Here is a 49299-nt window from a genome sequence, read left to right on the forward strand (position 1 = left end):
GTGGGAGACCACCCCGATCCTGCGGCCCGCGCTGGAGGTGAACTCGTGTTTGAGCCCGATGCCCGGCAGCGCCGTCTGCTCGATCTCCATGGGGGTCTCCGGTTCTTGATCGTTAGCGGGATTCAGGGCCGCACCATACCCGACATCGCCGCTCGGGGTCAGGGCTCGACCAGACCGGCCCGGATGGCGTAGCGGGTCAGGTCGAGGCGGTCGTTGAGGCCGAGCTTGGCCAGGATGTTCGTGCGGTGGCGGTCCACGGTCTTGGGGCTGATGACCAGGGTGTCGGCGATGGCCTTGGTGGAGTGACCCTCGGCGATGAGCTTGACGATCTCCTCCTCGCGGGCGGTCAGCAGGCTGTCGGGCAGGGGATCGCCGTGCTCGTGGCGGTGCAGATAGTCACGGATCAGGGCGGTGACCGCGCCCGGATAGAGGAAGGGCTCGCCGCGCATCGCCGCCCGGCAGGCCTCGATGAGGTCGCGGTCGGCGACCGACTTCAGGACGTAGCCGCTGGCCCCCGCCTTCAGCGAGGCGAAGAAGTACTGCTCGTTGTCGTACATCGACAACATCAGCAGCCGTACGGCGGGCCAGCGCCGCGAGATCTCCCTGGCCGCCTGCAGCCCGGTCATGCGCGGCATCGCGATGTCCAGGATGACCAGGTCGGCCTCGTGCTCGCGCAGGACGTTGAGCACCTCGGCGCCGTCGGCGGCCTCGGCGACGACGGTCAGGTCGGGTTCGGCGTCCAGGATGAGGCGTACGCCCTGGCGGACCAGCGCGTGGTCGTCGGCCAGCACGATCCTGGCGGGTGTCGCGGTCATGCGGTCGGCTCCTTGGCGGTTCCGGGGACGGTGAGCGTGATCCGCGTGCCCCCGCCGGGTGGTGAGTGGATGCCCAGGCGGGCGCCGATGAGCAGGGCGCGCTCGTGCATGCCGCGGATGCCGGCGCCGTGCTCGCGGACTCCGCCCCGGCCGTCGTCGGTGACGCGCAGGACCACCTCGCCGTCCTCGACGACGGCCAGCGTCAGGGCCGCGGTGGCCGCGCCGGAGTGGCGGGCGACGTTGGTGAGGCTCTCCTGGGCGATGCGATACAGGACGAGTTCGACGTCGGCGGCCAGCGGCGGCACGCTCGCCAGCGAGCGGGTGACGTGGACGCTGCCGGTCTGCGACAGATCGGTGGCCAGCGCGGTCAGCGCGCTGTGCAGGCCGAGATCCTCCAGGACGCCGGGGCGCAGCCGCCGGGCGACCTGGCGGACCTCGTCCAGGCTGGCCCGGATCGCCTCCTGCGTGTGCTCAAGCTCGGCCGTCAGCTCGGCGGGGGCGCGGTCACGGGTGCGTTTGAGCCCCAGCAGCGCGACGGTGAGGCTCTGCCCGATCTCGTCGTGCAGTTCCCTGGCGATGCGGCCGCGCTCGGCCTCCTGCGCGGCGAGCGCGTGGGCGCTGGCCGAGGCGCGTTCCTCCTCCAGCCGGTCCAGCATCTGGTTGAAGGTGGTGACCACGCTGGCCAGGTCGCCGTTGCCGTCCTCGCGCAGCCGGTCGCGGTTGTGCAGCAGATCCACGCGCTGCATCAGCGACGTCAGCGCGGTCAGCGGCGCCAGACTGGCGCGGACCAGCAGGGCGTTGGCGGCCAGGATCAGCGCCAGGCCGATCGCCAGCACCGGGATCTCGGCCAGCAGCACCGGCGAGGACACCGTCGCCGGTGACAGCGCCAGCACGAGCGTGCCGGCCGCGAACACCAGGGCGTTGATGACGAACAGACGGCGAAACAGCGCCTGCGCCGGGCTGTGGGCGTGCTCCTTCATGACCTCAGCCTGGTCGGGCGCCCCCCGCGATGTCCAACGACCGGCCCGGCCACGGCGGAAGATACGGGCCGCGACCCCGCCGAAGTGCGGGTCAGCCCCGATAGCCGCAGGTGGGGGCGGCTGGCGAGACTGATCACCTCCCCGGAGATAAGGGGCGGACCGTAAGGAGGTGACGATGCGCGGCACGGACACGTCCTGGATCGTCGCGGCCGCGGCGCTCGTTCTTCTGCTGGCCGCCGCGTTGCGGTCCGTCCCCCGGGGCCATCACCTGGTCGTGCTGCGTTACGGCCGGGCGGTCGCGGTGCGGCGGCGAGGACTGGTGGTCGTCATCCCGTTCCTCGACCGCACCCGCCCGGTACCCGCGGGCGCCGAACTCGTCGAGGCGTTCGCGCTGCCGGCCCGCACCCGCGACGGCCTGCGGGTGCGGGTGAGCGTCGTCGCCCACGTCGGCGTCACCGACCGCGCCGCCTACGCGCTGGCCGCCCGCCCGCCGCTCGCCTGCGCCGCCGAGGAGCTGGAACGCCAGATCGTCGCCCGCGTGGCCGCCGCCACCCTGAACGAGCTGGCCCGATCGCCCGAGAACGTAGGCCGCCTGCTGCACGACGGGCTTCAGGCCCGCGTCGCCCGCCTGGGCCTGGGTGTGGTCCGGGTCGAGCCGGTCCGCCTGGAGCTGCGGGCCGACCCCGCCCTGCTGCGGTGGGCGCGTGAGCGGCACACCGTCCCGACTGACGAAGGTGCACCCATGGAGATCCATCACACGACCGTGCCCGGCACCGGCGACCTGCACCACCTGCGTACCCGCGCCGGGGAACGCCTCAGCGTGCTCGTCGACCACACGCAGCGCCGCCACCTGCACGTGTACGGCACCGGCGAGGCCGACCAGCCGCTCGTGGCCGTCACGCTCGACGGCGACGAAGCCGACCAGCTCGCCGAGCTGCTGAACAGCCGCAAGACCGCCGACCGCTTGGCCGCCCTGGAACGCCGCCTGGAACGTATGGAGGTGCGCGCCTCATGACCGCCAGACCTTCGACCAGCCTTCACCCCGCCAGCGTGGATGGTGCCATGCAAGCGCGCGACATCGCCGTCCGACTGCCCACCGTGACCGTCCGCGACCCCGTCGTACGGGCCGTGCGGCTCATGGTCGTCAACCTGCTGCCCGGCCTCATCGTCGTCGACGACCACACCAGGCCGGCGACCGTGCTGCCCGGCACCCAGGTGCTGCGCCTGGCCATCCCCGCCTCCATCCGCGAGGACCACGCCCTGGCCGCCACGCTCGACGAGGCGGAGGCCGACGTGTTCTGGCAGGAGCTCGGCAGCCTGACCGTCGGCGACTGCCTGCCGGCGCCCATGGGCCGGCCGGCCACCGTCGCCAAGGACGCCACCCTGCTGGAGGTGGCCGCGCTCATGGCGCGCACCCGCAGCCCGCTGGTCGCCGTCGTCGCCCACGACGGCACGCTGACCGGCGCGATCACCCTCGAACGCCTGCTGACGAGCCTGGCCATCATCGGCCCGTCCGACTGACCGCGCGCCCGCGCCCACCGCCTCACCGCCGCCAGGAGGTCTGCTCTTCATGCCCGGTCACGCCCCGCGAGCCTCCGCCAGACCAGGATGAGCGCCATCGTGGCCCTGGCCATCTTCGTCGTGGCGTTCTTCTTCATCGCCACGGAGAAGGCCGACAAGGTCAAGGTCGTCCTCATCGCCGCCGGGCTCATGACCGTGCTCGGTCTGGCGCCGGGTTCCGACGTCTTCTTCAACGAGCACGCCGGCGTCGACTGGAACGTCATCTTCCTCCTGCTCGGCATGATGATCATCGTTGGGGTGATCAAGCAGACAGGCTTGTTCGACTACCTGGCGATCTGGGCGGCCAAACGGTCGAAGGGCCGGCCGTACCGGCTGATGGTGATGCTCATGGCGATCACCGCCATCGCCTCGCCCTTCCTGGACAACGTCACCACGATCATGCTGGTCGCGCCGGTGACCGTGATGGTGTGCGGGCGGTTGCGGATCCCGGCGCAGCCGTACCTGATCGCGGAGGTTCTGGCCTCCAACATCGGCGGGGCGGCCACGCTCATCGGGGATCCGCCCAACATCATCATCGGCAGCCGGGCCGGGCTGACGTTCAACGACTTCCTCGTGCACATGGCGCCCGCGGTCGTCATCATCTTCGTGATCTTCGTGCTGTTCACCTATCCGTTGTTCCGGAAGTCGTTCCAGTACAACCCCGACCATGTCGCCAAGGTCATGGCCATGCAGGAGAAGCGGGCCATCACCGATCCCGTTCTGCTCGTGCGGTCGCTGGCGGTGCTGGCGGGGGTGGTGGTCGCGTTCGGGCTGCACTCGGTCTTCCATCTCGCGCCCTCGGTCATCGCGCTCGTCGGAGCGGGGGTCATGCTGCTGGTGTGCCGGGTCGAGCTCGGCGACGTGCTGCGCGAGGTCGAATGGCCCACGCTGGTGTTCTTCGCCGGGTTGTTCGTCATGGTCGCGGGGCTCGTGCACACGGGCACGATCGAGGCCATCGGCCGGGCCAGCATCGAGCTGTTCGGCGACAACCACTTCGCCGCGGCCACCTCGCTGCTGTTCGGCTCCAGCATCCTCGGCGCCTTCTTCGACAACATCCCCTACGTCGCCACCATGGCGCCCGTCGTCGAGGAACTCGCCGCCGCCGCGCCCGACGCCGCCACCGGCCAGGCCCTGTGGTGGGCCTTCGCGCTCGGCGCGGACTTCGGCGGGAACGGCACCGCCGTCGCCGCCAGCGCCAACGTCGTGGCCATCGGCATCGCCGCCCGCACCGGCCACCCGATCAGCTTCTGGCAGTTCACCCGCTACGGCATCGTCGTCACCCTCGCCAGCACCGCCCTGGCCTGGGTCTACGTCTGGCTGCGCTACTTCCTCTAGGAACCGGTGCGGTGGCGGCTCGGCGACAGGCCGCGTACCCGTTTGAAGGCCACGCTCAGCGCGAACGCGTTGGCGTAGCCGACGTGCCTGGCGACCGAGTCGATGGTGATGTCGGAGGAACGCAGCAGGTCGGCGGCGAGCGCGAGCCGCCAGCCGGTGACGTAGGCCATCGGCGGCTCGCCCACGAGGCTGGCGAAGCGGCGGGCGAACGCCGCGCGTGACGCGCCGACCTTCTCCGCCAGGAGCGCCACCGTCCACGGCCGGGCCGGGTCGCCGTGGATCAGCTTCAGCGCCGGGCCGATCAGCGGGTCGCTCTGCGCCTGGTACCAGCCGGGCGCCTGGGCCTCGGGGCGGGCGAACCAGGCGCGCAGGGTCGCGATCAGCGCCAGGTCGAGGAGCCGGTCGAGGACGACCTGCTGGCCGGGGCCTTCGCCGTTGACCTCCTGGGCCAGCAGTTCCATGACCGGGGAGGGCGTGCTCGCCCGCGGCACGAGCACGACCGCGGGCAGGGCGTTGAGCAGCCGGTCGCCGACCTCGCCGCTGACCTGGTAGGTGCCGCTGGCCACGATCGCCGAGCCGTCGGGGGTGAGCCCGCTGGTGCGGGGGCCGAGCCGCAGCTCGTCGGTGATGTCGACGCCGTCGATGGTGGTCAGGCGGTTGCCCGGGTGGACGACGGTGTCGGGGGCGGTGGCCGGGTCGTCGCCGATCGTGTACGGCGCGGGCCCCTTGACGATCGCCACGTCACCGGTGCGCATCAGCACGGGCTCGCCCCCGTCGGGCACGATCCAGGCGTGCCCGCGCAGCGCGGTGGCCAGGGCGAGCATGGCGCCGTCGGCGATCCGCAGCGACCACGGTGGTTCCAGAATCGCCTGGCAGAACGCCGCGCTGCGGGCACGGACTCCGTCGAGAAGGTCGGCGAGGGGGTCCACACCCTCAGCTTAGACGGACAGAAATGGAGGCGAGCGTACCGAATATGGATCGTCTCACCCGGGGCGACTTCACTGGAAGTGACTCGATCGACGACCTCAGGAAGGCGGTCCCATGTACGCGATCACGGGTGTGACAGGCCACGTCGGCGGCGCGGCGGCCCAGGAGCTTCTGGCCGGTGGAGCGGCGGTGCGGGCGGTGGTCCGCGACCCGGCGAAGGGCCGCGACTGGCCTCAGGCGGCGGTCGCCGATCTCGGCGACAGGGCGGCGCTGGCGGAGGCGTTGCGCGGCTGCCAGGGCGTGTTCGTCATGCTGCCGACCGATCCGGCGGCGGACGACCCCGACGCCTATCACCGCGGGCTGGCCGCCTCGATCGCCGGAGCGGTCGAGGACAGCGGCGTTCCGCACGTGGTGATGCTGTCCTCGGTCGGCGCGGAACTGGCGGAGGGCACGGGCCCCATCCGCTGGCTGCACCACCTGGAGAACCTGCTGCGCGAGACCGGCACGGTCCTGACCGCGATCCGCTCGCCGCACTTCCAGGAGAAGGTCGAGACCGTGCTCGACGCCGCCACGGGGGCCGGCGTCTACCCGGTCTTCGGCGAGTCGGCCGACGTGCCCACGCCGATGGTCGCCACGCGCGACATCGGCAAGGTGGTCGCGCGGGCCCTGACGGAGCCGCCCGCGAGCGGCGAGGTCGTCGACCTTGACGCCCCCGGCTACACCGAGCGGCAGGTCGCGGAGGAACTGGCGGCGGTGCTCGGCACGACGCTGCGGGTGGTCACCATCCCGCGGCCCGGCTGGGTCGGCACGATGGTCGAGGCGGGCCTCCCGGAGCCCCTCGCGCAGGAACTCGCCGGCCTGTACGAGGCCGAGCAGCGCGGCCTGCTCGAACCCCGGGGCGACCGGACGATCGCCTGCCCGACCGAGCTGGGCGAGACCCTGCGTCACGTGGTGAAGACCATCTCCTAGGAGGGCACCGTGTCCACGATGGTGATGACCGGCGGCACGTCGGGCTTCGGCGCGACCGCCGCCGGCCGGCTGACGCGCGGCGGGGACCGCCTGATCCTGGGCGCGCGCCGGCCGGTGCCCGGCGGCGAGTCGATCCCGCTCGACCTGACCGACCTCGCCTCGGTACGCGCCTTCGCGACCTCGGTGCGCGAACGACTCGGCGGCACCCCAGGCACCCCCGTGGACGCCCTGGTGCTCAACGCCGGCCTGATCCGCCCCGACGCGGACGGCCGGAGCGCGGACGGCTTCGAGACGACGTTCGCCGTCAACCACCTCGCCCACTACCTGCTCATCCGCCTGCTCCTGCCCACGTTGGCCGACGGCGCGATCGTCGTCCTGACCACGAGCGGCACGCACGACCCCGCCACCGGCGCGGGACTGACACCGCCGAGGCACGCGGACGCGGACCTGCTGGCTCACCCGGACCGCGACCCCGGCCGCGATCCCCGGCCGCGCAAGGCGGGCGAGCACGCGTACACCGCGTCCAAGCTCTGCGCCGTGCTGACGGCGCGCGCTCTGGCCGGGCGCGGCGTCACGGCCGTCGCCTACGATCCGGGTCAGGTGTTCGGCACGGGGCTGGCCAAGGACCTGCCGGTTCCCCTGCGGGTGGCGTGGTCGCTGCTGGGCACGCCGGTGCCGCGCTGGGCGGTGAGCCGGTTCAACCCGTATCTCAACAGCCGCGCCGCCGCAGGGAACGCCCTGGCCGACCTGGCCCTCGGCCTGGCGAGGCCACCGGGCGGCCGCTCGTACGCCGCGTTGCGCCGGGGTCGGCTCACCTGGCCGGACCCGTCGGAATCGGCCCGCGACGGCAGGCTCGCCCAGGCGCTCTGGGACGACAGCGCCAATCTCGCCGGTCACTTCAGGGCGTCGCGGTAGGCGTCGAGGACGAGGCCGTGGAAGTGGTGGAGCGCGTGCTCCGACAGGCCGGAGCCGGCGGGGTCGTACACGATCTTGCCCTGGGTGAAGGCGGGTGTGCGCATCCCGCGCTGGACGCTCTCCACCAGGGCGATGTCCTCCACCTGGAGAACCTCGTCGATGTAGCGGATGCTGTCGAGCTCCGCCTCGTCCGGATCGGCGGTCTCCAGGTAGAAGTCCCAGGTCTCCAGCGTCCGTTCCGGGCCGGCGGGGATGATCTGCAGGACCATGAGGTTGCCCCGGCCGGGGTAGCGCAGCAGGCACGTGTTGGGCCACAGCCACCAGACCGCGTGCTCGGTCACGGTCGCGCCCGACACGTCGTAGGCGGAGTTCTCGGCCGTGCCCGCCCGCGCCATGTGGCTGGACCAGATGCCGTGGGTCGTCACCTGGTACGTGCTCATGTCGACCAGCGACACGAAGTCCTTGTGCGCCACGTGGCAGTGGTAGCACTCCAGGAAGTTGTCGACGACGTTCTTCCAGTTGGAGGCGATGTCGTAGGTGAGGCGGCGGGCGAGGGTCAGTTTGGCGATGTCCGGCGCCCGCTCCTCGATCTCCGCCGCCAGGTCCCCGGCCCGCTCGGCGAGCGGGGCGGCGCCGGGGTCGAGGTTGACGTAGACCATGCCGGCGAACTCGGTGACCTGGACGGGGTCCAGGCGTACCGTGCCGGGGTCGAAGGCCGGCAGGTCGCCGGTGTTGCGGGCGCGCCGCAACCGGCCGGTCAGGTCGAAGTTCCAGGCGTGGTACGGACAGACGATGCTGCGCCGGACGCCGCAACCGGACAGCAGTTCGTGCGCCCGGTGCTTGCACACGTTGTAGAACGCGCGCAGCGTGCCGGACTCGTCCCGGACGGCGACGACGGGCATGCCGGCCACGGTGGCGCTGACGTAGCTTCCCGGCTCGCGCAGCTTCTCCGGGTGGCACAACCACTGCCACGTCCGCGCGAAGATCGCCCGCTGGTCGACGTCGAACCAGGCCGGATCGGTGTAGGCGTCGGCGTGCAGCGACATCGACAGCGCGGGGTCGGGGTGGTATCCGGCGGAGATGTGGTCGAAGGTGAGGGTCATCCTGCCTCCTGCAGACTTCTGCCGCGTCCATCGTGTGGGGGATCCGGTGTCCCTGGCGCCAGGGACGGGAAAGATCGCTCCCCGGCGTGACGCCCGCGCGGGGTCGCGCTGCCTAACCTGCCCGCCATGGAATCCGAATGGACCAGGTTCGGCAAGACCCGCCGCTGGGTGATCGGGATGGTGGCCGCGGCGCTGATCCCGGTGGTGGCCGGGCTCGCGCTCGTCGTCTCCTCACGCGCCACGTGCGGCAACCAGGCCACCGAGGAGCCCTGCCCCGCACCCATCCTGGGGCCGGGCGGGCAGGCCGTGGAGGACAAGTTCTACTTCGTCCACCAGCCGCTGCGCGGCGACGGCAGCATCACCGCCCGGGTGAACGGCATGACGGGGCGGATCAAGGAGCCGCCGCCGCCCGGGACCGGCGCGGGCCCGCCGCCCGTCCCCGGGCTGGTGCCGTGGGCCAAGGCCGGGGTCATGGTCAAGGACGGCATCCGGCGGGGGTCGCGGTACGCGGCGATCATGGTGACCGCCGAGCACGGGGTGCGCATGCAGCACAACTTCACCGAGGACGTCGCGGGCTCGGCCGGACCGTATCCGCGCTGGCTGCGGCTGACGCGTACTGGCGACACGCTCACCGGATACGAGTCGGCCGACGGCCAGAAGTGGACCGAGGTGGGCAAGGCCGATCTCGGCGGGCTGCCCGGCACGGTGGAGATCGGGCTGTTCGCCGCCTCGCCCGGCGCGCTGACGATGGCCGGCGGCGGGCCCGAGTCCAGGTTCTCCGAGGCCACCGCCGTCTTCGACCAGGTCAGCCCGCAGGCGGGCCCGTGGAAGAGTGACGACATCGGCGTCCAGATGGAGCCCGACGGCGTGACGCCGCACCACGGGGGAGGGCTCTCCCGCTCCGGCGGCACGTTCACCGTCACGGGGACCGGCGACATAGCGCCCGGCACCGAGTGGCAGCCGATTGAGCGCACGCTCATCGGCGCGTTCCCGGGCCTGATCGCGGTGATCGTCGTGGCGGTCTCGTTCGGGACGGCCGGCCGCCGGCGCCTCGTCCCCAAGGCGGTGGTGATCGGCACCGTCGCCTTCGTCAGCGGGGTGATCCCCGCCGCCGTCGTGGTGCCGATCGCCCTGCGGATCCTCCCCTCCAACGGCGTCCACCCGCTTCCGGCCGGCCTGCCGGCGTACCTGCAGGTGATCGTCGGCACCGGCCTGCTGTTCGCCGCCGTCGCGGTGCTGTCCCTGGGCATCGGCGCGCTGTTCGGGCGGGCCGCCGCGGGGATCGTCGCGGCCGTCGCCGCGGTCTTCCTTCCGTACGCGCTGGCGCTGGCGGGCGTGGGGGACTGGCTGCTGGCGGTCACTCCGGCGGCGGGTTTCGCGATCCAGCAGAGCGCTCGCGAGTACGCGCAGGTCGAGGGCTTCTACACCGCGCTCACCGGCTACTTCCCGCTGGCGCCGTGGGCGGGGTTCGCGGTGCTGTGCGCGTACGCCGCGCTCGGCCTCGGGCTGGCCGTCGTCATGGAGCGCCGGAGGCGGTTGCACTAGTGCACAGCTCGGTGTTATCCCTTGCCGCAAGGGATGCCGGCAGGCTCGTGCGTACGGTGTCAACATGAAGTATCTGGAAGGGCCGTTCGCGCCCGTCACCGAAGAGGTCACCGCTCACGACCTGCCCGTCACCGGGCGGATCCCGGCCGAGCTCAACGGCCGCTACCTGCGCAACGGTCCCAACCCGCTGGGCGTGGAGGACCCGGTCGTCCACATCTGGGGCATGGGCCAGGGCATGGTGCACGGGGTACGGCTGCGCGACGGCCGCGCCGAGTGGTACCGCAACCGGTTCGTCCGCGCGCCGGGCATCGCGCCCATGGTGCACGTGATCGAGCACGCCCGGCGCACCTTCGCCATGCTGGAAGGCGGCATGCCGCCCACCGAGCTGGACGACGAGCTGAACACCCTGGGCACGTGCGCGCTGGGCGGGACCGAGGAGGGGTTCACGGCGGGGGCCCACTCCAAGCACGACCCGCTCACCGGCGAACTGCACTCGCTGTCGTACATGATGGGCCGCGACGTCGTCCAGTACATCGTGACCGGTGTCGGGGGCGGCGTCGTGCGGGCCACCACGATCCCCATGACGCGCACGCCGTTCCTGCACGACTTCGCGCTCACCGAGAACCACGTGGTGCTGTGGGACACGCCGCTGGGCTTCGACGGCTTCGAGTGCCGGTGGCTGCCGGAGCACCCGACGCGGGTGGGGGTCATGCCGCGTACCGGCGGGGAGGTGCGCTGGCTGGACATCGACCCGGTCCACGTCAGCCACACGCTCAACGCCTACGACGACGGCGACTCGGTCGTGGTCGACCTGGTCACGGCCGAGGGGCCGTTCCATCCCGCCGATCCCGGGGCGATCCGCCCCGTGCTTGACCGGTGGACGATCACCGCGGACGCCGTCCATCAGCGGCGGGTCGACGACCGGCCGCAGGACTTCCCCCGGGTGAACGAGACGCGCGCCACCCGGCCCCACCGGTACGGCTACTCGGCGGCGGCGGCCCTCTACGGGATCCCGTTCGCGCCCGAGGGGATGCCGCCCGACGACGCGTTCACCAACGCCCTGGTCAAGCATGACCTGGAGCGGGGGACGGCCGAGGTGCACGGGTTCGGCGCCGACGAGGCCGTGGGGGAGGCCGTGTTCGCCGCCGCCGGGCCGGGAGAGGACGAGGGGTATCTGCTGACGTACGTCCACAATCCGCTCAGGAACGCCAGCGATCTGGTGATCCTGAGCGCCCAGGACTTCACCGGCGCGCCCGTCGCGCGGGTCCACCTTCCGGCCAGGGTGCCGCTCGGGCTGCACGGCAACTGGTTGCCCGATCGCTGAGGCGTGGCAGCATGGCGTCGTGAACGATCCGCGACCGCCGTACCTCCGGATCGTCGCCGACATCGAGCGGCGCATCGCCGACGGAGAGCTGCGGCCAGGCGATCGCGTCCCCACCACCAGGGCGATCATGGCCGAATGGGGCGTGGCCATGGCGACGGCCACCAAGGCGCTGTCCGCGCTCAAGCAGGCGGGCGCCATCGAGTCCGCGGCCCGGGTCGGCGCCGTGGTCGCCGCTCGCCGGCTGCCCGCGCGCTCGGCCGGGAGCCTCGAACGCGAGCGGGTCGTCCGCGTGGCCCTGCGGATCGCCGACGAGAGCGGCCTGGCGGCGCTGTCGATGCGGGCGGTGGCGGCCAAGCTCGGCGTCGCCACCATGACCCTCTACCGGCACCTCGACGCCAAGGCCGAGCTCACCCACTTGATCGCCGACGCCGCGTTCGCCGAGATCGAGTACCCGGAGCCGCCGCCCGGATGGCGCTCCCACCTGCGGGTGGCCGCCCAACTGCAGTGGGCCGCCTACCAGCGCCATCCCTGGCTGCCGCGCCTGGTGTCGATCACCCGGCCGGTGCCGCTGCCGGGGATGCTGGCGTACGGGCTGTGGACGCTGCGCGCGCTCGACGGCCTCGACCTGGACCCCGGCACCCGCCTGCACGTGTACGGCACGCTCGTCAACTACGTGCGCGGGACGGCGGTGAACATCGAGAGCGAGGCCGGCGCCGAACTCGACACCGGCATGACCAGCACGCAGTGGGTCACGGCCAGGCTGTCCGTCGACGGGCCGCTGGTCGCCCAGGTCACCGAGCCGGGGACGGAGCTCGATCTGGAGTCGTTGTTCGCCTTCGGCCTCGAACGCCTCCTGGACGGCCTGGGAACCGTGCTCACACCCCGGCGGTGAGCCCGATGATGGCTTAGCCTGAGGGCGTGGAGGATGTTCTGGCGGGCTCCGAGAGCGTGTGGGGCTTCGAGAGCGACGCCCTGCGCATCCGGCCGGGGCCGAAGGCGAACAAACTCCTCGCCGAACTCGGCGAACGCGTCGTTCCCCACAGCGCGATCGCCGAGGTGTCGCTCGCGCATGGCAGGCGGGGCACGGTGGTGCTCCGGGTGACGCCGAGGCGTGGGGCGGATCCGGTGATCAGCGCCGCCGCCGGGCAACTGGCCGAGGTGCTGGACCCGTACCGGCTGGTGTTGCCCGCCGGCAAGGAGACGCTGGCCGACTACTACGCCGACGAGCTCCGGTCCGCGATCACGAGCCGGGAGCCCGCCGAGCGGTTCCTGGTCGCCGCCCCGCCCGTGCCGCGGGGTTTCAAGGCGTGGGACGGCGCGGCCACGTTCGACGGCGAGCACGTGACCTTCACGTGGTTCTGGTCGGGCGCCTCGACGGCCAAGTACAGCGCCGGTGACCAGCGCTTCCGCGTCGCCGATCTGGAAGGCGTGGAATGGCACGCGCCGGTGAGGGCGAGCGGCTCGCTCAGGCTGAAGGTACGCGACCGGGTGGCCCCGTCCGACCCGAACGACGACCCGGCCTCGGTGGTGTTCGGCCTGGGCTGGGGCGTCACTCACAAGTCGCTCCCGTTCGCCGCCGCCGTCCTGGCCGCGATCCCCGCCGGCGGGCCGAAACCGCTCTCCCCCCGCCACACCGCCGCCGAGATCACCGAGCTGATCGCCAAGCTGGGCGAACTGCGCGACGCCGGGCTGCTGTCCCCCGAGGAGTTCCAGGCCAAGAAGGCCGAGCTGCTGTCCCGGATGTGAGCTAGTCGGCCGTGCTGTGGCGGGCGTACCAGGAGAGGGTGGTCGCCGTGACGACCGCGACGGCGGCGACCCAGCGCCAGGAGACCGCGGGCTGCGGCGTGGTGGGGGTGCCGGTCTTGCCGGGTCGCACGGGAGTACCCAGGGCGGTGATCAGGTCGGTGGTCACGGGACCTCCGATGGTCTCGTGGGTGGTCTCGCGTTCGTCGCCGGCCTTGAGCGGGCCCGTGCCCGGACGGATCGGGATGTTTCCCGAACACAGCGACGTGGACAGGCTCGCGCCCGGCACCCGCTCGGCCTGGCCGGCGAAAACGAGGTAACGCGCGTCCTGGTCGAACACGTACCCGCACGCGGGGCTGTCGGTGTCGGCGCCGATCTGGAACTCGGCGGCGGGCGCGCCCTTGTAGACGTGGTCGGTGCGGAAGGTGTAAATCTTCTGGGCGTTCGGCGGGCCCTTGACCGTGCGGATCGCCACCACGGTGCCGGTGAACACCGCCGTCGCGTTCTGTACGGCCTGCGCCGGCTTGAACTCCACGCAACTGCAGGCGCAGGCGGCGGTGGTCGTGCCCACCAGCATGGCGGCCGCCAGCGCGGTGACCACGAGCAATCGCAGCATCATGACCTCACGACGTACGGCGGGCCCCGAACGGTTCGCTACACCACCTCGTATACCAGCTCGTAGACCGCCTGGCCGTCGCTCAGCACGGCGTTCTTGCGCCCGGTGGCGCGGTCGGCCACGGTCGCGACGACGGAGCCGATGTAGTCGTCCACGCCGGCGAAGCCGCCGTCCAGCTCGATGACCTCGATCTTCGCGGGCGCCGCTCCCAGCGGGAAGGTGTGCCCGAGGTCGATCCGCATGCCCTCTTCGAACTCGTACGGGGCACCGGCGACGTCGGCGCCGCCGACCCGGATGACGATCTCGTCCCCGGCGTCCGGGTCGCGGTCGGAGGGCGTACGGCAGATCAGGGAGACCAGCCGGAGCGTCGCCGCGGGCGCGTCGACGGGCACGCGCACCAGCGGGATCGGCGCCGGCTCGCGCAGCGGCGGGACCAGCTCGCCCGGGTCGAACAGGCGTGGCGGCGAGATCTGCCCGCGCGACAGCTTGATGGCGTGCTGCATCGCCGCGTTGATCAGCTTGGTGTAGGTCGAGATCACGGTCAGCAGGACGTCGGTGGAGGGCAGGCCGCGGAAGAACTCCGGCTGCCGGAGCGCGAACTCGAGATCGTTGCGCGTCTGGATGAAGCGCAGCTTGCGCTCGCGCGCGTCGGCGAGCGCCAGCAGGAACGCCTCCTGCTCCTCCGGGGTGGGGACCGGCAGCGGCAGCGTGTCGTATGTGACGACCTCGGCCTCGTAGGCGGCCGAGCTGTCGGAGGCGATGGTGGGGAACTGCTTGAACCGGGTGATCACCTCGCCGATCTCGACGGTCGGCGCGATCGTCGCGCCGGAGCCCGCCTTCTGGAACATCGTCGCGGTGTACTCCGAGCGCGAACTGGCGCTCCTGTTCGCCTCCTCGAACGAGGCCTTGAAGCTGCCGGAGGCGACCAGCCCGTTCGCCTCGGCCTGGAGGGTGGCGGCCAGCGAGGTCTGGCGGGTGGTCGAGACCGACGTGATGCGGATGACCGCGTAGAACTCGCCGCCGGTCTGCAGCCCGCGCACGAAGCTGTCGCCGAAGGCCCGGTTGAACTCCTCGAACCGCAGGGCGTCGAGCAGCGCCTTGGCGTCGGCGGTGACCCTGAACCCGCGGCCCCGGCGCAGCGCGTTCTCGACGACGACGCGGGCCACGAGGAAGGTGGAGGTGGAGTTGTAGTTGGACGACTCGGAGAACGTCGTCTTCGCCGAGGCGGAGAAGAATCCGTAGCGGCCCTGCGCCTCGAAGGACATGCCCAGGGTCTCCTGGAGTTCCTCGTGGGTGCTGACGATGCTGATCGACGAGGTCACCGTCTGGCCGTCGGCGTCCGGGTCGGAGGAGACGGTGAAGCCTTCGAGCGCCGTCCCGACGGCCAGGCCGGACTCGCTGTTGAAGCCCATCCCGACCTCTTCGTCGTTGAACAGGACCCTGCGCACCTGCGGAATTCGCGCCATGCACCGACGATCTCAGGGCGCCGGGTCCCGCCACATGAGTACGGGGCTACTCAGCTTCTCCGTCGGGCCAGTAAGGAAGCGAGCGCCCCGCGGCCGACGCGATGGCGGCGCCGTCCACCTCGGCGAAGGTGAGCTCGACACCGCCGGCGGGCCACTCCACGGCGAGCTGGAACGGCTCGGCGGGCGGAGAGGGCCACAACCACAACCCGGCGACGAGGACGCTCGAGTCTTCTGGGCCGCTGCGCATCGACATGCCGGGCAGCAGCCAGGAGATCTGCGGACCCGGCGGCGGCGCGGCCGACGGGGGATGCCGCTTGCCGATGCGGTGCCCGACGGTGGTGACCTTGGAGCCGTCGGCGAAGCGCACGCCGAACCGCAGCAGGTCGTCAGGCAGCGGGGCGCCGGCCTTCACACCGGTGACCATGTGCTGGTAGATGGCGCGCGTGAGGGCGGAGTCGTCGGCGGACGAGCGCGTGATGACGTCCACGTTGATCAGGCAGCCGGTGCTGAAGGCCTGGATCGTCTGCACGATCATGGCGACGTCCTGGGTACGGGCCAGCACCAGATCGCTGACCAGCACCGCGCCCCTCTCCAGCGCCGGAGGCGCCTGCCAGGGGGACAGGCCCGGTTGGGGTGATTCGGATGGTTCGTCCTGGGCCGTTGGGGGCTCGAAGAACATGATTCCCACCATATGCGCGCGGAGCGCTTCACGAGCGGCGGCGGGACGCGACCGTCCGTGCCATGAAGGACTCGATCCGCCCGTCGGCCGCGGCCGTCCGCCACAGGCGCAGCGTCTCCTGCTCGCCGGCCGCCTCGCCGCGCAGTTGCCCCTTGGTGTGCCGGAAGGTGTCGGCGGGGATCGCGGCCAGCCGGCCGGCGACCGACAACGCCCGGTCGAGCAGTTCACCGGGCTCGGCCACCTCGTCCACGAACCCGTGGGCCAGCGCTTCGGCGGCCGGATGGTTGCGGCCGCCGAGGATCGCCCGCCGCGCGCCGACCGGCCCGAGCGCGGACCGCATGATCTCCAGGGCCACCTCCGGGAACGGCACTCCCACCAGCAGTTCGGGAACGCCGATCGTGCCCGGTCCGGTGGCCATGACGCGGTGGTCGCAGGCGGCGGCCAGCACGCAGCCGCCGGCGATCGCGTGGCCGTTGATCGCGGCCACGGCGGGCTTGCCCAGGTCGAAGACGGCCCGGAACGCGCCGCTCAGCGCCGGCAGGTACGTGGCCACGTAGCCGGCGCCGCCGTCGACGATGCGCTCCAGGTCGACCCCGGCCGAGAAGGCCCGTCCGGAACCGGTGAGCACGACGGCTCTCACCCCGCCGGTGTCCAGGTCGCGCAGCGTCGTCTCGATCGCCTGGCACAGCTCCAGGTCCAGGGCGTTGACCTTGCCGTGGGCCAGCCGTACGACGGCGATCCCGTCGATGACCTCAACCTCGATCACGCCGGTTCCTTTCCGCCGAACGGCAGGTCTTCGCTCATGCGCGGCATAACGATTCTTTGGGGGTATGACGCACCTTCTTGCAATGGAGCTGTGAAAGGCGAAGATAGCGTCATTCCCATGACCTCGTGCAGAGTTATGGCCGTGGTGCTGGCCGGCGGACAGGGAAAACGACTACTGCCGTTGACGATGGGCAGGGCCAAACCGAACGTCCCGTTCGGCGGGATGTTCCGGCTGATCGACTTCGTGCTCTCCAATCTGACCAACGCCGGCTATCTCAAGATCGTGGTGCTGACCCAATACCAGAGCAACAGTCTCGACCGCTACATCGCGCGCGGCTGGCAACTCTCCTCTCAGGTGGGGCACTACATCGCCCCGGTTCCGGCGCAGCAGCAGTTCGGGCCGCAGTGGTTCTCCGGCTCGGCCGACGCGCTGTTCCAGAACCTGCACCTGCTGCGGGACGATCCTCCGGAACATGTGCTGGTGTTCGGGGCCGACCACGTCTACCGGATGGATCCGGCGCAGATGCTCGCCCAGCACCTCGAGTCCGGGGCGGACGTCACGGTCGCGGCGATCCGGCAACCGCGGGCGCTGGCCCACCAGTTCGGGGTGATCGAGTGCGCGCCGGGCGGCCGGCGGATCGCGCGGTTCGTGGAGAAACCCGGTGACCCGGCCGGCCTGCCCGACTCGCCGGAGGAGATCCGCGCGTCCATGGGCAACTACGTGTTCAGGACGCAGGCGCTGATCGACGCGGTGGAGGAGGACGCGATGGACGTGTCCAGCCGCCACGACATCGGCGCCGACATCATCCCCATGCTGGTACGCGAGGGCCGGGCCGACGTCTACGACTTCGCCCGCAACCACGTGCACGGCGTCAGCCCCCGCGAGCGCGGCTACTGGCGTGACGTCGGCACCCTGGACGCCTACTACGAAGCCCACATGGACCTCATCGGACCCGACCCGGCCTTCACGCTGCACAACGCGCACTGGCCGATCCGCACCTTCCACGACCTGCTCGCGCCGGTGACCTTCGGCAGGGAACGGCCGGGCCGCGCCGTCGACTCGCTGCTCTCGCCGGGCGTCGCCGTCGCCGCCGAGGCGGACATCGAGCGCTCCGTGCTGTCCCCGCGGGTCACGTTGGGGGCCCGCGCCCAGGTCGCCGACTCGATCCTGATGGAGAACGTACGGGTGGGCCGGGACGCGATCGTCCGGCGGGCGATCGTGGACCGCGACGCCGTCATCCCGGACGGCGCGAGGATCGGCCTCGACCCCGAACTGGATCGCGAGCTCTACACGGTCACCGACAACGGGATCGTGGTCGTCGGCAGCGAGGGCGCCCGGCGGTGCGAGACCCGGGTCGAGACGGCCGGCGGCCTGCCGACCGGATCGCGTCACTAGCCCATGAGGAAATTCCCGGAGCGGAATCCTCTCGTAAACGCTAAAAACTGCGAAGATCGCCCGTTTCTCGCCGTCGGCCGGGGTATGGCTGAACGCGCAATCGTCTGAATCATCTTATTCGGGGGAGAAAGATGTTCACTCACAGCAAACCCAACAGGAGGGGGCAGGTGGAGGTTCTCTTCACCCTTCCCGGTGAGGTCGGGCCGGTGTCCGTCGTCGGCGACTTCAACGGCTGGGACCCGCTCGCGCACCCGATGCAGCTCGGCGACGACGGTCGCTACAGGGTGGCGGTAGCCGTACCGCAGGGCGAGGCGTTCGCCTTCCGGTACCTGGGCGATGGCGGCCGCTGGTTCGACGACGAGGGCGCCGAGGAGTACGACCACCGTGGCGCCGTCTTCCGCGTCCCGACGCCCAAGCGCCGTGCCGTTCCCGCCAAGCCGCGCGTCGCCGCTGGCAAGACCGCACGCTGACCCTCCACGCGGGCCCGCCGGCCGGATCCGGGAAGTCATGCCCGACCGGCGGGTGCCGCAGGGGGTGGACGCGAACCGCGCGCCACCCCACATTGGTAGACATGTCGATCAGAGCAGGCGGCCTCGCGGCCGCCGCCGCGGGCTGCGTCCTGGCCACCCCTGTCGCCGTGTGGTGGCTGGTCGGGGATCTGAGCGTGGACGTGCCGCAGGGGACCGGTCTCGACTACGCGTTCCGGCCGCCGGACATCGGCCCGGTGGTGGAGCGGGTGGCCGGCCTGGGCGCTGTGGCCGTCATGGTGCTCACGCTCGGCCTGCTGATCTGGGCCGCCCGGGGGCGGCGCTTCGACGGCCGGTGGTGGGCGGCGCTCGTACCGGCGCTGGTGGCGGGGACGATCGCCGGGGCGGGGGCGCGCGTCGTGACCGCGGGCACGATCGGCGCGAACATCGGGGCCGGGCTGGCCCTGGTCGGCGGGGGCGTGGTCGTCGGCCTGCTCCTGCTGTGGGCGGCCGGGTGGTCGGCGCGGTTGCTGCTGTCCCGCTGACATCGGAATTCGACTGACCGTAAAGGGCGACTCTCCGCAAACCCTGCTGGAAAAATTGGACAAGATCTGCTTTTAGTTTTCCCCGCCTTCGCTTCATTGTTAGGTCGTCGGGCGAACCTTGCCACCGCATTCCTCCGCACCCCCCGTGCAGTGAAAGCAGGTTCTCATGGTCAGACGGTCCCTCTTACTCGCGATATCCGCCCTCCTGTCCGTGGCCGCCTTCTTCGGATTCGCGCTCCCGGCCCACGCGGTCACGCCGGAACAGAAACTCGCCGCGCTCTCCACCTTCTCCCAGCCGAACGCCGGCAGCGCCTCCGCCTGGCGCGCCGCCTGGCAGAACCAGGCCGCGTGGGCCGACTACAACTTCGACTGGTCGACCGACCTGTGCTCCAGCAGCCCCGACCAGCCGCTCGGCTTCGACTTCAGGATGTCCTGCCGGCGCCACGACTTCGGCTACCGCAACTACAAGGCCATGAACGTCTTCCCGGCCAACAAGCCGCGTATCGACGACGCCTTCTACTTCGACATGCGCCAGGTGTGCGCCGGATATTCCGGGCTCTCCCGCTCCACCTGCAACGGCCTGGCCTGGACCTATTACCAGGCGGTCAAGGAATTCGGCGACCTGCGCGTCACCGATGAGCAGATTCAGCAGGTCAAGCAGCAGGCCGAACGGAACCACCAGAACGCCGCGGCCTGAACCGTCGTCGGCGGCGGGGACGCCGGACCGGCGTCCCCGTCACCGGCTCGACCTGGTTCTCACGGACCCAGGGGAGCGCCGCCGGATCATTCCCCTGCCGGGCCTGCCGGGCCTGCCGGGCCTGCCGGCCGCACGCCGCAGGGGCCGCCGGCGTGGACGGTGAGGTCGCCGCGGTCCACGTGGAGCTCGATCGTCGCCAGCGTGCGCTGCTCCCACTCCGGGAGTACGGCTCCCGCCGGCACGTGACAGCAGATGCTCTTGCTGCCCGAGGAATGGTCGGCCATGGCCTCCGTCAGCGGCCCGCCGGAGCGCAGGCGCCGACGCAACGTCTGGTGGCGCAGCAACGTGTCCGGGTACTCCCGCGGCACCTGGTCGCCCGCGGCGGCGACCGGGTCGAGGAAGTGGTTGGTGTGGACCAGGACGCCGTCGTCGTCGGGCAGCACCCAGGAGGGACCGCCCGGATGGAGTTCCGCGGTGATCGCGGAGCCTGGGGTGACCACGGTGATCGAGGTCGAGGCGGAGACCTCGGGCGAGACCAGCAGGCCGGTGGCCGAGGACAGGTCGCGGGCCTCGTCGAGCACGCGCCGGGCCACCACGTGAACGGGCACGCCCATGGCCTCGCCGTCGCGCGCGTGTGACAGGAACGTGAAGAGCACGCCGACGTTCGCCGAGCTGACGCCGATCTTGCCGACGATGCCGTACTCGGTCATCGTGCGCACGACGTGCCCGGACGGGTGGGGGATGGTCCAGACGAACCAGTTCCCGGCCATCGCCTCGGCCCAGTCCCAGGTCTGCCCGGCCCGGGTCGGTTCGCCGAGCACGACGGCCGCCGAGCACTCGCCGCGCGGCGGCGCGGGCAGGGTGGCGAGGATCTCGGTCCGCGCGTTGATCGCGGCCAGGTCCTCGACCGGCAGCCCGGCGCCCGCCGCCATCCCCTCGATCTCCCGGGCGAGGTCGGGCGCCCACTTCTCGATCGCGGTGAACGCCCGCGCGCCCGGCTCGGCGATGGGCACCGGCGCCTCCGCCAGGCCGTCGAACATCATCCGGTACCCGGTCACGGTGCGGGCGATGTCGCGCGCGTGAGCCGTACCGAACTCAAGACCACGCTCGTACGGCCCGGCGGCCCGCGAGGTGAAGCTCCTGACCACGACTACCTCCAGTGTCAACGGCGGTGCAACATGACGATCATGCGGACGGCGGAGACCGCGCTCGCGACCGCACTGATCACGGTGACCCATAACCAGAAGGCCGTCCAGGTGGCGGGGATCGGCAGGAGCGCGGCGAGCAGGACGGGGTAGCCGAGCACCAGGACGCGCAGCCGCCGCTCGTCACGGAGATGGAGTCGGAGCGGGCGCGCCGGGCACGGGCGCAGGCCGCCGGCCAGGACCAGGCGCCAGGTGTGCAGCGCGGTGAGGTAGAGCGTGACGATGACCGCCAGCCCGAGCAACTGGGCCCATTCCGGCGCGGTGTCGTCCCCGGCCAGGAGGTAGGGCAGCACCATCGCCGCGAGCGGCAGCGTGCTGGCCGCCTCTGCCGCGATCATCCGGCTGGCCGGCCTCTCGCGGAACAGCGGAAGCGCTGATATGTTCATATTTCGTTCTATCGTACTGAAAACGATAGGTGAAGATATGAGAGGTAATGATGAGAATCCTCGCCCTCGGCGGTTCCGGATCGATGGGCAGGGTCGCGGTGCGCGTGGCAGCGGGTCTCGCCGGGGTGCGGGAGATCGTCGTCGCCGACCGTGACCTGGACGCGGCGCACCGGCTGGTCAAGGAGCTCGGCGGCCTCCCGGCACGGCTCAGCGCCCGGCAGGTGGACGTCACCGACGCGGACGGGCTGGCCGCCGCGCTGGAAGGAGCCGACGTCGTGCTCAACACGGTCGGGCCCTACTACCGCTTCGGCCCGGCCGTCCTGCGGGCGGCGATCCTCGCCCGCACCCACTACCTCGACATCTGCGACGACTGGGAACCCACCCTGGAGATGCTCGAGCTCGACGGGCAGGCCCGCGCCGCGGGCGTGCGCGCGGTGATCGGCATGGGCGCGAGCCCCGGGATCAGCAACCTGCTCGCGGCCCGCGCCGTGGCGGAACTCGACACCGTGACGGACCTCTACACCGCCTGGCCCGTCGACGTCCCCGGCTCCGGCGCCGAGCAGACCGAGCTGAACGGGCCCGACGGCCGGCCCATCGCGGCGGCGGTGCACTGGATGCAGCAGATCAGCGGTACCGTCGCCGTGGTCAGCGGCGGGCAGGTCGTCCAGCGGCCGCCCATGCGGCCGGTCACGCTCGACCTGCCCGGCGGCAGGAAGGGCACCGCCTACACCGTCGGCCACCCCGAGCCCGTGACGCTGGCGCGTAGCTACGTCCTGACGGGGGAGTCGGCCAGCCTCATGGTCGTCACGCCGGGTACCGCGGCCTACCTGGACGTGCTGCGCACCGACCTCGACGAAGGCCGGCTCACCAACGAGAGCGCCGCCGCCGCCCTGGCCAAGCCCGCCACGCGCCGGGCCATGCGGGCGGCCGTGCGGGCGTTCGGCTTCAAGGCGCCGGGCTCCCTGCCGGCGTTCTTCGCCGCCGCCATAGGCACGGCGGACGGGCGGCCGCGTACCGTCCTGGCCCACCTGGCCGGGGCCGAGACGCTGATGATGGGCATGGACGAGGCCACCGGCCTCCCGGCCGCGCTGGGCCTGGCCCAACTGCTCGACGTGGAGCGCGTCCCGCCCGGCGTGCACCCGCCGGAGACCGCGATCGACGGCGAGCGGTTCTTCGCCGACCTGGCCGGGCACGCCGGGTCCGTCCGGGTCATCGTGGAGTGAGCGTCCCGTAGAGCTTGAACAGGCGGATGCCGGAGCCGATCTGGTGGTCGAGCAGCTTCCAGCAGGTCGCGGTCAGCTCGCGGGCCTGCGCGCCGGGCCAGGGCCGCGGCAGCAGTTCCGGAGGCAGGAGCGGGTCGTCCTCCATCGCGCGGGTGAACTCGGCGGCCAGCTCCACCGCGATGGTCAGCCGCTCCTGCGGGGTGAGCGGGTTCGCGCCTCGCAGCAGGTCGAGCCGCGGCCGGGCGATCGCGGCGAGGCGGTCGTAGCGCCCGGCGATCTCCTCCAGCGGCCACAGGGCGCGGGCGAGGGCGACCGGGTCGGCCTGCCCGCCCCTGCGCAGGTCGCGGGTGGTCAGGAAGGTGACGTGGTCGAGGACGTCCAGGCGGCGGGCGTGCTCCTCGACGTAGGGCTCCCACGCGTTGGCGCTGAGGTAGAGGCCGCCGTGCACGGGCGCCCCGCCGAGCGCGGTGATCGCCGCGCGCAGCGCGTCCCTGCCGGTCCTCGCACTTTCCGGTACGGCGAAGCCCACCAGATGCCAGGTGCCGTCCCAGGGCGCGAGCCCGGCGTCCTGCCGGTAGGCGTGGGCGACGAACTCGACGTCGAGCCCCATCGCCCGCTCGGCGCTGCCGGTGGCCCGCAGGATCGCCTTGCGCCCGCGGCCCTCCTGGACGAAGCGCTCCTCCGCGACCAGCCGCTTGATGCACAGGCGCACCTGCTGATCGGTCATGCCGAGCTGTTCCGCGGTGGCGTAGAGCTCACCCGCGTCGACGGTGAGGTCGGTGCGGACGAGCGCCTCGACGAGCATCCGGGTGGGGACGTGGACGTCCAATGCGGTGGCCCTCCAGGGGTGTGTGAGCGGGAAGAGTTTACGTCACCCGAAAATCATGCCCTTGCGAACGTCGAGGAACGCGAACTTCGCGAGGTCGGCCAGGTAGTTCTGGGTGACCAGCCACGGGTCGCGCTCGCCCTGCTGCGGGAACAGGTGCGCGGCGCGCTGGACGTAGCCGGCGGTCAGGCCGAGCAGAGGCCGCCGGGCGCCGTCGCGCGGGAAGGCGGGCATCGCCGTGCTCAGGCCGTGCCTGCGCATGTGGGCGAGCAGCCGTACGACGTAGCGGGAGGACAGGTCGGCGCGCAGGGTCCATGACGCGTTGGTGTAGCCGACGCAGAAGGCCAGGTTGGGCACGCCGCCGAGCATCAGCCCCCGGTAGGCGGTGGTGGCGGCGAGGTCGACCGGCTTGCCGTCCACCGTCAGCGCGATGCCGCCGAGGGGGATCAGCGACAGCCCGGTCGCGGAGACGACGACGTCGGCGGCCAGTTCCTTGCCCGACTCCAGCGTGATGCCGTCCTTCGTGAACCGGGCGATGCGGCCGGTGACCACCGACGCCCGCCCGGCGGTCACGTCGCGGAAGAGATCGCCGTTGGGCACGACGCACAGCCGCTGGTCCCAGGGCTGGTAGCCGGGCGTGAAGTGCCGGTCGGCGTAGGCGGGGTCGGGCAGGAACCTGAGGACGCCCCGGCGCAGGTACCGCTTGGTCCGCTCGGGGTAGCGTCTGCTCAGCCAGTAGATCAGCTGGCTGCGCAGCACGTTCTTGGCGCGGACGAGGGTGTGCGCGAGCCGCGCGGGCAGCAGGCGGCGCAGCGCGTCGGCGGTCCGGTCGACGTCGGGCAGCGCGCTCATGTACGTCGGGGAGCGCTGGAGCATCGTGACGTGCGCCGCCTTCCCGGCCAGCGCGGGCACGAGCGTGACGGCGGTGGCGCCGCTGCCGATCACCACGACCCGGCTGCCGGTGACGTCGAGGTCCTCCGGCCAGAACTGCGGATGCGCGAACCGGCCGCCGAAGTGCTCCACGCCGTCGAAGTCCGGCTGGTGGCCCTGCTCGTAGTCGTAGTAGCCGGCGCAGACGTAGAGGAACGAGCACGTCCAGACCCCGTCGCCGGTCCGCACCGTCCACCGGCCGCGCTCGCCGGACCAGCCGGCGGAGACGACCTTGGTCCCGTAGCGGATGTGCCGGTCGATGCCGTGCTCGCGGGCGGTGTCCTCGATGTAGCGGCGGATGCTGTCGCCGTCGGCCAGCGACTTCCCGCCGCGCCACGGCTGGAAGGGGTAGCTGAGCGTGAACATGTCCGAGTCGGAGCGGACGCCCGGGTAGCGGAACAGGTCCCACGTGCCACCGGGGCGGTCCCGGGCTTCGAGCACCGCGTACGTCCAGCCGCGCTCGCGCTGGAGGCGCCACGCGGCGCCGATGCCGGACAGGCCCGCTCCGATGATCAACACGTCCACGTCTATCACATCAGAAACGGTCGTCATAAAAACGACCGTATCATGTGCGAACGTTCAGGGCTTCCGCGCCACCGCCCCGTGGGCGTCGATGAACGGCCCCGCCTCGTCGTGCCACTGCGAGATCGGGGCCAGCCCCGGCTCCACCATCTCCAGGCCCTCGAAGCAGCTGGCCATCTCGTCGAGCGAGCGCAGGTAGTAGGGGACCGCGCCGCTCTCCGCCAGCTTGTCGCTGCCCTCCGCGACGGCGTCGCCGGTGGCGGTGCCGTCCCACAGCACGAGGTAGCTGCCCGAGGGCACGCTGTCCATGACCCGGCCGACGATCGAGCGCATGAGCTCGAAGTCCTCGACGTACCCCAGCACGCCCATGAACATCACCGCGATGGGCTTGGTGAAGTCGAGCACGTTGTGGGCGTCGGAGACGATCAGCTCCGGCTCGTGGTAGTCGCCGTCCACGTACGCGGTGACGCCCTCCGGGGTGGTGTTGCGCAGCAGGGCGCGGGCGTGCACGAGCACCAGCGGGTCGTTGTCGACATAGACGATGCGCGAGGCCGCGTTGATCGACTGGGCGACCTCGTGGGTGTTCTGCATGGTCGGCAGGCCGGTGCCGATGTCGAGGAACTGGGAGATCCCGGCCTCGCCCGCCAGGTGGCCGACGGCGCGGACCAGGAACCCGCGCGACTGCACGGCCATCTTCACGATGTCCGGATACACCTGGGCCACCGCGTCGCCGGCGGCCCGGTCGGCCTCGAAGTTGTCCTTGCCTCCCATCCAGTAGTTCCAGATGCGGGCCGCGTGCGGGATGTCGGGCTGGATCTTCGCGGCGAGGTCGGAACGCTCGTGGTTCATGGGCGGGCTTCCTGTGAGGGGTTTCGCGTGAAGTGATCGTACGGCGGCGCCGCTCAGCGGTACACGGCCACGGCCGCCTCGCCGATCAGCGTCTCGAACAGGCCGACGAGCTCCTTCACCTGAGGCGAGTGCTCGTTGACGATGGTCCGCAGGGTCGTGGTCAGCTGGGCCGGCGACTGGCCGATGTAGAGCTCGGTGTGCACCTGCAGCGCCAGGACGAGGCCGCAGAGCGCGGCGCCGCGCGCGTCCATCTCCCGCCAGCCGCTCACCGCGGAGCGCACGTCGGTCGAGGCGCGCACGATCGAGGCCATGTCGGCCCGGTAGCGCGTGTACGGCAGCATGCCCAGCCGCCGCCCGGTCACCTCCGTCAGCAGGCCGACGCGTACGAGCTGCCGCCTGGCCCGGTCGTAGCTGTCGGCCGCGACCGTCTTGGCCCAGGTCACCGCGTCCAGCTCCGGTCGCTCGCGCAGGAACGCCCCCGCGTACGCGTCGACGACCGGGTCGCCGGTGGGAGTGCGGTCGGTGACCGCCACGGCGCGGCCGTCGAGCCGGACGCGCCCGTACAGGGCCAGGTCGATCAGCACCGCCCCGGCCAGCCCGAGGGAGATGGAGGAGCGGTGGATGAGCGGCTTGCCGTTCTCGTGGTGGCACACGATGAAGAGGTCCTGGTAGAGCGGCGGCGGGACCTCCGCGCTCACACCGGCTCCTTCGTCAGCGCGCTCGGCCGTAGGGTGGGCGGACGGCCGAGCAGGTACAGGGCGCCGAGGACCACGCCGCCCACCACGAACCAGATCAGGCCGACGACCTGCGCCATCACGTTGGCGTGGATCACGACGAAGACGAGCACGCCCAGCCCGATCAGCGGCGCGACCAGGTGCGCCCACATGTTCGTGGACCGGCCGCGGATCGTGTAGTGCACGATCACCGACAGGTGCAGGACGATGAAGGCCACCAGCGCGCCCATGTTGATCAGGCTGCTGAGGAAGTCGACGCCGTCCGGGCGGGTGGCCATCCACAGCCCGAGACCCACGGAGAGCGCCGAGATGAGCAGGATGGCGTTGGTGGGCACGGCGTTCTTGACCGAGATCCTGGCCAGGAACGAGGGCAGTTGCCGGTCGCGGGCCATGGCGTAGAGCAGCCGGGAGACCGCGACCTGCGCGACCAGCGTGTTGGCGATGCCCCACGAGATGGCGGTGGCCGTCGAGGTGACCTGCCTCAGCCACTCGCCGCCCGCCACCTGGGCCGTGTCGTAGAAGGCGGTGCCGCTGGCGCTGGTCAGCAGACCCTGCGGATCGGGTACGAGCAGCGCCGCCACCCAGACCTGGGCGATGAACAGCACTCCGGCCAGCAGCAGCGCGATGCGCATCGCCCGGCCCACCTGCTCGGAGCCGCCGGTGGACTCCTCGACGAGCATGCTGATCCCGTCGAAGCCGAGGAACGACAGCACCGCCACCGACACCGCGGCGAACACGATCGGCCAGGAGAAGGTGTCCGGGTTGAACAGCGGCGCCAGGCTGAACCCGCGCCCGTAGCCCTGCATGAGGGCCCAGACCCCGGCCGCCAGGAACAGCGCCAGCACGGCCAGCTCGGCGACGATCATCACCTTGGTGATGGTGATCGTCATGCGGATGCCCCGCAGGTTGATGGCGGTGTTGACGGCGACGAAGAAGACCAGCCAGGCCCAGACCGGGATGCCGGGCAGGGTGGAGTTCATGGCGATCGAGGCGACCAGGTAGAGCAGGCTCGGCACCAGCAGGTAGTCCAGCAGGATCGCCCATCCGGTCATGAACCCGACGGGCGGGGCGATGCCGCGGCCGGCGTAGTTGTAGACCGATCCGGACAGCGGGAACGCCCGTACCATCTGGGCGTAGGACATGGCGGTGAACAGGAGCGCGACCACGCCGACCAGGTACGCCATGACCGGCATGCCGCCCGATCGCGAGTAGACGAGGCCGAAGATGGCGAACGGTGCGATGGGCACCATCATGACCAGGCCGTAGAAGACCAGGTCGGCGAGCCCTACCCCGCGGCGTAATTCCTGCTGGTAACCGAAACGGTCGATGCCGGCCTGGGGGTCCACAACAGCCTCCTCGCTGCTGGTCTTACTGAGGTTGTGTGATCCTTCCGTAGCTCTGGGTCGCCTCGCAAGACATATCGGCCCCGTTCAACCGCACAGAACCTCGACAACATCGGTCATTACGCCGGGTCCGGGCCCTTGGCGGCCTCCGCGGCCAGCAGAGCGGCGCCGAGCTGGACGGCGACCAGCGTGCGGATCGGGATCGGGGTGGCGGTGAACCCGGCGTCGGCCTCGGCGAACCAGGCGTCGAAGAGCGCCCGCACGCGGGCCCGTTCCGCCCGGATGGCCGGGGTCGGGTTGCCCGCCGCCAGCTCGGCGTCCAGCATCCGCAGCAAGGTGCCGCCATAGCGCAGCCGCATGCTGTGCTTGAGCTGCTCGTTGCCGACGACCTCGGCGACCGTGGCCGGCCGGTCGGTGCCGGGGAAGCCCTCCCATTCGGAGATGTAGGCGTCGTGGGTGGCGACGAAGTCCTCCATCGACCGGCGGAACGGCGAGGTCACGGTCAGGTCGGCCCCGACCGCGGCCATGGACCGCCTCAGCTCGGCGATCAGGTCGCGCTGCGACGCCAGGTGAGCCGCGATCGTGTCGCCGTACACCTGGCCGGTCGGGGTCTGGTCGGAGACGGCCGGATCGGCCCAGTAGGGCAGCTCGGTCACCAGGTGCAGGGCGCCGAAGCGGTCGGCGTAGTCGACGCTGCCGCCGCCGATGCCGTAGACCTCGCCCAGTTCGGCGCCGCGCGGCGTGATGTAGGCGGCCGGGCCGATCTGCCTGGCGCTCGGGATCTCCGGCGGGCCCATGTGCAGCGGCAGGCCCCGGCCGGAGGCGACGGTGGCGAGTTTTTCCGCCAGGCCGGGCAGCTCGCGGCTGAGGTAGTAGAAGGCGCCCTGGAGCTCGCCGTTGTGCAGGGAGTAGACGAAGTCCGGCTTCACCTCGTCCATCAGCCGCATCAGCGCCTCGGTCTCCGGCAGCGTGCGGTCGAAGGTGTAGCCGTCGCCGGTCAGCGGGAACGTCCACTCGACCTGGTCGGCCTCGCACGGGCGGTAGAAGTGCTCGGCGTACGCCCGCCGGTCGCCGGGCCGCGCGTACCAGCCTTCGTTGAGCCGGGCGCCGTCCGGGTCGACGCAGGGGATGAGGTGCCAGCGGTAGCCGAACTCCTCGCGCAGCCACGGGTCGTCGATGAGCCGGCGCAGCAGGTTGCTCACGGTGAGGGAGCCGATGGGCTCGTTGGGGTGGGGGCCGCCGATGATGACCGCTTCGTGGGGGCCGGCGCCGATCGTGGCCACGCGGAGCGGCTCGCCCAGGCGGGAGGTGCCGATGTGGCGCAGCCGTACCAGGTCGGGGTGGGTGGCGGCGAGGTGGTCGAGCTCGGCGTGCATCTGATCCACGGACGGGAACGCGGCGTGGTCGGGCACCTGGTTCATGTATGCGTCGACGTTCATGCACGCAACGATAATCTGGATTATTCTAATAATCTAGATTATCGTTTCGCTCACTCAACTCCGGGAGACCCGACACCATGCGACTGACCAGGGCGGAAAGCAAGGCCGCGAACAAGCGCGCGCTGATCGACGCCGCACGGGAGGTCGTCGGCAGGGACGGCGCGCGGGCGAAGCTGGAGGAGATCGCGCAACTCGCCGGGCTCACGACCGGCGCCGTCTACTCGCTGTTCGGCGGGAAGGACGGGCTGATGGTCGCGATGATCGACGACTACACCGGCCCGCTCGACCGGCGGCCGGTCGAGCGGATCCCGCCTGACCGCCCGCTTGAGGAGGTCGTGGACGCCATCGCCCGGCAGTTCTGGCGGATGTCGGCCGACCCGGAGGCCGCCGGGCTGCTGTTGTTCGAGGTCCGCTTGCTGGAGCTCGTGCTGAACGACGCGAACCTGCTCGCCAAGCTCAACACCGCCGTCAACGCCTCCGAGGCCGACCTGGTACGCCACCTCACCGGTCGCGAACACGACGGCGTACCGGTCACCGGAGAACAGGCCGTCCGCCTGGCCCGCGCGCTCAAGGCGCTGCTGTCCGGGCTCGGTCAGGCCGTCATCCTCGGCGTTCACGGCAGCTCGGAGGAGTTCTTCGCCGACGCCGCGCGCTCCCTGGTCACCTCCAGGGTGCTCGGCCCGGCATAGCCAGGTCACCCCCCGAAAGGCAGGACCATGTCCAGATCCGGCTTCGGCATCATCGGCCCTCCGGTGCTGTTCATCGGCGTCTTCCAGTTGCTGGAGACGATGCTCTCGCCCGCGCTCCCGCTCATCCAGAGAGAGCTGTCCGCCTCGCCCGGCGAGATCGCGTGGATCTTCACCGGCGGGCTGATCAGCTCGGCGATCAGCACGCCGATCTCCGGCCGCCTGGCCGACATGTACGACAAGCGGACCGTCCTGCTCATCCTGATGGCGATCACCAGCGCCGGCGCCCTCATCTCGGGCCTGGCGCCCAACGTGCAGGTGCTGATCGCCGGCCAGGCCGTACAGGGCGTCTGGCTGGGCGTGCTGCCGCTGACCGTCGGGCTGTTCCGCGACACCCTCGAACCCGAGCAGGGCGCCACCGGCAACGGCCTGGTCATCGGCACGGCCGCGCTCGCCGGCGCGATCGGCCTGATCCTGTCCGGGCCGCTCATCACCGCGCTCGGCTACCGGAGCCTGTTCTTCCTGACCCTGGGCGGCGCGCTGGTGGCCGCGCTCTGGGCCTGGATCGCCGTGCCCGCCACGCCCCGCGACGCCCGCGGCCGCGTCGACTGGCCGGGCGGGCTGCTGCTCGGCGGCGGGATCGCCCTGCTCATGCTGGGCCTGACCACCTCGTCGAGCTGGGGCTGGACCGATCCCGCCGCGCTCGCCCTGTTCGCCGGCGCGGCCCTGACGCTGGGACTGTGGGCCTTCGTCGAGCTGCGCAGCAGGGAACCGCTCGTGGACCTGCGCCTGCTGGCCGGACGTTCTTCCGCCGGAGTGACCGCGATGGGGTTCGTGTTCGGCTTCGCCTCCTTCGGGCTGCTGGTCGCGCTGCCGATGATGCTGTCCCTGCCCGCGAACACCGGGTACGGCATGGGCGCCGACACCCTGTGGATCGGGCTCTACATGTTCCCGCTGGGCGTCGCGGGCACCGTGATCGCGCCGCTGGTCGGGCCGATGACCCGGGTGCTCGGGCGGCGTACCGTGCTGGTGCTCGGCGCCGTCCTGGTCTCCGTGGGCACGGCCATGCTCGCCTTCTGGCACGGCTCCCCGTGGGAGATCGTGGCCGGGGTGACCGTCACCGGCCTGGGCGGCGGCATCGGGCTCACCGCGGTCCTCAACGTCGTGGCCGCCGACGTGCCCGGGGAACGGGCGGCCGGCGTCAGCGGCGTGGTCTTCGTCGCCAAGAGCATCGGCGGCACCTTCGGCGCGCAGGTGGGCGCCATGGTGCTGGCCGGCGGCAGCGTGGCCGGGATCCCCGCCGAGAGCAGCTTCGTGTCCACCTACCTGCTGTCCGCGCTGCTCGGGCTGCTCGCCGTGGGCGCCGCGTTCGTGATCCCCAGCGCTGTGCGGTACGCCGAAGCCGCGCGCGAAGGTTCGGCCAACGCGCCAAAGCCCGCCGCCTTCTAGGGTGACACGCTGCGACAGCGGCCAACGAAAGGAGCAGTCAGTGCGGGTCTACATCTCCATCGACATGGAGGGCATTTCCGGCATCGCGACCATGGACCAGATCGTCCGCGGCGGCCACGGTTATCCCCGCTCGCAGAGCCTGATGACCGCCGAGGCCAACGCCGCGATCGAGGGCGCGTTCGAGGCGGGCGCCGACAGCGTCCTGATCAACGACAGCCACGGCACCATGGACAACCTGCTGCACGAGGAGCTCGACCCCCGCGCCCGGCTGATCTTCGGCACGCCCAAGCTGGACTGCATGGCCGAGGGCATCTCGGCCGAGCACGACGTGGCCATGTTCCTCGGCTACCACGCCGCCGCCGGCTCACCGGGCGTGCTCTCCCACACCTACTCCTCACACTTCTACGAGGTGCGGCTCAACGGCAGCCCGGTCTCGGAGGCCGAGGTCAACGCGCTGCAGGCGGCCGCGGTCGGCGTACCGATCGGGTTGCTCACCGGTGACGACGTCATCTGCGGCGTCGCGGAGAAGGCCTTCCCCGGCGTACGCACCGTCGCGGTCAAGGTGGCCCACGGGCACACCGCGGCCGACAGCCTGTCCCCGACCGAGGCCAGGCGGCAGATCCGGGAGGCCGCGGCGGCGACCGTACGCGGGGCGGGAGACTTGGCGCCGCTGCGCATGCCCGACGTGCTGGAGCTGGAGATCGACATGCCGAGCACGCCCGCGGCGGAGCTGGGCGCGCTCATCCCGGGCGTGCGCAGGATCGCCGACAAGACGCTCGCCGGCACCTTCACCACGCCCGCCGAGCTGCTCGGCTGCGTGAGCGTCTGCTACCACCTCGCCGCCGACGCGATGATCAGCCGGATGGCCCTGTTCGGCCGTCGAGCGTAGGCACGACCATCGGCGTGCCGGTCACCGGGTCCGGCACGACGACGGCGGGCAGGTCGAAGACGTCCTTGATCAGCGCGGCGTCCACCACGTCGGCCGCCGCGCCCTCGGCGACGACCTGCCCGTCCTTCATCGCGATCAGATGGTCGGCGAACCGGCACGCCTGGTTGATGTCGTGCAGCACGGCGACGACCGTGCGCCCCTCGTCCCGCAGCCGCGCCAGCAGCGCCAGCAGCCGGTACTGGTGCGCGATGTCCAGGAACGAGGTCGGCTCGTCGAGCAGCAGGTACGGCGTGCGCTGCGCGAGCACCATGGCCACCCACACCCGCTGCCGCTGCCCGCCCGACAACTCGTTCACCGGCCGGTCGGCCAGGCCGTCCACGCCCGCGGTCGTCATGGCCTCGCTGACCGCGCTCTCGTCCTCCGCCGACCACAGCGACAACATCGGCTGGTGCGGGAAACGCCCGCGCCCGATGAGCTGCCTGACCCTGATGTCCTCCGGCGCCAGCGGATCCTGGGGCAGGAACCCGAGCGAGCGGGCGAGTGCCTTGGCCGCGTAGGACCCGACGTCCCGCTCGTCGAGCAGCACGTTCCCCTCTGCCGGGCGCAGCAGCCGCACGAGCGCCCGCAGCAGCGTCGACTTCCCGCACGCGTTGGCGCCGACGATCGCGGTGAACGCGCCGTCGGGGACGTCCAGGCTCAACCGGGTCGAGACCACCCGGTCGGCGTAGCGCAGCTCCAGCTCCTGGGCCCGCAGACGCACCTCGGTCACGTTCGCCTCACCTCCTTGGCCGGCACTCCGATCAGAGGTCACGTTCGCCTCACCTCCTTGGCCAGCAGCCAGATCAGGTAGCAGCCGCCGATCGCGGTGGTGACGACACCGACCGGCAGGGATTCGGGGGCCAGCAGCATCTGCGCGGCCAGGTCGGCGGCCTGCAGCAGGACCGCGCCGGTGAGCGCGGCCGGCAGGAGCGGAACCCCGGCCGCTCCCGCCAGCCGGCGCCCGATCTGGGGAGCGGCCAGCGCGATGAACACGATCGGCCCGGCCACCGAGGTGACCGTCGCGGTGCACCCGACGCCGACCAGCACCATGAGCAGCCGCAGCCGGCCCAGCCCGACACCGGTCGTGCTCGCGACCGCCTCGCCCAGCGCCGCCTGGTGCATGGTGTGCGACCAGGCCGTCATCAGGGCCAGTAGCACACCGATGATCGCGAAGGGAACCGGCAGGTCCGCCCAGTCGACGCCGTTCAGCGAACCCGCGCTCCAGCCCACGGCCGCGATCGCGACCTCCAGCTCGGCGCGCAGCACGATCCACGAGTTGAAGGCGGTCACGATCGCGCTGACCGCGATCCCGATCACGACCAGGCGCAGCCCCGACAGCCCGCCGCCCGAGGACAGCAGGTAGATCATGGCGGCCACGGCCAGCCCGCCGATCACCGAGCTCGTCGCGAGCACGACGGAGCCGCCGGAGAAGACCGTGAGCGCGACCAGCGCGCCGGTGTAGGCGCCGGCGTCGAGGCCGATCACGTCGGGGCTGCCCATGGGGTTGCGGGTGAGGTTCTGGAAGATCGCCCCGGCCACGCCGAGCGCGAGGCCGAAGACCATGCCCGCCAGCACCCGGGGCAGCCGCCAGTCCCTGATCACCACCACGGACTCGCCCTGCCCGCCGAGCGCGGCCAGCACCTCGCCAGGCGTCGCCCACGAGGCGCCGTAACACAGGCCGAGCAGCCCGGCCCCGAGCATCAAGGCGGCCAGCGCCGCCGACAGCACCAGAGCCCGGCGCTCGACCCGGACCGACCGCCCGCCCGCGCGCAGCACGACGACGCTCACAGCGTCCCCGCCCCGTAGCGCCGCACGGCCCAGATGAGCACCGGGCCGCCGAGGAACGCGGTCACGATCGCCACCGGCACCTCGCCCGTCGGCAGCAGCACCCGCGAGCCCATGTCGGAGACCAGGAGCAGGATCGGCCCGAGCACCGCCGCGTACGCGGTCAGCCACGGGACAGAACCCCTGGCCATCGGCCGGACCACGTGCGGCACGATCAGGCCGACGAACAGGATCGGCCCGGCCGCCGCGGTGGCCGCCCCGGCCAGCACGGTGATGCACAGGAGCGCGGCCAGCCGTACCCGGGTGACGCTCGCGCCCAGGGTGCGCGCGACCGTCTCGCCGAGCGCGACCGCGTTGAGCGGACGGCTGAGCAGCAGCGCCCCGGCGACGGCGAGGACGATCAGCACCAGCGTGAGCGCGAACGGGTCCTTCTCGCGGCCGGCCAGCGAGCCGATCGACCAGAATCGGAAGCGGTCGAAGACGTCGGGCAGCATCAGCCGCAGCCCCAGCGACAGCCCGGCCAGCACCGCGCTCAGCGCGACGCCGGTGAGCACGAGGCGCAGCGGCGACGCGCGTCCCACCGAGTACACCAGCACCGCGGCCAGCGCCGCGCCGCCGCCGGACAGCGCGAGCTCCGAGGCGGGCGTGGTGGCCAGGCCGAGCGCGGCGCCCACGGTCATCGCGAAGCCGGCCCCGGCGGTGACGCCGAGGACGCCCGGCTCGGCGAGCGGGTTGCGCGACAGCGTCTGGATGAGCACGCCCGCCACCGCCAGCGCGGCGCCGACGCCCACGCCGAGCAGCGCGCGCGGCAGCCGGACGTCGCGCACGATCGAGTGGTCGGGCGATCCGTCGAAGGCGAACAGCGCGCGCACCACCTCGGCGGGCGCGACGGCGTGGGCGCCGACGCCGACGCTGACGACGGCGACCAGCGCGAGCAGGGCCACTCCGGCGACGAGCACCGCGCCGCGCCCGGTGATCGTCCCGGCGCGTGCGGCGAGTGTCATCGCGCGGCCAGCGGCGCCAGCGACTTGTCGAGCGCGTCCAGGGTGAGCAGCGCCTGGCCGTAGGTGGCGGCCTCGGTGTAGCGGATCGCGAAGGCCTTGCCCGCCTTCACCGCGGGCAGCTTCTTCCACAGCTCGGAGTCGAGCACGTACTGGACGGCCTGCAGCGGCGCGCCGTCCGGGCCGACCGAGTAGGTGACCACGTCGGCCTCGGCCAGCGCCGTGGGCAACTCCTCGATCGAGGGGTACTCGCTGACGTCCTTGCTGCCGCCGCCCTTCACCTTGACCTGGCCGTAGTAGGCGGCGCCGATGTCGTTGGCGATGTTGGTGCCCCACGACTTGTCGAACTCGCGCTGGAAGGTGCCCTTGCCGACCTCCCCGTACGCGCCGACGTGGGCGAGCTTCAGCCCCGGCAGGACCTTCTCGTACTTCTTCCTGAGCTCGGCCGCCTTGGCCTCGTAGGTCGTCCTGGCGGTGTCGAAGCCCTCCAGCGCGCCCGCGGCGTCGGCCTGGCGCTGCGACAGTTCCCGCCACGCCGAGGGGACCGTCGGCCCGATCGCCACGACGGGCGCGATCGACTGCAGGCGCTTGAGGTCGACGTCGGCCAGCACCGGCGTCGGGACGCCGATGACGATGAGGTCGGGCTTGGCGTTGGCGATCGCCTCGTAGTTGGTCTCCGCCGCGGTGTCGCCCGCGACCTTCGGCAGCTTGTCGTAGGCGGCGCGGGTCTTGGCGTCCATGAGCGGCACGCCCCGCTTCCACGTCGAGATCCCCGTCAGCGGCGCTCCCGCCTCGATCAGCACGGGTACGGCATAGCCGGTCGCGACCACGCGCCGGGGGTCGGCGGGGATGGTGATGTCGCCGTTGGCGGCCTTGAAGACGCGGGTGGCGGTCTTGGCGGCGGGCGGCTGGCTCCCGGTGTTCGACGCGCAGCCCGCGGTGGCCACGGCGAGTGCGAGCATGACGGAGCCGAGCGTGCGGCCAGTAGACATGGGTGTTTCCTTAACGTGGGTGGATCAGTGCTCGTGGTCGTCGTAGTCGGCGGCGCCGCGTTTCCAGTAGCCCGTGATGTCCTGGTCGTCGGCGCCGAGCTTGAGGTGGTCGCGGACCCAGCGGCGCAGCGGCTTCAGCGTCTCTGCCTCGCCCGCCATCCAGGCGAAGATCCGCTCGCCCTCGGGCACCGCCACCTCCTGGACGGCCCGCGCGAGGTCGCCGTTGCGCAGCCAGCGGACCTCGACGCCCGCGGGCGCGGTCAGCTCGATCTCCTCGCCGGCGTCGGAGACCTCGATGAAGGCCCATCCGGCGGCGGTGCCCGGCAGCTCTTCCAGCCAGCGGGCGATCGCGGGCAGCGCGGTGAGGTCGCCGGCCAGCAGGTACCGGTCGTAGGAGTGGGGCACGATCAGCCCGCCGGGCGGGCCGGCGACGTGGGTGGTCGCGCCGGGGGCGGCGTTCCGCGCCCAGTCGGCGGCGACGCCCTTGCCGTGCAGGGCGAAGTCGAGGTCGAGTTCGCCGGCCGCCGGGTCGTAGCGGCGCACCGTGTACTTGCGGGTGGTGGGGAACGGGCGCGGCCAGCTCAGCATGTGGCCGTCGGGCTCGGGCAGGCGCAGGGAGCCGTCGGTCTCGGGGAAGATGAGGCGTACGTGCTCGTCGGGGGAGTGGGCCTCGAATCCGGCCAGGCCGGGGCCGCCCAGGGTCACCCGGATCAGCCCGCTGCCGACCATGGCGGTGCGCAGGACCTCGACCTCGCGGATCCGGATCGGGTAGGCCACCTTGCGGGCGATCGTCCCCGCTCTGACCTCCGCGATGCGCTCCAGGTACCGCTCACGGTCATCGATCCGCTTCACGAGTTCCGTCCCTTCTGGGTGATTTAGGCAAGGCTAACCTAATCACATGGAAGGGAAGGGCCGCGCCCGGGGGCAGGCCGGGCGCGGCCGTCGAGGGGGATCGGTCAGGGAGCGTCGTAGCCGAGGGAGTAGGCGCCGGCGCCGCTGTAGGCGTGGACGCGGTAGCGGTAGTACCCGGCGGTGCCGGTGTACGTGAGCGTCTCGTCCGGGCCCGAGGTGGCGCCCTGGGCGACGGCGGCCCAGCTGGAGCCGTTCCACTTCTGCAGGTACAGGTCGTAGTCGGTGCCCGCGGGACCGTCCAGGCAGGCGCGGTGGGGGCCGGTCGTGGTCGTCTGGAAGTACTGGCCGTCAGGCTGGTACTGGCTGGCGCCGCTGGTCAGCGACCCGGTCTTGTTCGTCTCGTAGCCCGGACACCCCGTCGGCGGACCGCTGCCGAGTGTCAGGGTGAACGTGGCCGAGCGGGTCACCGAGGCGCCCGTGCCCACGACGGTGATCGTGTAGCTGCCCGTCGGCGCCTGCGCGGTGGTGGAGAGCGTCAGCGTCGAGGACGCGCCGGCCTGGATGACCGAGGGCGAGAACGACGCGGTGACGCCCGCCGGCTGGCCGGAGGCCGCGAGCGTGATCTGCTGCGCGCTGCCGCCGGTCACCGCGCTGGACACGGTCGAGGTGGCGGTCTGTCCCGGCTGCACGGTGGCCGAGGACGGGGAGAGGGCCAGCGAGAAGTCGTTGCCTCCGGTGGGCGGGTTGTTGTCGATCATGCCGGAGATCTCGTTGTAGACCTCGGTGATCCTGGTGCCCCAGTTGGGGCAGCCGCCCAGGTGGTGCAGGGCGATCACCTTGTGGCTGGAGGCGGCCAGCACCGGCGAGCCGGAGTTGCCGCCCGAGGTGTCGCAGCGGTAGCCGGTGTTGACGCCGGAGGACACCACGTCGATCTTGCAGGTGGCGCCGCCCTGGGTCTCCTCGAACAACGACAGTCGCTTGGGCCGCGCGTCGCCGTGGCCGGGGATGTAGATCCGCTCACCGGCGACGGGCGGGCGCGGGTCGAGGTACAGCGTGCCGAACTGCTGGATGGCGGCGAAGTCGGCGACGCTGAAGAGGGTGTAGTCGAGGGCGTTGAGCACGCTGGTCTTGAGGAACTGCCCGCCGGCCACCTTGGTGCCGGCCCGCGGGTCGTTGCCGCCGCAGGTCGCGCACTGGTAGTCGAACTGGAACTCGCTGGCGGCCAGGTCGGCGGCGTTCTCCATGCAGTGGTTGTTGGTCAGCATGCGGTTGGTGTTGCCGACCCGCCACGCGGTGCAGTGGCCCAGGCCGTCGAGGAGCTGGCGGGCGACCGCGTTGCCCCTGGCGTACTCGGTGGGGTGGCTGTCGCGGTAGCAGACGACGTCACGCCGGGCGTCGGTGCCGCAGACCGAGAAGCTCTTGGGGGTGCGCGCGGCGGCTTCGTCGCCGGTGAAGCCGCGGTAGTAGCGGTTGATCACGGCGCCGTAGCCGAGCCCGGCGAGCCGCGCGGCCGAGCGCCGGCCGGTGGTGTGCAGGGTGACCACGGCCGTGTCGCCGTCGACGGACAGGGCGGCGAAGCCCGGCGTGCCGTGGACGGTGTGGCCGGAGCCGCGGACGTTGGCGCCGAGCGTCGGGTCGCCGTAGTAGGTGTGGACCTCACGGCGGTCGGGGCCGGCGACGGTGACGTAGTCGCCGGGGACGAGCTTGAGCGCGGCGAAGTGGACCTTGATGTAGCTGGATCCAGGTCGCCGGATCTGGGTGGTGCGCTCCGCCGCGCCGTAGCGCAGCTTGAGGTCGGCAGCGTGCTGCTCGCCGGCGGGGGTGACCGGGTCTGCCTGCTGCTGGGCCGGTGGTGGGGTGGTCGCTGACTGCTGCTGGGGTACGGCTGCCGCGGCCGGAGCGGCCGTCGCGAGGATCGCGGCCAGGGCCACGATCGCAGTCCAGGGCTTGTGACTCATGCCAATGACACCTCCGCCTGGGGGGAAGACGGTTGGCCGAGGCTAACCCCGCATGTGCTACGTACCGGTATCCGTCATCGGTACTGAACCTGCGTCCGGCCGGTCACCAGTTGGCGGGCAGGCCGGGGGTGCGGGCGGGCAGGCGGTGGCCGGGCGGGCGGATCACGTAGACGATGCCCGCGCTGCTGGAGCTGCGCAGCCAGACGTTCTCGAAGGCGGCGCGGGGGTAGACGCGGCGCGCGTCGTCGTTCGCCGGCGCGTTGGCCGGGTCGTTGACGATCACGTCGCCGGTCCGGGTGAAGCCGATGACGACGAACAGGTGGCCGTCGGTCCCGTACCCGGCGCCGGGCAGTTCCTCCTCCTTGAACGACTGCGAGGTGACCACCGGGATCCCGGCCTTGATGAACCGTTCGAGCTCCGTCAGCGACCGCAGCCGGGTGACGAACCCGTCGAGCCCGTACCGCCCCGCGTAGGCGGTGTTGAACGGCCAGTTCCCCGCCCCCTCGTAGTCGAGGTCGTAGACGTAGCGGGCGGCGTAGTCGACCTCGGGGCTCGGGTCGCTCGGATCGACCCAGGCCAGGTCGGCGGCGCTCGGCCCCTTGCGCCAGTAGCCCAGCACCATCGCGGTCGAGGTGGGGCTGCACCACGCCTGGCCGCCGCCGTCCCACTCGGGGTAGTGGCCGAGGTGGATGCCCTGCGAGCGCCGCGGCACCTTGAGCTCGACGCCCCACGCCCGGCCGCCGGGGCTGACGGGCACGCTCGCCCGGTACGGCACCGCCGACGCCATCGCCCCCAGGGTCCGCACGACGGGCCCGCCCGCCTGGCCGGGCTTGCGGTGCAGCGTGACCCGGAGCTGGTAGGAGTCGACCGGCCGGCCCTTCGCGGCGGCGAACGTGTCGACGTTGACGGTGCCGTCCGCGTCGGCCTGGCCGGGTACGGAGGTGCGGCGGATGTCGGCGTCGCCGTAGGCCCAGCGGCCGAGGACGTACCACTTGGTGCCGGGTGACGTGCCGCGCAGCTCGATCTGGATCCAGGTGCCCGCCGGGGTGTCGGCGGTCCAGGAGCCGATCAGCTCGGTGGCGCCGAATCCGACCTGGGTGTCGCGGCTGGTCCAGCGGGCGTACTCCCAGCTCGCGCCGCCGTACTCGATCATGCCGGCGGGCGCGGCGAAGGTCAGGGCGGAGCCGGCGGCGACGCCCTCGGAGGTGCCCGCGCGAAGGGCCGCCCGCTGGTAGACCACCGGGGGAGGTTGCGCGCCCGCGGCCGCGTGGAGCGGGACGGGGATCGCGGTCAGGAGCAGGGTCACCAGCAGCACAGCCAGCTTGCGCATCGGGCCTCACCTCGGGCGGAAGGTAACACCGCCAATACCGCGTTCGCATCGGATGAGTTACGTATGCGGCCACGATTGCGCAATCGATTTCGCTGAAGAAATGCACTGTCGGAAGGGGGTACTAGTCAGATTTTCGGCTACTTTAGAGCAAACGATTGACATCCTCTCGCTTCACATGGACACTCAGCCGCAACGTCGGTGTGAAGGGACCTCCGAGTTGGCTACTTCGGACCTGCTGTTGATGAACGCCCTGGTGACCACGCTCGCCGAGGACGGAAGGACGCCCGCCGAGGCCTCCGCCGTGCTCATCAGGGACGGACGCGTGACATACGTCGGAGAGGACGCGGTCGCCAGAACGATGGCCGGCCCCGCGGTCCCCGTGATCGACGCCGGGCGGCGCAGGGTGGTGCCCGGCCTCATCGACGGGCACACCCACTTCGTCCGCGCCGGACTGACCTGGAACGACGAGGTCCAGTGGGGCCGCGAGCCCACCCTCGCCGGAGCCCTGGAACGGATCGCCGAGGCCGCCGCCGACCGCCCGCCCGGCACCTGGATCAAGGTCATCGGCGGCTGGCATCCCGAGCAGTTCGCCGAGCGCAGGGCGCCCACGCGCGAGGAACTGGACCGCGCCGCCCCCGGCCATCCGGTCTTCGTCCAGCTGGGCTACTCGTGGGGTCTTCTCAGCACCGCCGCTCTGCGCGAGGTGGACCTGGGCAAGGCGGCCGCCGAGGGCCTCGACGCCGCCGCCGTCGATCCGGCCGGCGTGCTGCGCGGCATGGCGGCGATGCGCTGGCTGTACTGGCAGCTGCCCGTACCCTCCCCGGAGGAGCAGGTGGCCTCCACGGCCACCGCCTCCCTCGCCTTCAGCGCCGCCGGGATCACCGGGCTCATCGACGGCGGCGGCGCCAACACCGGCCCCGACGTGTACGCCGCCCTCTACGAGACCTGGCGGCGCGGGCTGCTCACCGTCCGGGTGCGCACGACCGTGCACGCCTCGCGCCCGCACGCCGAGCCGGAGGAACTACCCGGCTACCTGCGCTATCTCGCGCCGGGTTTCGGCGACGACATGCTCAGGGTCCTCGGCATGGGCGAGATCGTCCACTACAACGTGCACGACGGCTTCTCCCGCAGCCCCGACCTGTCGGAAGGCTCGCTCGAAGCCCTGTACGCGACCTTCGCCGACTGCGCCCGCCGCCGCTGGCCGGTGCAGATCCACGCCATCAGGGCCGACACCATCGAGGCGATCGTGGGCCTGTGGGAGCGGCTGGACGCCGAGATCCCGCTCGCGCCGCTGCGCTGGGCGATCGTGCACGGCGAGGGCATGAGCCGGGCCACGGTCGAGCGGGTGGCCAGGCTCGGCGCCGGCGTGCTCGTGCCGGCCATGCTCAGGTTCGAGGGGGCCGAGCTGATCGAGGCGTGGGGCGAGGAGGCGGTGCTCCAGGCGCCGCCGCTGCGGGCCCTGCTCGACGCGGGCGTGCCGGTCGGCGGGGGCACCGACGCGATGCGGGTGGCCTCCTACCGGCCCTTCACCGCCATGCACTGGTACGTCTCCGGCCGCGAGATCGGCGGAAAGCGGATCAGGGCGGCGGACAACCTGCTCACCCGTGCCGAGGCGCTGCGCATCTGCACCGGCGGCAGCGCCTGGTTCAGCTTCGAGGAGCACCAGCGCGGACGGCTGGAGCCGGGCCTGCGCGGTGACCTGGTGGTGCTCGACAAGGACTACTTCACCGTGCCAGAGGACGAGATCCCCGGAATCGGCGCCGAGCTGACCGTGGTCGGCGGCGTCGCCGTCTGGGCCGGTCCCGCGTTCCGTTAGAGAAGGAGAGCCGTCATGTCCTACCGCAAGCTCGTCGCGGCGGCACTCGTGGCCGCGGCGATCACCGCGTGCTCGGCCCAGAACACCGGCCCGGCCGCCGCGCCCGCCGCGGCGGCCGGAGGAACGCTCAGGTTCGGCGTGGGCTTCACGCTCGACGACTGGGAGCCGTTCAACAAGCCGAACAACACCTACGTCTCCGCCGTCTTCGAGCAGCTCGTCGAACAGGCGCCGGACGGCATCGAACTGCTGCCCAGGCTCGCGACCTCGTGGAAGGCGACGGGCGAGCAGGTGGAGTTCACGCTCAGGACCGGTGTCGTCTTCCATGACGGCACGCCGTTCGACGCGCAGGCCGTCAAGGTCAACCTGGAGCGGATCCGCGACAGCATGACCGAGTTCGCGACGATCATGAAGCCGGTCGAGGAGATCCTCACCCCCGACGCCTCGCACGTGGTGCTCAAGCTGAAGCGCCCCGCCCCGGCGCTGCCCGCGCAGCTGGCCAGGACGGGCGGCTACATGCTGAGCCCCAAGACCATCAAGGACGGCACGTTCAAGACCCAGCCCGCCGGAACCGGCCCGTGGAAGTACAACGCCGCCCAGTCGATCCGCGACTCCAAGGTCGTGCTCGACTTCTTCGACAAGTACTACGAGCCGGACAAGGTCGGCCCGCGCCGCCTGGAGATCCACACGATCGCCGACGACGACAGCGGCTACAACGCGCTCGTCACCGGCCAGGTGGACGTCGTCTCGGTGGCCGCGCAGTACAAGAAGCGCGCCGAGACCCAGGGCCTGAAGTCGCTGTGGTACCCCGGCCTGCGCTACCACTTCCTGTTCTTCGACCGCAAGGATACCTTCGCCGACCCCCGCGTACGGCAGGCCGTCTGCCACTCCCTGGACACCAAGGCCCTGCTCGACGGCCAGTTCGAGGGCCTGGGCGAGAGCTACCCGCAGCGCTTCAGCGAAGGCCAGCCCGGCTACAACCCGCAGGTGCTCGGCTACACCCGTGACGTGACCAAGGCCCGCGCCCTGCTGGCGGAGAGCGGCGAGAAGGACGTCAGCTTCACCTTCCCCGTCTTCCCCGGCACCGAGCTGCTGGGCGAGCTGGTCCGCAGCCAGCTGGCCGAGTCCGGGATCACGGTCAAGGTGGAGAAGATGTCGATCCCGCAGTACTTCTCCACCTTCGACCGGTACCCCGCGGCGTACAACACCAGCAACAGCGAGAGCACCGGCCCGCTCGACTACTACGCCTACAGGTTCGCCCCGGACGGCGGCGGCAACCCCTACAAGACCGGCACCCCGGAGCTGGAGAAACTGGCCGAGCGGGCGCTGGCCGGCGGCACGGACGCCGAGCGGGAGGACGTGTACCGGCGGATGACCCAGATCATCCACGACCAGGCACTCGACTGCGGCTTCTTCAGCCGCCCGATCACCTTCATCTGGGACCCGCGCAAGGTGGACAACATCGTGCCGACCCGGTTCGAGCCGTCGGTCTTCCGCTACAAGGAAGCCCGCATCCATGCGTAAGCTCATCCTCTCCCGGCTGGTCGCCCTGCCGCCGATGCTGCTGCTGGTGTCGGTCGTGGTGTTCCTGCTGACCCGGGTCGGGGTGGACCCGACCCGGCAGATGCTGGGCGAAGGGGCGAGCGAGGCGCAGCGGGCGCTGCTGCGCCATCAGCTGGGCTACGACCGGCCGCTGGTGGTGCAGTTCGGGTCGTGGCTGGGCCAGGTGTTCAGGGGCGATCTCGGGACCTCGTTCTTCACCCAGCAGCCGATCGTGTCCAGCCTCGCCGAGCGGCTGCCGGTCACGCTGGCGATGGTGGCCGGCGGCACCCTGCTGGCGATCGCCGTCGGCGTGCCCGCGGGCGTCTGGGGCGCGCTGCGCGCGGGCTCGGCGATCGACCGGCTGATCACCGCGGTCACCTCCGCCGGGCTGGCCATGCCCGGGTTCTGGCTGGCCCTGTTGCTCATGCTCTTCTTCGCGGTGGAGCTGCGCTGGTTCCCGGTGCTCGGATTCACCCGGTTCGCCGACGGGCCCGGCATGTGGGCGTACGGGCTGGTGCTGCCGTGTGTGGCGCTGGGGCTGCACTCGGCCGCGGTGATCGCCCGGCAGACCAGGGGCGCCATGGCCGAGACGCTGCGCGCGCCGTACGTGCGGGCGCTGCGCGCGGTCGGCACGCCGCGCCGCAGGATCGTCTACCGCTACGCGCTGCGCAACTCCATGGTGCCGATCCTGACCGCGGCCGGCCACGAGGTCGTCGTGCTGCTCGCGGTCAGCTTCGTGGTCGAGCGCGTCTTCGCCATCCCCGGCACGGGCACGCTGATCCTCGACGCGGTGGTGCGCAACGACGTGCCCGTCCTGCAGGGCGGGATCGTGCTGGTCGCCTGCCTCGTGGTGCTGATCAACCTGGCCGTCGACATCGGCTACGGGCTGCTCGACCCGAAGGCGAGGCCGCAGTGAGCGCCGTCTCCCGGCTGCTCCGGCAGCCCGCCACGGTCGTCTGCCTGGCGTTTCTGCTGCTCCTGGTCCTGGCCGCGGTGGCCGCGCCGTGGCTGGCGCCGTACGACCCGTCGGCCGTGAACGTCACGGGCAGGCTGGAAGGGCCGAGCGCCGCGCACTGGCTGGGCACCGACGAGCTGGGCCGCGATCAGCTCTCCCGGCTCATCTACGGCACCAGGATCGCGCTGCGCGCCTCGGTGCAGGCGGTGGGCCTGGCCCTCCTGCTCGGCGTGCCCGCCGGGCTGGTCATCGGCTACTTCGGCGGCTGGTGGGACCGGGTGGCCATGCGGGTGGTGGACGCGGTCAGCTCCATCCCGGCGCTGCTGCTGGCGTTCGGCGTCATCGCGCTGCTCGGGCGCGGCCTGACCAACGCGATGCTGGGCGTCAGCGTCATCTTCGCCATCCAGCTGCTCCGGCTGACCCGCGGCATGGTCCTGGCCGAGCGCGAACTGCCGTACGTGGACGCGGCCCGCGTGCTCGGGCTGTCCGCCCCGCGCATCATGTTCGGCCAGATCCTGCCCAACGTGGCGGGGCCGCTGATCGTGCAGTCCTCCATCTACCTCGGCTTCGCGCAGCTCTTCGAGGCCATGCTCAGCTTCCTCGGGCTCGGCGTGGACGTGGGCGACGCCTCGTGGGGGCAGATGCTGGACCGCTCGCGGGCCTACGTGGGCGACCAGCCTTGGCTGCCGGTCTTCCCCGGCCTCGCCATCATGCTCACGGTGCTGGCGTTCAACCTGATCGGCGACGGACTGCGCGAGGCCATGAGCGGGGCGCGGGCACCTGCGCCCTCCTGGAAGCCGCCGCCGGTCCGGCTCGTGCCCGCCGTACCCACGCGGGCGCTGCTGTCGGTGCGCTCACTGAGCGTCGCCTTTCCCGGACCGGTCACCGTGGTCGAGGACGTGAGCTTCGACATCGCCGAAGGTGAGGTTTTCGGTCTCGTCGGCGAGTCGGGCTCGGGCAAGACGATGACCGCGCTCGCGCTGGCCGGGCTCCTGCCGCCGCCGGGCGCGGTGACCGAAGGCAGCGTACGGCTGGCCGGACGCGAGCTCCTCGGCCTGCCCGACGACGAGCTCGCCACCCTGCGCGGCCCGGAGATCGGCATGATCTTCCAGGACCCGCAGTCCGCGCTGTCACCGGTGCACACCATCGGCAGGCAGCTCATCGAGCCGCTGCGCACCCACGAGGGCCTGTCCCGCAGGGCCGCCCTGGACCGGGCCGCCGAGCTGCTGACCCTGGTCGGCGTGCCGGACGCCCGGCGCAGGCTCGGCGACCACCCCCACCAGTTCTCCGGCGGCATGGCCCAGCGCGTGGTCATCGCCAGAGCGCTGGCCGCGGGCCCCCGGCTCCTCATCGCCGACGAGCCCACCACGGCGCTCGACGTGACCGTGCAGTGCCAGGTGCTCGACCTGCTGCTCGACCTGCGCGAACGGTTCGGCATGACGATCCTGCTCATCACCCACGACCTGGGCGTGGTGGCCGACGTGTGCGACCGGGTCGCGGTCATGCGCGCGGGCGGGATCGTGGAGCAGGCGCCGGTCGGCGGACTGTTCACCGCGCCGGAACACCCCTACACCGCCGCCCTGCTGGCCGCCTCCGGAGGTGCCCATGCCTGACCGGCCGCTCCTGCGCGTGGAGAACCTGCGGGTGAGCTACGAGACGGGCCGCACCCTGTGGACGGCCCGCCGCTTCGACGCGGTGAAGGACGTCAGCTTCTCCGTCGCGGCGGGGGAGACGTTCGGCCTGGTCGGCGAGTCGGGCAGCGGCAAGAGCACCACGGGCAGGGCGGTGCTCAGGCTGGTGCGCCCGGCCGCCGGGACGATCGAGTTCGACGGCCACGACCTGGGCGCGTTCGGCGCGCGTACGCCCCGCTGGTACCGGCAGGCCGTCCAGGTCGTCTTCCAGGACCCGCTGGCCTCCCTGAACCCCCGGCACCTGGTGGCCAAGACGCTGACACTGGCCCTGCGCGCGGGCAACGACGGCGGCACCGGCGGCGTGGACGAGCTCCTCGACCAGGTCGGGCTGGCCCGCGAGCTCGGCGGGCGCTACCCGGCCGAGCTGTCCGGCGGCCAGCGCCAGCGGGTGGCGATCGCGCGGGCGCTGGCCGTACGGCCCCGCCTGGTCATCTGCGACGAGGCCGTCAGCGCCCTCGACGTCTCCACCCAGAGCCAGATCATCGAACTGCTGCTCAAGCTGCAGCGCGAACTCTCGCTGAGCCTGCTGTTCATCTCCCACGACCTGGCGGTGGTCCGGCGGATCAGCCACCAGGTCGGCGTGATGCACTTCGGCAGCCTGGTCGAGCAGGGCGGCGCGGAAGAGGTCTACCGGCGGCCCCGCCACCCGTACACCCGCATGTTGCTGGACTCGGCGCCGGTGCCCGACCCCGTCGTCCAGCGGGAGCGGCGCGCCCGCAGGCGCACGCCGCGCGAACTCACGGAAGAGGAAGCATGACGATCCTGATCAGAGGCGGACACCTGCTGACCATGGACGACGCCATCGGCGACGTGCCGGGCGGCGACCTGCTCATCGACGGCTCGGCCATCGTCTCCGCGGGGCCGGCCGACCCCGGCGTGCAGGCGGAGGAGGTGATCGACGCGACCGGGATGATCGTGCTGCCCGGCTTCGTGGACACCCACATCCACCTGTGGCAGACGGTGCTGCGCGGGCTGGCCTCGGAGCTGTGGCACGGCGAGTACTTCACGTCGGTGCTGCCCTACCGCTCCAGGTTCCGCCCGGAGGACGTCTACGCGGGCGGCTTCGCCGGAGGCAGGGAACTGCTCGGCAACGGGGTCACCACCGCGCTCGACTTCTGCCACTGCATCGCGACGCCGCGGCACTCCGACATGGCCGTGGCCGGGCTGATCGACTCCGGCATCCGCGGCGTGCACGGCTACAGCCTGCGCGACAAGCCCCCCGGCCACTTCACCTCCCACGACCAGCGGCTCGCGGACGCCGTACGGGTGCAGGAAGGGCTGGGGCACGACCGGGTCTCGCTCATGCTGGCGCTCAGCGACCTGGAGACCGTCGACCTCGCGACCAGCGCCAAGGAGGTGGCCTTCGCCCGCGAGCGGGGGCTGCGGATGACGATCCACTCCAACTACGCGGGGCAGATCACCGCGATGCACGAGGCGGGGCTGCTCGGCCCCGACCTCGTGCCGGTGCACGGCAACGTGGTCACCGACGAGGAGATCAGGATGCTGGCCGACGCCGACGCCACCCTGTCCTCCACCCCGGCGGTCGAGATCGGCCTCGGCTCCTCCTTCTCGATCGTGCGCAGGGCCGTGAAGCTCGGGCTGCGGGTCGGCTGGGGCTGCGACATCGTCACCTATACCGACGCCGACCTGCTCGGCCAGATGCGTCTCGGCTACCAGCTCACCTGCTACCTCGACAGCGAGGAGGAGCGCTCGCAGGGCCGTGACGGCCGCCGCCGTCCCGGCGTCCCGACGCTGACGGCGCGCGAGGTGCTGCGCATGGCCACCGTGAACGGCGCGCGGGCCCTCGGCCTGTCCTCCCGGATCGGCAGCCTCACCCCGGGCAAGGAGGCCGACGTCATCCTGGTGAAGGCGGGCTCGCTGGCCGACCCGGCCGCCCACGTGCTCATGCAGTGCAACGGACGGGACGTGGACACCGTCCTGGTGGCGGGCGAGGTGCGCAAGAGGGCCGGGCGGCACGTCGGGCTCGACCCGGAGCGGCCCGGCGTGCTCGTCGACGCCGCCCGCGCGCACGTGCTCGCCGAGTTCCCCAGCCACGACTGATGCGCGTCGACTTCCACGCCCACCTCTGGACCGACGACTACCTCGACCTGCTCGACTCCTGCGGCCGCGCGGCCACGGCGGTCCAGCGCGGCATGGGAGCCGGCACGTCCCGGGCCGAGATGGCCGCGCGCCTGTCGCTCATGGACGCGGCCGGCATCGACCTGCAGGTGCTGTCGGCGACGCCGCAGGCGGCCGACTTCGCCGATCCGGCCCACGCGCTGACCGCCGCCCGCCACGTCAACGACCTGTACGCCGAGACCGTGCGGCGGTGGCCTGACCGCTTCGCGATGCTGGCCGCCCTCCCGCTCCCGCACGCCGGCCTGGCCGCCGCCGAGCTGGAGCGGGCCATGGACGACCTGGGCGCGGTGGGCGTCGCGATCAACTCCGCCGCGCTCGGGCACACCTCGCTCCTTCCCGTGTACGCCGAGCTCGACCGGCGTGGCGCCGTCCTGTTCGTGCACCCGGCGGGGGAGTTCGCGGCCGACCCCAGGCTGCGGTGGGCGGTCGGCGCGCCGGTCGAGGACACGGTGGCGGCCATGCGGCTCATCGTCGACGGCGTCCCGCTCCGCCACCCGGGGATGCGCATCGTCGTCCCGCACCTCGGCGGGGCGCTGGCGATGCTGGCCGAGCGGGCCGACCACCAGATGTCCGGGCTGCCGGAGCCGCCCAGCGTCACGGCCCGCCGGATGTTCTACGACACCGTCTCCCACGGCCACGTGCCGGCCCTGCGCGCGGCCGCGCAGACGTTCGGCGCCGACCGCCTGGTCCTGGGGACGGACTTCCCGTTCCTGAAGGGGGAGCTGTTCACCGGCGCGGTCTCCCATCTGGCGGAGGGGTTGAACGCGCAGGAGGTGGAGCAGGTCACCCGGCGGACCCCGACGAGCTTGCTGACGCGCGGCTGATCCCGGCTCGGTCCGTGACGCCGGCTCGGTCCGTGACGTCGGGTCGGTCT

The 49299-nt window shown here is 71.8% G+C and carries 47 protein-coding genes; 24 read left to right on the top strand and 23 right to left on the bottom strand.

Annotation, left to right across the window (positions count from 1 at the left end; genetic code table 11):
- Positions 1–158 precede the first annotated feature (158 nt).
- Positions 159–815, bottom strand: a complete 657-nt coding sequence (locus tag ACIBI5_RS31020) for a response regulator (RefSeq protein ID WP_379620110.1) — start codon at positions 813–815, stop codon at positions 159–161.
- Positions 812–1795: a HAMP domain-containing sensor histidine kinase gene (locus ACIBI5_RS31025; RefSeq protein ID WP_397252272.1), complete on the bottom strand. Its 984-nt coding sequence runs from the start codon at positions 1793–1795 to the stop codon at positions 812–814. The genes ACIBI5_RS31020 and ACIBI5_RS31025 overlap by 4 nt, the downstream gene beginning before the upstream one ends.
- A gap of 175 nt (positions 1796–1970) precedes the next feature.
- Here ACIBI5_RS31025 and ACIBI5_RS31030 point away from each other — a divergent pair, with 175 nt between their 5' ends.
- From ACIBI5_RS31030 to ACIBI5_RS31040, 3 genes are all read left to right on the top strand, one after another.
- Positions 1971–2810, top strand: coding sequence for an SPFH domain-containing protein (locus ACIBI5_RS31030; protein ID WP_397252273.1), 840 nt, complete (start codon positions 1971–1973; stop codon positions 2808–2810).
- Positions 2811–2857: 47 nt separating this feature from the next.
- The gene (locus tag ACIBI5_RS31035) at positions 2858–3316 is read left to right on the top strand and encodes a CBS domain-containing protein (protein WP_397252274.1); all 459 of its coding nucleotides are present in this window, start codon (positions 2858–2860) and stop codon (positions 3314–3316) included.
- An 87-nt stretch (positions 3317–3403) separates the two neighbouring features.
- Entirely contained in the window at positions 3404–4690 is a 1287-nt protein-coding gene (locus ACIBI5_RS31040) for an SLC13 family permease (RefSeq protein WP_397252275.1), read from the top strand.
- Here the strand turns inward: ACIBI5_RS31040 and ACIBI5_RS31045 are convergent.
- Positions 4687–5619, bottom strand: a complete 933-nt coding sequence (locus ACIBI5_RS31045; RefSeq protein ID WP_397252276.1) for an AraC family transcriptional regulator — start codon at positions 5617–5619, stop codon at positions 4687–4689. The genes ACIBI5_RS31040 and ACIBI5_RS31045 overlap by 4 nt on opposite strands.
- A gap of 112 nt (positions 5620–5731) precedes the next feature.
- Here ACIBI5_RS31045 and ACIBI5_RS31050 point away from each other — a divergent pair, with 112 nt between their 5' ends.
- Both ACIBI5_RS31050 and ACIBI5_RS31055 read left to right on the top strand, forming a co-directional pair.
- Positions 5732–6586 (top strand): NAD(P)H-binding protein, encoded by an 855-nt coding sequence (locus ACIBI5_RS31050; RefSeq protein WP_397252277.1) that lies wholly within the window; start codon positions 5732–5734, stop codon positions 6584–6586.
- A gap of 18 nt (positions 6587–6604) precedes the next feature.
- Positions 6605–7501, top strand: a complete 897-nt coding sequence (locus tag ACIBI5_RS31055; RefSeq protein WP_397252557.1) for an SDR family NAD(P)-dependent oxidoreductase — start codon at positions 6605–6607, stop codon at positions 7499–7501.
- Here ACIBI5_RS31055 and ACIBI5_RS31060 read toward each other — a convergent pair.
- A complete protein-coding gene (locus ACIBI5_RS31060; protein WP_397252278.1) occupies positions 7480–8604 on the bottom strand; it encodes an SRPBCC family protein in 1125 nt (374 codons plus the stop codon). The genes ACIBI5_RS31055 and ACIBI5_RS31060 overlap by 22 nt on opposite strands.
- A 126-nt stretch (positions 8605–8730) precedes the next feature.
- Here ACIBI5_RS31060 and ACIBI5_RS31065 point away from each other — a divergent pair, with 126 nt between their 5' ends.
- From ACIBI5_RS31065 to ACIBI5_RS31080, 4 genes are all read left to right on the top strand, one after another.
- Entirely contained in the window at positions 8731–10149 is a 1419-nt protein-coding gene (locus ACIBI5_RS31065; protein WP_397252279.1) for a hypothetical protein, read from the top strand.
- A gap of 64 nt (positions 10150–10213) precedes the next feature.
- On the top strand, positions 10214–11473 hold the full coding sequence (locus ACIBI5_RS31070; protein WP_397252280.1) for a carotenoid oxygenase family protein: 1260 nt from the start codon (positions 10214–10216) through the stop codon (positions 11471–11473).
- Positions 11474–11492: 19 nt separating this feature from the next.
- Positions 11493–12365: a GntR family transcriptional regulator gene (locus ACIBI5_RS31075; RefSeq protein WP_397252281.1), complete on the top strand. Its 873-nt coding sequence runs from the start codon at positions 11493–11495 to the stop codon at positions 12363–12365.
- Positions 12366–12391: 26 nt separating this feature from the next.
- Positions 12392–13219 carry a DUF4429 domain-containing protein gene (locus tag ACIBI5_RS31080; protein ID WP_397252282.1) on the top strand — a complete coding sequence of 276 codons (828 nt, stop codon included), beginning with the start codon at positions 12392–12394 and terminating at the stop codon, positions 13217–13219.
- 1 nt (position 13220) lies between these two features.
- Here ACIBI5_RS31080 and ACIBI5_RS31085 read toward each other — a convergent pair whose 3' ends face one another.
- Genes ACIBI5_RS31085 through ACIBI5_RS31100 form a run of 4 tightly spaced genes read right to left on the bottom strand, consistent with a single transcriptional unit; the run spans position 13221 to position 16743 of the window.
- Entirely contained in the window at positions 13221–13835 is a 615-nt protein-coding gene (locus ACIBI5_RS31085) for a hypothetical protein (protein WP_397252283.1), read from the bottom strand.
- Positions 13836–13870: 35 nt separating this feature from the next.
- Positions 13871–15298: a hypothetical protein gene (locus ACIBI5_RS31090; RefSeq protein ID WP_397252284.1), complete on the bottom strand. Its 1428-nt coding sequence runs from the start codon at positions 15296–15298 to the stop codon at positions 13871–13873.
- 46 nt (positions 15299–15344) lie between these two features.
- On the bottom strand, positions 15345–15977 hold the full coding sequence (locus ACIBI5_RS31095; protein WP_397252285.1) for a hypothetical protein: 633 nt from the start codon (positions 15975–15977) through the stop codon (positions 15345–15347).
- 28 nt (positions 15978–16005) lie between these two features.
- Positions 16006–16743 carry an enoyl-CoA hydratase/isomerase family protein gene (locus tag ACIBI5_RS31100; protein ID WP_397252286.1) on the bottom strand — a complete coding sequence of 246 codons (738 nt, stop codon included), beginning with the start codon at positions 16741–16743 and terminating at the stop codon, positions 16006–16008.
- Between the two features lie 117 nt (positions 16744–16860).
- Between ACIBI5_RS31100 and ACIBI5_RS31105 the strand changes: the two genes are divergently transcribed.
- The 4 genes from ACIBI5_RS31105 to ACIBI5_RS31120 all read left to right on the top strand — a co-directional run bounded on the left by ACIBI5_RS31105 (position 16861) and on the right by ACIBI5_RS31120 (position 19847).
- Positions 16861–18138: a glucose-1-phosphate adenylyltransferase gene (locus ACIBI5_RS31105; protein ID WP_397252287.1), complete on the top strand. Its 1278-nt coding sequence runs from the start codon at positions 16861–16863 to the stop codon at positions 18136–18138.
- Positions 18139–18305: 167 nt separating this feature from the next.
- On the top strand, positions 18306–18608 hold the full coding sequence (locus tag ACIBI5_RS31110; protein WP_397252288.1) for an isoamylase early set domain-containing protein: 303 nt from the start codon (positions 18306–18308) through the stop codon (positions 18606–18608).
- Positions 18609–18709: 101 nt separating this feature from the next.
- Entirely contained in the window at positions 18710–19150 is a 441-nt protein-coding gene (locus ACIBI5_RS31115; RefSeq protein WP_397252289.1) for a hypothetical protein, read from the top strand.
- Between the two features lie 166 nt (positions 19151–19316).
- Complete coding sequence (locus ACIBI5_RS31120; RefSeq protein WP_397252290.1) at positions 19317–19847, top strand: phospholipase; 531 nt, start codon at positions 19317–19319, stop codon at positions 19845–19847.
- A gap of 86 nt (positions 19848–19933) precedes the next feature.
- On the opposite strand, the gene ACIBI5_RS31125 is transcribed toward ACIBI5_RS31120, so the two are convergent.
- Complete coding sequence (locus ACIBI5_RS31125) at positions 19934–21013, bottom strand: C45 family autoproteolytic acyltransferase/hydolase (RefSeq protein WP_397252291.1); 1080 nt, start codon at positions 21011–21013, stop codon at positions 19934–19936.
- Positions 21010–21438, bottom strand: a complete 429-nt coding sequence (locus ACIBI5_RS31130) for a hypothetical protein (protein ID WP_397252292.1) — start codon at positions 21436–21438, stop codon at positions 21010–21012. Before ACIBI5_RS31130 ends, ACIBI5_RS31125 begins: the two co-directional genes overlap by 4 nt.
- 47 nt (positions 21439–21485) lie before the next feature.
- Between ACIBI5_RS31130 and ACIBI5_RS31135 the strand changes: the two genes are divergently transcribed.
- Positions 21486–22661, top strand: coding sequence for a saccharopine dehydrogenase family protein (locus tag ACIBI5_RS31135; RefSeq protein WP_397252293.1), 1176 nt, complete (start codon positions 21486–21488; stop codon positions 22659–22661).
- Here the strand turns inward: ACIBI5_RS31135 and ACIBI5_RS31140 are convergent.
- The 6 genes from ACIBI5_RS31140 to ACIBI5_RS31165 all read right to left on the bottom strand — a co-directional run bounded on the left by ACIBI5_RS31140 (position 22648) and on the right by ACIBI5_RS31165 (position 29304).
- A complete protein-coding gene (locus tag ACIBI5_RS31140) occupies positions 22648–23490 on the bottom strand; it encodes a PaaX family transcriptional regulator C-terminal domain-containing protein (protein WP_397252294.1) in 843 nt (280 codons plus the stop codon). The two genes, ACIBI5_RS31135 and ACIBI5_RS31140, sit on opposite strands and share 14 nt — an antisense overlap.
- A gap of 42 nt (positions 23491–23532) precedes the next feature.
- On the bottom strand, positions 23533–24969 hold the full coding sequence (locus ACIBI5_RS31145; protein WP_397252295.1) for a flavin-containing monooxygenase: 1437 nt from the start codon (positions 24967–24969) through the stop codon (positions 23533–23535).
- A gap of 27 nt (positions 24970–24996) precedes the next feature.
- On the bottom strand, positions 24997–25788 hold the full coding sequence (locus ACIBI5_RS31150; protein WP_397252296.1) for an SAM-dependent methyltransferase: 792 nt from the start codon (positions 25786–25788) through the stop codon (positions 24997–24999).
- 53 nt (positions 25789–25841) lie between these two features.
- On the bottom strand, positions 25842–26486 hold the full coding sequence (locus ACIBI5_RS31155) for a GPP34 family phosphoprotein (protein ID WP_397252297.1): 645 nt from the start codon (positions 26484–26486) through the stop codon (positions 25842–25844).
- Positions 26483–27868, bottom strand: coding sequence for an APC family permease (locus tag ACIBI5_RS31160; protein WP_397252298.1), 1386 nt, complete (start codon positions 27866–27868; stop codon positions 26483–26485). The genes ACIBI5_RS31155 and ACIBI5_RS31160 overlap by 4 nt, the downstream gene beginning before the upstream one ends.
- A gap of 116 nt (positions 27869–27984) precedes the next feature.
- Positions 27985–29304: a M14 family zinc carboxypeptidase gene (locus ACIBI5_RS31165; protein WP_397252299.1), complete on the bottom strand. Its 1320-nt coding sequence runs from the start codon at positions 29302–29304 to the stop codon at positions 27985–27987.
- Between the two features lie 77 nt (positions 29305–29381).
- On the opposite strand from ACIBI5_RS31165, the gene ACIBI5_RS31170 reads away from it, so the two are divergent.
- The 3 genes from ACIBI5_RS31170 to ACIBI5_RS31180 are packed head-to-tail and all read left to right on the top strand — an operon-like array spanning position 29382 to position 32328.
- Positions 29382–29993 (top strand): TetR/AcrR family transcriptional regulator, encoded by a 612-nt coding sequence (locus ACIBI5_RS31170; RefSeq protein ID WP_397252300.1) that lies wholly within the window; start codon positions 29382–29384, stop codon positions 29991–29993.
- Between the two features lie 27 nt (positions 29994–30020).
- Complete coding sequence (locus ACIBI5_RS31175; protein WP_397252301.1) at positions 30021–31439, top strand: MFS transporter; 1419 nt, start codon at positions 30021–30023, stop codon at positions 31437–31439.
- A 40-nt stretch (positions 31440–31479) separates the two neighbouring features.
- Positions 31480–32328, top strand: coding sequence for a M55 family metallopeptidase (locus ACIBI5_RS31180; protein ID WP_397252302.1), 849 nt, complete (start codon positions 31480–31482; stop codon positions 32326–32328).
- Here the strand turns inward: ACIBI5_RS31180 and ACIBI5_RS31185 are convergent.
- The 7 genes from ACIBI5_RS31185 to ACIBI5_RS31215 form a co-directional block, all read right to left on the bottom strand.
- Complete coding sequence (locus tag ACIBI5_RS31185; RefSeq protein ID WP_397252303.1) at positions 32294–33097, bottom strand: ABC transporter ATP-binding protein; 804 nt, start codon at positions 33095–33097, stop codon at positions 32294–32296. The two genes, ACIBI5_RS31180 and ACIBI5_RS31185, sit on opposite strands and share 35 nt — an antisense overlap.
- A gap of 38 nt (positions 33098–33135) precedes the next feature.
- On the bottom strand, positions 33136–34155 hold the full coding sequence (locus ACIBI5_RS31190) for a FecCD family ABC transporter permease (protein WP_397252304.1): 1020 nt from the start codon (positions 34153–34155) through the stop codon (positions 33136–33138).
- Positions 34152–35156 carry a FecCD family ABC transporter permease gene (locus tag ACIBI5_RS31195; RefSeq protein ID WP_397252305.1) on the bottom strand — a complete coding sequence of 335 codons (1005 nt, stop codon included), beginning with the start codon at positions 35154–35156 and terminating at the stop codon, positions 34152–34154. Before ACIBI5_RS31195 ends, ACIBI5_RS31190 begins: the two co-directional genes overlap by 4 nt.
- The gene (locus ACIBI5_RS31200) at positions 35153–36145 is read right to left on the bottom strand and encodes an ABC transporter substrate-binding protein (RefSeq protein ID WP_397252306.1); all 993 of its coding nucleotides are present in this window, start codon (positions 36143–36145) and stop codon (positions 35153–35155) included. Before ACIBI5_RS31200 ends, ACIBI5_RS31195 begins: the two co-directional genes overlap by 4 nt.
- A gap of 24 nt (positions 36146–36169) precedes the next feature.
- Positions 36170–36997: a siderophore-interacting protein gene (locus tag ACIBI5_RS31205; RefSeq protein ID WP_397252307.1), complete on the bottom strand. Its 828-nt coding sequence runs from the start codon at positions 36995–36997 to the stop codon at positions 36170–36172.
- A gap of 104 nt (positions 36998–37101) precedes the next feature.
- The gene (locus tag ACIBI5_RS31210) at positions 37102–38955 is read right to left on the bottom strand and encodes a trypsin-like peptidase domain-containing protein (protein WP_397252308.1); all 1854 of its coding nucleotides are present in this window, start codon (positions 38953–38955) and stop codon (positions 37102–37104) included.
- Positions 38956–39058: 103 nt separating this feature from the next.
- Positions 39059–40285 carry a C39 family peptidase gene (locus ACIBI5_RS31215; protein WP_397252309.1) on the bottom strand — a complete coding sequence of 409 codons (1227 nt, stop codon included), beginning with the start codon at positions 40283–40285 and terminating at the stop codon, positions 39059–39061.
- 217 nt (positions 40286–40502) lie between these two features.
- On the opposite strand from ACIBI5_RS31215, the gene ACIBI5_RS31220 reads away from it, so the two are divergent.
- The 7 genes from ACIBI5_RS31220 to ACIBI5_RS31250 are packed head-to-tail and all read left to right on the top strand — an operon-like array spanning position 40503 to position 49249.
- Entirely contained in the window at positions 40503–42101 is a 1599-nt protein-coding gene (locus ACIBI5_RS31220; RefSeq protein WP_397252310.1) for an amidohydrolase, read from the top strand.
- 15 nt (positions 42102–42116) lie between these two features.
- Positions 42117–43622: an ABC transporter substrate-binding protein gene (locus ACIBI5_RS31225; RefSeq protein ID WP_397252311.1), complete on the top strand. Its 1506-nt coding sequence runs from the start codon at positions 42117–42119 to the stop codon at positions 43620–43622.
- Complete coding sequence (locus tag ACIBI5_RS31230) at positions 43615–44556, top strand: ABC transporter permease (protein ID WP_397252312.1); 942 nt, start codon at positions 43615–43617, stop codon at positions 44554–44556. Before ACIBI5_RS31225 ends, ACIBI5_RS31230 begins: the two co-directional genes overlap by 8 nt.
- Positions 44553–46208, top strand: a complete 1656-nt coding sequence (locus ACIBI5_RS31235; RefSeq protein WP_397252313.1) for a dipeptide/oligopeptide/nickel ABC transporter permease/ATP-binding protein — start codon at positions 44553–44555, stop codon at positions 46206–46208. Before ACIBI5_RS31230 ends, ACIBI5_RS31235 begins: the two co-directional genes overlap by 4 nt.
- Complete coding sequence (locus ACIBI5_RS31240) at positions 46201–47043, top strand: ATP-binding cassette domain-containing protein (protein WP_397252314.1); 843 nt, start codon at positions 46201–46203, stop codon at positions 47041–47043. The genes ACIBI5_RS31235 and ACIBI5_RS31240 overlap by 8 nt, the downstream gene beginning before the upstream one ends.
- Entirely contained in the window at positions 47040–48347 is a 1308-nt protein-coding gene (locus ACIBI5_RS31245; protein WP_397252315.1) for an amidohydrolase family protein, read from the top strand. Before ACIBI5_RS31240 ends, ACIBI5_RS31245 begins: the two co-directional genes overlap by 4 nt.
- Complete coding sequence (locus ACIBI5_RS31250) at positions 48347–49249, top strand: amidohydrolase family protein (protein WP_397252316.1); 903 nt, start codon at positions 48347–48349, stop codon at positions 49247–49249. The genes ACIBI5_RS31245 and ACIBI5_RS31250 overlap by 1 nt, the downstream gene beginning before the upstream one ends.
- Positions 49250–49299: the final 50 nt, after the last annotated feature.

The organism is Nonomuraea sp. NPDC050540 (assembly GCF_044457485.1).
In the GTDB taxonomy this organism is placed as follows: Bacteria; Actinomycetota; Actinomycetes; order Streptosporangiales; family Streptosporangiaceae; genus Nonomuraea.

Coding starts and splice junctions, on each gene's coding strand:
- ACIBI5_RS31150 (WP_397252296.1), bottom strand. CDS start 25,788: ATGAACCACGAGCGTTCCGACCTCGCCGCGAAGATCCAGCCCGACATC.
- ACIBI5_RS31225 (WP_397252311.1), top strand. CDS start 42,117: ATGTCCTACCGCAAGCTCGTCGCGGCGGCACTCGTGGCCGCGGCGATC.
- ACIBI5_RS31020 (WP_379620110.1), bottom strand. CDS start 815: ATGACCGCGACACCCGCCAGGATCGTGCTGGCCGACGACCACGCGCTG.
- ACIBI5_RS31250 (WP_397252316.1), top strand. CDS start 48,347: ATGCGCGTCGACTTCCACGCCCACCTCTGGACCGACGACTACCTCGAC.
- ACIBI5_RS31035 (WP_397252274.1), top strand. CDS start 2,858: ATGCAAGCGCGCGACATCGCCGTCCGACTGCCCACCGTGACCGTCCGC.
- ACIBI5_RS31040 (WP_397252275.1), top strand. CDS start 3,404: ATGAGCGCCATCGTGGCCCTGGCCATCTTCGTCGTGGCGTTCTTCTTC.
- ACIBI5_RS31210 (WP_397252308.1), bottom strand. CDS start 38,955: ATGAGTCACAAGCCCTGGACTGCGATCGTGGCCCTGGCCGCGATCCTC.
- ACIBI5_RS31070 (WP_397252280.1), top strand. CDS start 10,214: ATGAAGTATCTGGAAGGGCCGTTCGCGCCCGTCACCGAAGAGGTCACC.
- ACIBI5_RS31230 (WP_397252312.1), top strand. CDS start 43,615: ATGCGTAAGCTCATCCTCTCCCGGCTGGTCGCCCTGCCGCCGATGCTG.
- ACIBI5_RS31245 (WP_397252315.1), top strand. CDS start 47,040: ATGACGATCCTGATCAGAGGCGGACACCTGCTGACCATGGACGACGCC.
- ACIBI5_RS31130 (WP_397252292.1), bottom strand. CDS start 21,438: ATGAACATATCAGCGCTTCCGCTGTTCCGCGAGAGGCCGGCCAGCCGG.
- ACIBI5_RS31055 (WP_397252557.1), top strand. CDS start 6,605: ATGGTGATGACCGGCGGCACGTCGGGCTTCGGCGCGACCGCCGCCGGC.
- ACIBI5_RS31060 (WP_397252278.1), bottom strand. CDS start 8,604: ATGACCCTCACCTTCGACCACATCTCCGCCGGATACCACCCCGACCCC.
- ACIBI5_RS31145 (WP_397252295.1), bottom strand. CDS start 24,969: ATGACGACCGTTTCTGATGTGATAGACGTGGACGTGTTGATCATCGGA.
- ACIBI5_RS31095 (WP_397252285.1), bottom strand. CDS start 15,977: ATGTTCTTCGAGCCCCCAACGGCCCAGGACGAACCATCCGAATCACCC.
- ACIBI5_RS31135 (WP_397252293.1), top strand. CDS start 21,486: ATGATGAGAATCCTCGCCCTCGGCGGTTCCGGATCGATGGGCAGGGTC.
- ACIBI5_RS31200 (WP_397252306.1), bottom strand. CDS start 36,145: ATGTCTACTGGCCGCACGCTCGGCTCCGTCATGCTCGCACTCGCCGTG.
- ACIBI5_RS31195 (WP_397252305.1), bottom strand. CDS start 35,156: ATGACACTCGCCGCACGCGCCGGGACGATCACCGGGCGCGGCGCGGTG.
- ACIBI5_RS31065 (WP_397252279.1), top strand. CDS start 8,731: ATGGAATCCGAATGGACCAGGTTCGGCAAGACCCGCCGCTGGGTGATC.
- ACIBI5_RS31240 (WP_397252314.1), top strand. CDS start 46,201: ATGCCTGACCGGCCGCTCCTGCGCGTGGAGAACCTGCGGGTGAGCTAC.
- ACIBI5_RS31090 (WP_397252284.1), bottom strand. CDS start 15,298: ATGGCGCGAATTCCGCAGGTGCGCAGGGTCCTGTTCAACGACGAAGAG.
- ACIBI5_RS31215 (WP_397252309.1), bottom strand. CDS start 40,285: ATGCGCAAGCTGGCTGTGCTGCTGGTGACCCTGCTCCTGACCGCGATC.
- ACIBI5_RS31050 (WP_397252277.1), top strand. CDS start 5,732: ATGTACGCGATCACGGGTGTGACAGGCCACGTCGGCGGCGCGGCGGCC.
- ACIBI5_RS31085 (WP_397252283.1), bottom strand. CDS start 13,835: ATGATGCTGCGATTGCTCGTGGTCACCGCGCTGGCGGCCGCCATGCTG.
- ACIBI5_RS31175 (WP_397252301.1), top strand. CDS start 30,021: ATGTCCAGATCCGGCTTCGGCATCATCGGCCCTCCGGTGCTGTTCATC.
- ACIBI5_RS31120 (WP_397252290.1), top strand. CDS start 19,317: ATGGTCAGACGGTCCCTCTTACTCGCGATATCCGCCCTCCTGTCCGTG.
- ACIBI5_RS31170 (WP_397252300.1), top strand. CDS start 29,382: ATGCGACTGACCAGGGCGGAAAGCAAGGCCGCGAACAAGCGCGCGCTG.
- ACIBI5_RS31105 (WP_397252287.1), top strand. CDS start 16,861: ATGACCTCGTGCAGAGTTATGGCCGTGGTGCTGGCCGGCGGACAGGGA.
- ACIBI5_RS31115 (WP_397252289.1), top strand. CDS start 18,710: ATGTCGATCAGAGCAGGCGGCCTCGCGGCCGCCGCCGCGGGCTGCGTC.
- ACIBI5_RS31165 (WP_397252299.1), bottom strand. CDS start 29,304: ATGAACGTCGACGCATACATGAACCAGGTGCCCGACCACGCCGCGTTC.
- ACIBI5_RS31030 (WP_397252273.1), top strand. CDS start 1,971: ATGCGCGGCACGGACACGTCCTGGATCGTCGCGGCCGCGGCGCTCGTT.
- ACIBI5_RS31025 (WP_397252272.1), bottom strand. CDS start 1,795: ATGAAGGAGCACGCCCACAGCCCGGCGCAGGCGCTGTTTCGCCGTCTG.